This window comes from Lacinutrix cladophorae (assembly GCF_053604645.1).
In genome coordinates, this window is record NZ_JBSHNR010000110.1 from 461,372 (window position 1) to 519,042 (window position 57,671).

General features: G+C 31.9%; 59 protein-coding genes and 1 riboswitch (2 of these 60 running past the window's edge). Of the genes, 37 read left to right on the forward strand and 22 right to left on the reverse strand.

What is annotated here, in order from left to right; all coding sequences use genetic code 11:
* The 10 genes from ACVC3Y_RS09320 to ACVC3Y_RS09365 form a co-directional block, all read left to right on the forward strand.
* Positions 1-241 carry the end of an NAD(P)/FAD-dependent oxidoreductase gene (locus ACVC3Y_RS09320; RefSeq protein WP_452226716.1) on the forward strand. Its footprint begins 809 nt before the window's first position, so only the last 241 of its 1,050 coding nucleotides appear in the window; the start codon falls outside the window, past its left edge; its stop codon occupies positions 239-241.
* A gap of 5 nt (positions 242-246) precedes the next feature.
* Positions 247-975: a serine O-acetyltransferase EpsC gene (gene epsC / locus ACVC3Y_RS09325; protein WP_303422167.1), complete on the forward strand. Its 729-nt coding sequence runs from the start codon at positions 247-249 to the stop codon at positions 973-975.
* Positions 975-1,865 carry a cysteine synthase CysM gene (gene cysM / locus ACVC3Y_RS09330; RefSeq protein WP_407941801.1) on the forward strand — a complete coding sequence of 297 codons (891 nt, stop codon included), beginning with the start codon at positions 975-977 and terminating at the stop codon, positions 1,863-1,865. The genes epsC and cysM overlap by 1 nt, the downstream gene beginning before the upstream one ends.
* A 62-nt stretch (positions 1,866-1,927) precedes the next feature.
* A riboswitch (SAM riboswitch) is annotated at positions 1,928-2,035 on the forward strand.
* A gap of 57 nt (positions 2,036-2,092) precedes the next feature.
* Positions 2,093-3,094: a homocysteine S-methyltransferase family protein gene (locus ACVC3Y_RS09335; protein ID WP_452226717.1), complete on the forward strand. Its 1,002-nt coding sequence runs from the start codon at positions 2,093-2,095 to the stop codon at positions 3,092-3,094.
* The gene (locus ACVC3Y_RS09340; RefSeq protein WP_452226718.1) at positions 3,094-3,375 is read left to right on the forward strand and encodes an antibiotic biosynthesis monooxygenase family protein; all 282 of its coding nucleotides are present in this window, start codon (positions 3,094-3,096) and stop codon (positions 3,373-3,375) included. The genes ACVC3Y_RS09335 and ACVC3Y_RS09340 overlap by 1 nt, the downstream gene beginning before the upstream one ends.
* Entirely contained in the window at positions 3,375-6,080 is a 2,706-nt protein-coding gene (gene metH, locus ACVC3Y_RS09345) for a methionine synthase (RefSeq protein WP_452226719.1), read from the forward strand. The genes ACVC3Y_RS09340 and metH overlap by 1 nt, the downstream gene beginning before the upstream one ends.
* 202 nt (positions 6,081-6,282) lie before the next feature.
* Positions 6,283-7,236 carry a methylenetetrahydrofolate reductase [NAD(P)H] gene (gene metF, locus ACVC3Y_RS09350; RefSeq protein ID WP_303422154.1) on the forward strand — a complete coding sequence of 318 codons (954 nt, stop codon included), beginning with the start codon at positions 6,283-6,285 and terminating at the stop codon, positions 7,234-7,236.
* Positions 7,237-7,267: 31 nt separating this feature from the next.
* The gene (locus ACVC3Y_RS09355; protein ID WP_452226720.1) at positions 7,268-8,362 is read left to right on the forward strand and encodes an acyloxyacyl hydrolase; all 1,095 of its coding nucleotides are present in this window, start codon (positions 7,268-7,270) and stop codon (positions 8,360-8,362) included.
* Position 8,363: 1 nt separating this feature from the next.
* A complete protein-coding gene (locus tag ACVC3Y_RS09360) occupies positions 8,364-9,110 on the forward strand; it encodes a head GIN domain-containing protein (RefSeq protein ID WP_452226721.1) in 747 nt (248 codons plus the stop codon).
* 109 nt (positions 9,111-9,219) lie between these two features.
* Complete coding sequence (locus ACVC3Y_RS09365; protein WP_452226722.1) at positions 9,220-10,614, forward strand: hypothetical protein; 1,395 nt, start codon at positions 9,220-9,222, stop codon at positions 10,612-10,614.
* Here the strand turns inward: ACVC3Y_RS09365 and gldA are convergent.
* The gene (gene gldA, locus ACVC3Y_RS09370) at positions 10,607-11,500 is read right to left on the reverse strand and encodes a gliding motility-associated ABC transporter ATP-binding subunit GldA (RefSeq protein WP_303422145.1); all 894 of its coding nucleotides are present in this window, start codon (positions 11,498-11,500) and stop codon (positions 10,607-10,609) included. The genes ACVC3Y_RS09365 and gldA overlap by 8 nt on opposite strands.
* 364 nt (positions 11,501-11,864) lie before the next feature.
* Here gldA and ACVC3Y_RS09375 point away from each other — a divergent pair, with 364 nt between their 5' ends.
* The 11 genes from ACVC3Y_RS09375 to rlmN all read left to right on the forward strand — a co-directional run bounded on the left by ACVC3Y_RS09375 (position 11,865) and on the right by rlmN (position 22,079).
* Positions 11,865-12,692, forward strand: a complete 828-nt coding sequence (locus tag ACVC3Y_RS09375; RefSeq protein ID WP_303422142.1) for a prephenate dehydratase — start codon at positions 11,865-11,867, stop codon at positions 12,690-12,692.
* Positions 12,692-13,834 carry a pyridoxal phosphate-dependent aminotransferase gene (locus ACVC3Y_RS09380; protein WP_452226723.1) on the forward strand — a complete coding sequence of 381 codons (1,143 nt, stop codon included), beginning with the start codon at positions 12,692-12,694 and terminating at the stop codon, positions 13,832-13,834. Before ACVC3Y_RS09375 ends, ACVC3Y_RS09380 begins: the two co-directional genes overlap by 1 nt.
* Before the next feature lie 8 nt (positions 13,835-13,842).
* Positions 13,843-14,694, forward strand: a complete 852-nt coding sequence (locus tag ACVC3Y_RS09385) for a prephenate dehydrogenase (protein WP_303423195.1) — start codon at positions 13,843-13,845, stop codon at positions 14,692-14,694.
* Positions 14,695-14,788: 94 nt separating this feature from the next.
* Positions 14,789-15,871 carry a bifunctional 3-deoxy-7-phosphoheptulonate synthase/chorismate mutase type II gene (locus tag ACVC3Y_RS09390; protein WP_303422137.1) on the forward strand — a complete coding sequence of 361 codons (1,083 nt, stop codon included), beginning with the start codon at positions 14,789-14,791 and terminating at the stop codon, positions 15,869-15,871.
* A gap of 71 nt (positions 15,872-15,942) precedes the next feature.
* Entirely contained in the window at positions 15,943-16,887 is a 945-nt protein-coding gene (rsgA, locus tag ACVC3Y_RS09395; RefSeq protein WP_452226724.1) for a ribosome small subunit-dependent GTPase A, read from the forward strand.
* Between the two features lie 161 nt (positions 16,888-17,048).
* Positions 17,049-17,501, forward strand: a complete 453-nt coding sequence (gene dtd / locus ACVC3Y_RS09400; protein WP_452226725.1) for a D-aminoacyl-tRNA deacylase — start codon at positions 17,049-17,051, stop codon at positions 17,499-17,501.
* On the forward strand, positions 17,501-18,019 hold the full coding sequence (locus ACVC3Y_RS09405) for a metal-dependent hydrolase (RefSeq protein WP_452226726.1): 519 nt from the start codon (positions 17,501-17,503) through the stop codon (positions 18,017-18,019). The genes dtd and ACVC3Y_RS09405 overlap by 1 nt, the downstream gene beginning before the upstream one ends.
* A complete protein-coding gene (locus tag ACVC3Y_RS09410) occupies positions 18,016-18,342 on the forward strand; it encodes a nucleotide pyrophosphohydrolase (RefSeq protein WP_303422126.1) in 327 nt (108 codons plus the stop codon). The genes ACVC3Y_RS09405 and ACVC3Y_RS09410 overlap by 4 nt, the downstream gene beginning before the upstream one ends.
* Before the next feature lie 51 nt (positions 18,343-18,393).
* Entirely contained in the window at positions 18,394-19,620 is a 1,227-nt protein-coding gene (locus ACVC3Y_RS09415) for a 3-phosphoshikimate 1-carboxyvinyltransferase (protein ID WP_452226727.1), read from the forward strand.
* Between the two features lie 101 nt (positions 19,621-19,721).
* Positions 19,722-20,771 carry a tRNA preQ1(34) S-adenosylmethionine ribosyltransferase-isomerase QueA gene (queA, locus tag ACVC3Y_RS09420; RefSeq protein WP_303423193.1) on the forward strand — a complete coding sequence of 350 codons (1,050 nt, stop codon included), beginning with the start codon at positions 19,722-19,724 and terminating at the stop codon, positions 20,769-20,771.
* 267 nt (positions 20,772-21,038) lie between these two features.
* Positions 21,039-22,079, forward strand: coding sequence for a 23S rRNA (adenine(2503)-C(2))-methyltransferase RlmN (gene rlmN / locus ACVC3Y_RS09425; RefSeq protein ID WP_452226728.1), 1,041 nt, complete (start codon positions 21,039-21,041; stop codon positions 22,077-22,079).
* Positions 22,080-22,140: 61 nt separating this feature from the next.
* Here the strand turns inward: rlmN and ACVC3Y_RS09430 are convergent, their stop codons facing one another.
* A complete protein-coding gene (locus tag ACVC3Y_RS09430) occupies positions 22,141-22,977 on the reverse strand; it encodes a T9SS type A sorting domain-containing protein (protein ID WP_452226729.1) in 837 nt (278 codons plus the stop codon).
* A gap of 114 nt (positions 22,978-23,091) precedes the next feature.
* Here ACVC3Y_RS09430 and ACVC3Y_RS09435 point away from each other — a divergent pair, with 114 nt between their 5' ends.
* The 6 genes from ACVC3Y_RS09435 to ACVC3Y_RS09460 all read left to right on the forward strand — a co-directional run bounded on the left by ACVC3Y_RS09435 (position 23,092) and on the right by ACVC3Y_RS09460 (position 29,430).
* Positions 23,092-23,250 (forward strand): hypothetical protein, encoded by a 159-nt coding sequence (locus ACVC3Y_RS09435; RefSeq protein ID WP_452226730.1) that lies wholly within the window; start codon positions 23,092-23,094, stop codon positions 23,248-23,250.
* Positions 23,237-25,840 carry an alkaline phosphatase family protein gene (locus ACVC3Y_RS09440; RefSeq protein WP_452226731.1) on the forward strand — a complete coding sequence of 868 codons (2,604 nt, stop codon included), beginning with the start codon at positions 23,237-23,239 and terminating at the stop codon, positions 25,838-25,840. The genes ACVC3Y_RS09435 and ACVC3Y_RS09440 overlap by 14 nt, the downstream gene beginning before the upstream one ends.
* Before the next feature lie 73 nt (positions 25,841-25,913).
* The gene (locus ACVC3Y_RS09445) at positions 25,914-26,891 is read left to right on the forward strand and encodes a polyprenyl synthetase family protein (RefSeq protein ID WP_452226732.1); all 978 of its coding nucleotides are present in this window, start codon (positions 25,914-25,916) and stop codon (positions 26,889-26,891) included.
* Positions 26,892-26,957: 66 nt separating this feature from the next.
* Positions 26,958-27,521 (forward strand): RNA polymerase sigma factor, encoded by a 564-nt coding sequence (locus tag ACVC3Y_RS09450; protein ID WP_452226733.1) that lies wholly within the window; start codon positions 26,958-26,960, stop codon positions 27,519-27,521.
* Positions 27,508-28,323, forward strand: coding sequence for a hypothetical protein (locus tag ACVC3Y_RS09455; RefSeq protein WP_452226734.1), 816 nt, complete (start codon positions 27,508-27,510; stop codon positions 28,321-28,323). The genes ACVC3Y_RS09450 and ACVC3Y_RS09455 overlap by 14 nt, the downstream gene beginning before the upstream one ends.
* A 27-nt stretch (positions 28,324-28,350) precedes the next feature.
* Positions 28,351-29,430 carry a hypothetical protein gene (locus ACVC3Y_RS09460; RefSeq protein ID WP_452226735.1) on the forward strand — a complete coding sequence of 360 codons (1,080 nt, stop codon included), beginning with the start codon at positions 28,351-28,353 and terminating at the stop codon, positions 29,428-29,430.
* Positions 29,431-29,503: 73 nt separating this feature from the next.
* On the opposite strand, the gene ACVC3Y_RS09465 is transcribed toward ACVC3Y_RS09460, so the two are convergent.
* Positions 29,504-30,121 (reverse strand): MarC family protein, encoded by a 618-nt coding sequence (locus ACVC3Y_RS09465; protein ID WP_452226736.1) that lies wholly within the window; start codon positions 30,119-30,121, stop codon positions 29,504-29,506.
* 107 nt (positions 30,122-30,228) lie between these two features.
* Positions 30,229-31,719, reverse strand: a complete 1,491-nt coding sequence (locus ACVC3Y_RS09470) for a pyridoxal phosphate-dependent decarboxylase family protein (RefSeq protein ID WP_303422105.1) — start codon at positions 31,717-31,719, stop codon at positions 30,229-30,231.
* A gap of 191 nt (positions 31,720-31,910) precedes the next feature.
* On the opposite strand from ACVC3Y_RS09470, the gene dnaG reads away from it, so the two are divergent.
* Entirely contained in the window at positions 31,911-33,869 is a 1,959-nt protein-coding gene (dnaG, locus tag ACVC3Y_RS09475) for a DNA primase (protein ID WP_303422103.1), read from the forward strand.
* Here dnaG and ACVC3Y_RS09480 read toward each other — a convergent pair.
* Together ACVC3Y_RS09480 and nadE are read right to left on the reverse strand one after the other, a co-directional pair.
* A complete protein-coding gene (locus tag ACVC3Y_RS09480; RefSeq protein WP_303422100.1) occupies positions 33,864-34,490 on the reverse strand; it encodes a response regulator in 627 nt (208 codons plus the stop codon). The genes dnaG and ACVC3Y_RS09480 overlap by 6 nt on opposite strands.
* Before the next feature lie 105 nt (positions 34,491-34,595).
* Positions 34,596-35,384 (reverse strand): NAD(+) synthase, encoded by a 789-nt coding sequence (gene nadE / locus ACVC3Y_RS09485; protein ID WP_303422097.1) that lies wholly within the window; start codon positions 35,382-35,384, stop codon positions 34,596-34,598.
* A 78-nt stretch (positions 35,385-35,462) separates the two neighbouring features.
* Between nadE and gldB the strand changes: the two genes are divergently transcribed.
* Positions 35,463-36,425, forward strand: coding sequence for a gliding motility lipoprotein GldB (gene gldB, locus ACVC3Y_RS09490; RefSeq protein ID WP_303422095.1), 963 nt, complete (start codon positions 35,463-35,465; stop codon positions 36,423-36,425).
* Positions 36,425-36,760 carry a gliding motility protein GldC gene (gene gldC, locus ACVC3Y_RS09495; RefSeq protein WP_303422093.1) on the forward strand — a complete coding sequence of 112 codons (336 nt, stop codon included), beginning with the start codon at positions 36,425-36,427 and terminating at the stop codon, positions 36,758-36,760. Before gldB ends, gldC begins: the two co-directional genes overlap by 1 nt.
* Before the next feature lie 70 nt (positions 36,761-36,830).
* On the opposite strand, the gene aqpZ is transcribed toward gldC, so the two are convergent.
* From aqpZ to purH, 7 genes are all read right to left on the reverse strand, one after another.
* Positions 36,831-37,532, reverse strand: coding sequence for an aquaporin Z (aqpZ, locus tag ACVC3Y_RS09500; protein WP_303422090.1), 702 nt, complete (start codon positions 37,530-37,532; stop codon positions 36,831-36,833).
* A 174-nt stretch (positions 37,533-37,706) separates the two neighbouring features.
* Positions 37,707-38,984: a rod shape-determining protein RodA gene (rodA, locus tag ACVC3Y_RS09505; protein ID WP_452226737.1), complete on the reverse strand. Its 1,278-nt coding sequence runs from the start codon at positions 38,982-38,984 to the stop codon at positions 37,707-37,709.
* Between the two features lie 3 nt (positions 38,985-38,987).
* Positions 38,988-40,916: a penicillin-binding protein 2 gene (gene mrdA, locus ACVC3Y_RS09510; RefSeq protein ID WP_452226738.1), complete on the reverse strand. Its 1,929-nt coding sequence runs from the start codon at positions 40,914-40,916 to the stop codon at positions 38,988-38,990.
* Positions 40,913-41,419 (reverse strand): rod shape-determining protein MreD, encoded by a 507-nt coding sequence (locus ACVC3Y_RS09515; protein ID WP_452226739.1) that lies wholly within the window; start codon positions 41,417-41,419, stop codon positions 40,913-40,915. The genes mrdA and ACVC3Y_RS09515 overlap by 4 nt, the downstream gene beginning before the upstream one ends.
* On the reverse strand, positions 41,412-42,233 hold the full coding sequence (mreC, locus tag ACVC3Y_RS09520; protein ID WP_452226740.1) for a rod shape-determining protein MreC: 822 nt from the start codon (positions 42,231-42,233) through the stop codon (positions 41,412-41,414). Before mreC ends, ACVC3Y_RS09515 begins: the two co-directional genes overlap by 8 nt.
* Positions 42,234-42,251: 18 nt before the next feature.
* Complete coding sequence (locus ACVC3Y_RS09525; RefSeq protein ID WP_303422078.1) at positions 42,252-43,280, reverse strand: rod shape-determining protein; 1,029 nt, start codon at positions 43,278-43,280, stop codon at positions 42,252-42,254.
* A gap of 335 nt (positions 43,281-43,615) precedes the next feature.
* On the reverse strand, positions 43,616-45,148 hold the full coding sequence (gene purH / locus ACVC3Y_RS09530) for a bifunctional phosphoribosylaminoimidazolecarboxamide formyltransferase/IMP cyclohydrolase (protein WP_452226741.1): 1,533 nt from the start codon (positions 45,146-45,148) through the stop codon (positions 43,616-43,618).
* A gap of 197 nt (positions 45,149-45,345) precedes the next feature.
* Here purH and ACVC3Y_RS09535 point away from each other — a divergent pair, with 197 nt between their 5' ends.
* Positions 45,346-46,596 (forward strand): ABC transporter permease, encoded by a 1,251-nt coding sequence (locus ACVC3Y_RS09535; protein WP_303422073.1) that lies wholly within the window; start codon positions 45,346-45,348, stop codon positions 46,594-46,596.
* Positions 46,597-46,700: 104 nt separating this feature from the next.
* On the opposite strand, the gene ACVC3Y_RS09540 is transcribed toward ACVC3Y_RS09535, so the two are convergent.
* Entirely contained in the window at positions 46,701-47,156 is a 456-nt protein-coding gene (locus ACVC3Y_RS09540; RefSeq protein WP_303422070.1) for a GAF domain-containing protein, read from the reverse strand.
* A 93-nt stretch (positions 47,157-47,249) separates the two neighbouring features.
* On the opposite strand from ACVC3Y_RS09540, the gene xrtF reads away from it, so the two are divergent.
* The 6 genes from xrtF to ACVC3Y_RS09570 all read left to right on the forward strand — a co-directional run bounded on the left by xrtF (position 47,250) and on the right by ACVC3Y_RS09570 (position 51,822).
* The gene (gene xrtF, locus ACVC3Y_RS09545) at positions 47,250-47,798 is read left to right on the forward strand and encodes an exosortase family protein XrtF (RefSeq protein WP_303422068.1); all 549 of its coding nucleotides are present in this window, start codon (positions 47,250-47,252) and stop codon (positions 47,796-47,798) included.
* On the forward strand, positions 47,791-48,219 hold the full coding sequence (locus ACVC3Y_RS09550; protein ID WP_303422065.1) for an exosortase F system-associated membrane protein: 429 nt from the start codon (positions 47,791-47,793) through the stop codon (positions 48,217-48,219). The genes xrtF and ACVC3Y_RS09550 overlap by 8 nt, the downstream gene beginning before the upstream one ends.
* 57 nt (positions 48,220-48,276) lie before the next feature.
* Entirely contained in the window at positions 48,277-48,690 is a 414-nt protein-coding gene (locus ACVC3Y_RS09555) for an HYC_CC_PP family protein (protein WP_452226742.1), read from the forward strand.
* Positions 48,691-48,789: 99 nt separating this feature from the next.
* Positions 48,790-51,030: a TonB-dependent receptor gene (locus ACVC3Y_RS09560; protein ID WP_452226743.1), complete on the forward strand. Its 2,241-nt coding sequence runs from the start codon at positions 48,790-48,792 to the stop codon at positions 51,028-51,030.
* Between the two features lie 21 nt (positions 51,031-51,051).
* Entirely contained in the window at positions 51,052-51,408 is a 357-nt protein-coding gene (locus tag ACVC3Y_RS09565; protein WP_303422057.1) for a heavy-metal-associated domain-containing protein, read from the forward strand.
* A gap of 72 nt (positions 51,409-51,480) precedes the next feature.
* On the forward strand, positions 51,481-51,822 hold the full coding sequence (locus ACVC3Y_RS09570) for a ribose-5-phosphate isomerase (protein ID WP_452226744.1): 342 nt from the start codon (positions 51,481-51,483) through the stop codon (positions 51,820-51,822).
* A 165-nt stretch (positions 51,823-51,987) separates the two neighbouring features.
* On the opposite strand, the gene groL is transcribed toward ACVC3Y_RS09570, so the two are convergent.
* From groL to miaB, 8 genes are all read right to left on the reverse strand, one after another.
* On the reverse strand, positions 51,988-53,622 hold the full coding sequence (groL, locus tag ACVC3Y_RS09575) for a chaperonin GroEL (RefSeq protein ID WP_303422052.1): 1,635 nt from the start codon (positions 53,620-53,622) through the stop codon (positions 51,988-51,990).
* A gap of 148 nt (positions 53,623-53,770) precedes the next feature.
* Positions 53,771-54,049, reverse strand: a complete 279-nt coding sequence (locus tag ACVC3Y_RS09580; protein WP_303422050.1) for a co-chaperone GroES — start codon at positions 54,047-54,049, stop codon at positions 53,771-53,773.
* A gap of 179 nt (positions 54,050-54,228) precedes the next feature.
* The gene (gene secG / locus ACVC3Y_RS09585) at positions 54,229-54,561 is read right to left on the reverse strand and encodes a preprotein translocase subunit SecG (RefSeq protein WP_303422048.1); all 333 of its coding nucleotides are present in this window, start codon (positions 54,559-54,561) and stop codon (positions 54,229-54,231) included.
* Between the two features lie 3 nt (positions 54,562-54,564).
* On the reverse strand, positions 54,565-55,491 hold the full coding sequence (locus ACVC3Y_RS09590; protein WP_452226745.1) for a hypothetical protein: 927 nt from the start codon (positions 55,489-55,491) through the stop codon (positions 54,565-54,567).
* An 80-nt stretch (positions 55,492-55,571) separates the two neighbouring features.
* Positions 55,572-56,078, reverse strand: coding sequence for an LptE family protein (locus tag ACVC3Y_RS09595; RefSeq protein ID WP_303422044.1), 507 nt, complete (start codon positions 56,076-56,078; stop codon positions 55,572-55,574).
* 71 nt (positions 56,079-56,149) lie between these two features.
* Positions 56,150-56,347, reverse strand: coding sequence for a hypothetical protein (locus tag ACVC3Y_RS09600; protein WP_303422043.1), 198 nt, complete (start codon positions 56,345-56,347; stop codon positions 56,150-56,152).
* Positions 56,348-56,407: 60 nt separating this feature from the next.
* On the reverse strand, positions 56,408-57,667 hold the full coding sequence (locus ACVC3Y_RS09605) for a sigma-54 interaction domain-containing protein (protein ID WP_303422041.1): 1,260 nt from the start codon (positions 57,665-57,667) through the stop codon (positions 56,408-56,410).
* Positions 57,668-57,670: 3 nt separating this feature from the next.
* On the reverse strand, position 57,671 holds a 1-nt sliver of the coding sequence (miaB, locus tag ACVC3Y_RS09610; RefSeq protein WP_303422039.1) for a tRNA (N6-isopentenyl adenosine(37)-C2)-methylthiotransferase MiaB. 1,448 nt of this gene lie beyond the right edge of the window; a 1-nt sliver of its 1,449-nt coding sequence is all that appears in the window; its start codon lies beyond the right edge, outside the window; its stop codon straddles the right edge of the window (only 1 of its three bases is visible, at position 57,671).

Sequence of the window (57,671 nt, forward strand, 5' to 3'; positions counted from 1 at the left end):
ATTAGACTATCAAACAAATATTCCGGGTATATTTGCAATTGGAGATGTAAACACATACGAAGGGAAACTAAAGTTGATTTTGTGTGGTTTTCATGAAGCAACTTTAATGTGTCAATCTGCATATAAAATTATCCATCCGGGTAAAAAATATGTGCTAAAATACACCACTGTTAGTGGTATTGATGGTTTTGATGGAACACGTAAAGAAGCGCCAAAAGCAGTCGTTCAATCTATCAATTAAATGAAATGATTTTTAACCTTCGATTAAAAGAAGAAGTAGCAGTTTTTACTAAAGATTTATTTTATGCTTTATTCGAAAAAAAAGAAAAGCAAAAAGAAGAGTTAGGGTATTTAAAAGCCGTTTTTTTAAAGTTTTCTAAAGAACTATCGATTGTAGATGGAGAAGCCATTTGGAAAACCTTTTCAGATAAATTACATCTAATTAAAAAAAAAATTGAATTAGATGCACATGCTGCTAAAGACAACGATCCTGCTTGTAAAAGTTTAGAGGAAGTATATCTAGCATATCCAGGATTTCACGCTATTGCTGTGTATCGTCTAAGTCATGAGTTTTACAAACTAGACCTATATATTCTATCTCGAATGATGTCTGAGTATATTCATGGTATTACTGGAATAGATATTCACGCAGGAGCTACTATTGGAGATTCTTTTTTTATAGATCACGGAACAGGTGTTGTTATTGGGGAAACTGCAATTATTAAACGTAAGGTTAAAATTTATCAAGGGGTAACGCTTGGCGGAATTCAAGTCAAAAAAAGTTTAGCTTCCACAAAAAGACATCCAACCATCGAAGAAAATGTTACTATTTATGCGAACGCAACTATTCTTGGAGGCGATATTGTAATTGGTGCAAATAGCATTATAGGAGCTAATGTTTGGATTACAGAAACTGTTCCAGCAAACTCTTTGGTGACCTATCAATCGGAAATTAAAATTAAGACTAGAAAATAATGATAGAAGGAAAATCGATAACAGATTTAATAGGTAATACGCCTTTAGTAGAAGCTACTCATATTTTGCAAAAAGAAGGAGTGCGCTTGTTTTTAAAATTAGAAGGAAAAAACCCAGGAGGAAGTGTTAAAGATCGTGCAGCTTTTAATATGATTAATGAAGCATTAAAACGTGGCGATATTAAAAAAGGAGACACTCTAGTAGAAGCTACAAGTGGAAATACTGGTATTGCACTGGCATTCATAGCGCAACTTTCGGGTTTAAATATGGTGCTTATAATGCCTGAAAATTCTACCAAAGAGCGTATTAAAACGATGCGTGCTTATGGCGCAGAATTAATTTTAACTTCTGTAGAGGTTGGTATTGAAGGAGCTAGAGATTTAGCCATTCAATTAAGCGAAGAAAAAGGCTATTTCATGTTAAATCAATTTGCAAATGATGATAACTGGAAAGCGCATTATAAAACCACTGGACCAGAAATCTGGAAGGATACTAATGGAGAAATAACACATTTTGTTTCTGCAATGGGAACCACAGGAACCATTATGGGAGTTTCTACATATCTTAAAGAACAAAATAAAGACGTAGTAATTGTAGGAGCACAGCCTAAAGATGGCGCCAAAATACCTGGAATTCGTAAATGGCCAGAAGCGTATTTGCCAAAAATATTTAATGCTTCTAAAGTGGATCTGGTTGTCGATGTAAGCGAAGAAGATGCTAGATTAGTAGCTAATCGATTAGCAAAAGAAGAAGGTGTTTTTGCAGGAATGAGTAGTGGAGGGTCTGTTGCTTCTGCATTACAAATCGCCCAACAAATAGACAAAGGAATCCTCGTAGCAATTATCTGCGATATTGGAGATCGTTATATATCTTCAGATTTATATGAATAAAAATTGGTTATCATTTTTTTATTCCCTTAATTTACACTTTAGTTCATAAACGTATTGAATGTTATCACGAAAGGCAGAGGGAATAGACCCATTGAAGCCTTGGCAACCCTTTATTAAAAAGAAGGTGCTAAATTCTACTTATTACTCAAATCTCAGTAATAAGACAGATAACCACAAGTAATTCTATTACTTCCTTTCCTGATGACATTTATATAATTAAATATAATATGTCAAAAATTAAACAAATTTTACAACAACATATACTAGTGCTAGATGGTGCCATGGGTACGATGCTTCAGCAATATAATTTTTCAGAAGAAGATTTTCGAGGCGAACGCTTTAAAGATTACCCTTCTTCCTTAAAAGGAAATAACGATTTGTTGTCGCTAACCCAACCGGAAGCAATAGCAACTATTCACGCTAAATATTTTGAAGCTGGAGCAGATATTGTAGAAACCAATACCTTTTCTGGAACTACAATTGCTATGGCAGATTATGATATGGAAGATTTAGTGTACGAACTAAACTATGAATCTGCTAAAATAGCAAAAACAGTTGCCGATAAATTCACAAAAGAGAATCCAAATAAACCCCGATTTGTTGCAGGAAGTATTGGTCCCACAAACCGAACAGCAAGTTTATCTCCAGATGTAAATAGACCAGAGTATAGAGCCATTACTTTTGAAGAGTTACGTATTGCATATAAGCAACAAGTTGAAGCTTTAATCGATGGAGGAGTAGATCTTCTTTTAGTCGAAACTATTTTTGATACCCTTAATGCTAAAGCAGCTTTGTTTGCTATAGAAGAAGTAAAAGAAGCACGAAATATAGATATTCCAATAATGGTTTCTGGTACCATTACAGATGCTTCTGGAAGAACATTGTCAGGTCAAACGGTAGAAGCATTCTTAACTTCTATTTCACATGTTCCTTTATTAAGCGTGGGGTTTAATTGTGCCTTAGGAGCAGAACAATTAAAACCATATTTACAGCGTTTATCGGATAAAACTGACTTTTTTACTTCTGCACATCCAAATGCAGGATTACCAAATGCTTTTGGTGAATATGATGAATCGCCAAAACAAATGCAGACATACATTGAAGCATATTTACAAGACGATTTAATAAATATTATTGGTGGTTGTTGTGGTACTAGTCCAGAACATATTAAAGCTATTGCTGCCGTTGCTAGTAAATATAAACCAAGAAAAATAGAGGTTACAGCATAATGATATTAGAAGTAGCAATTTTAAATATAAAAAAAGGGCTTTCAAAAGAATTTGAAGCAGCTTTTAAAAAAGCAAAAGCAATTCTTTCCTCTAAGAAAGGATACATTTCTCATCAATTAAAAAAGTGTGTTGAAATAGAAAATAAATACATCTTATTAGTGCATTGGGAAACTATAGAAGACCATGAAGTCGGATTTAGAAAATCGGAAGAATATAAAGTATGGAAAGAATTATTACATCATTTTTACCAACCATTTCCAACAGTAGAACATTATAAATAATGAGTAAAACTAAAAATAAATATTTAACGCTTTCAGGATTAGAGCCTTTAGTGGTTACTCCAGAAAGTAACTTTGTAAATGTAGGAGAAAGAACTAATGTCACTGGATCTAGAAAATTTCTTCGTTTAATTAAAGAAGAGAAGTACGAAGAAGCTTTAAGTGTTGCTAGAGATCAAGTTGAAGGTGGCGCGCAAATTATTGACGTTAATATGGACGAAGGTATGCTAGATGGAAAGTATGCCATGACAACCTTTTTAAACCTCATTGCTTCCGAACCAGATATTTCTAGAGTACCTATTATGATAGATAGTTCCAAATGGGAAATTATTGAAGCTGGACTACAAGTCGCTCAAGGTAAATGTGTAGTGAATTCTATAAGTTTAAAAGAAGGGGAAGCCGAATTTATACGCCAAGCAAAATTAGTAAAACGTTATGGAGCTGCTGTAATTGTAATGGCATTTGATGAAACTGGTCAAGCAGATACCTACCAACGAAGAATTGATATCTGTAAACGTTCTTATGATATATTGGTTGAGGTTGTTCGCTTTGCACCACAAGATATCATCTTCGATCCTAATATTTTTCCTGTGGCAACAGGAATGGATGAACATCGTTTAAACGCATTAGATTTCTTTAAAGCTACCAAATGGATTCGCGAGAATCTTCCCTATGCAAATGTTTCTGGAGGAGTAAGCAATGTGTCTTTTTCGTTTCGAGGAAATAATACCGTTCGTGAAGCTATTAATGCTGCTTTTTTATACCATGCTATTCAACACGGAATGAATCTAGGTATCGTTAATCCAACAATGTTAGAGGTTTATGATGAAATTGATAAAGATTTATTAAAACATGTAGAAGATGTTTTATTCGATAGAAGCGACGATGCTACCGAACGGTTATTAGATTTTGCAGAAACCGTAAAAGGAAATAAAAAAGAAGATGTAACCAAAGTTTTAGAATGGAGAAATAAGCCTTTACAAGAAAGAATTACACATGCATTAGTAAAAGGTTTAGATGCTTTTATTATTGAAGATATAGAAGAAGCTAGACAAGCATCACCTAAGCCAATTGACGTTATAGAAGGCCATTTAATGATTGGTATGAATGTAGTAGGAGATTTATTTGGAAGCGGAAAAATGTTCTTGCCACAGGTGGTAAAATCTGCTCGTGTTATGAAAAAAGCGGTTGCTTATTTACAACCGTTTATTGAAGCAGAAAAAGACGGAAAGCAAGAGTTTGCAGGTAAGATTTTAATGGCTACTGTAAAAGGAGATGTACACGATATTGGAAAAAATATTGTGAGCGTGGTTTTAGGTTGTAATAATTATGAAATTATAGATTTAGGAGTCATGGTACCTCCAGAAAAAATTGTAGAAACTGCCATAGAAGAAAATGTAGATATTATTGGTCTAAGCGGATTAATTACTCCTTCGCTAGATGAAATGGTGTATGTTTCTAAATCTTTAGAGAAAAAAAAGGTAACCATTCCAATCATTATTGGTGGCGCAACTACATCTCGTGCGCATACTTCGGTGAAAATTGCACCAAATTATAGTAATACCGTGGTGCATATTAATGATGCTTCCAGAGCAGTAACGGTTGTTGGTGAGTTATTAAATAAAAACAATAAAGTATATAAAGAGCAAATTCGGGAAGAATATAATAAGTTTCGCGAACAGTTTTTAAGCCGTACTACGAAGAAAGAATATGTTTCTATTGCAGATGCAAGAAAAAATAAGTTTGCAATAGATTGGAATACTTCTGAAATTACAAAGCCGAAACAATTAGGAATTCAAGATTTTCAAGATTTTGATATTACGAAATTAGAAGCTTATATCGATTGGTCTCCATTTTTTAGAAGTTGGGATTTGCATGGTAAATATCCAGATATTTTAACAGATGAAGTGGTTGGTGAACAAGCAACCGATCTTTTTAAAGACGCACAAGAATTATTAAAACGCATATTGGATGAAAAGCTTTTAAAAGCGAAAGCCGTTTTCGGATTGTTTCCTGCAAATACAGTTAATGATGATGATATTGAGCTGACAATCAGCGATTTTCATGCTGAACCTGATTCAGTGTCTCATGATGATAAAATAAACTTTCTAACACTACGTCAACAATCTAGAAAAGCTGTAGGAAAACCAAATATTGCTTTGGCAGATTTTATTGCTCCAAAAACAACAGGGAAACAAGATTATATAGGTGCGTTTTGTGTGAGTACAGGATTTGGAACTGCAGCACTAGCAAAGCAATTTGAAGATGCACATGACGATTATAATTCGATTATGATAAAAGCTTTAGCAGATAGATTAGCAGAAGCTTTTGCCGAATATTTGCATAAAGAAGTACGAACCAACTATTGGAGTTATGCACAAAGTGAAAATCTTAGCAATCAAGATCTAATTAAAGAAAACTATAAAGGTATTCGTCCAGCTCCTGGGTATCCTGCTTGTCCAGATCATCTAGAAAAAAATACCATTTGGGAAGTACTAGATGTTGAGAAAAGAATAGGTGTAAAGCTTACCGAGAGTTTAGCCATGTGGCCAGCAGCTAGTGTGAGTGGTTATTATTTTGGAAACCCTGAAGCACGTTATTTCGGATTGGGAAAAATTACTGAAGACCAAGTAGCAGATTATGCTATAAGAAGAAATATAACATTAGAGGAAGCTAAAAAATGGTTGAACCCAAATATAGCAGATTAAAAATTCCTGCGTAGGCAGGAATCTCCTAACGAATTTTTATGAAATATTGAAAAAAAACAAAAACATAGCAAATACATGCGTTAGGGATTGAGGCTTTGTTGGAGCTACTTGCAAAGAGCGACTGCCGAAAGCGCGACCCTTGTGGTAACGCCAAAAAAATAAATAATAATTAAATGAGATACCTGTTTATACAGGCATTAGTATGAAAGTAACAGAACACATTAAAAATGCAAACGGAAAAACATTGTTTTCGTTCGAAATTATTCCGCCAAAAAAAGGAAAAAACATTCAGGATTTGTATGATAATATAGATCCTTTAATGGAGTTTAATCCGCCATTTATTGATGTTACTACTTCTAGGGAAGAATACATATATATAGAAAAACAAGGGCTTTTAGATCGAAAAATTACTAGAATGCGTCCTGGTACTGTTGGTATTTGTGCAGCAATTAAACATAAATACGATGTAGATACTGTGCCGCATGTTTTATGTGGTGGTTTTAGTAAAGAAGAAACCGAATATTTGTTGGTAGATTGTCACTATTTAGGTATTAATAACGTGATGGCTTTGCGAGGAGATGCCATGAGTCACCAAAAATATTTTGAAGCTGCGAAAGGTGGACATATGTATGCGAAAGATTTGGTATCGCAAATTCAAAATTTAAATTGTGGTCAGTATTTGCATGATGTTTTGGAGGTTGATGATAAATCAGACTTTTGTATTGGTGTTGCTGGTTACCCTGAAAAACATATTGAAGCTCCTTCTTTGCAAACCGATTTAAAACGACTAAAAGAAAAGGTAGATGCTGGAGCAGATTATGTGGTGACGCAAATGTTTTTTGATAATGAGAAGTATTTTCAGTTTGTAGAAGCTGCTAAAAAAGCAGGGATTAATGTGCCAATTATTCCTGGGATAAAGCCAATTGCTGTTAAACGTCATCTGCAATTATTACCACAGGTTTTTAAAATAGATCTACCAGAAGATTTAATTCAATCGGTAGAATCTTGTAAAGATAATAAGCAAGTTAGACAAGTCGGTGTAGAGTGGGCAATTCAGCAATCGAAAGAGTTACAAGAAGCTGGGGTTCCTGTGCTTCATTTTTATTCTATGGGAAAGAGTGATAATATAAAAACCATTGCTTCGGCTTTATTTTAATTTTTATACTTTTACGCTCTAACTAAATTTAATGAAGCGTTTATTAACCTACATTCTTTGTCTTTTTTGTGCTTGTGTTTTTTCGCAAGAAAAGAAGAATACCGATACCTATTTTGATGTAAATTATTTTACAGGAAATATAGCATTACATAACACCGATATTTCGCATTTAATAAAAGGACATCCCGAAGGTTTTATTGTAAGTTGGAATAAGAAAACATTTGGAGAAGAGGCTTGGCAGCAACGTTATAATTATCCAGATTATGGATTTTCATTAGCTTATCAAGATTTAAAAAATAGCGTCCTTGGTAACAATATTTCTATTTATGCACATTATAATTTTTACTTTTTAAAACGAAACCTTATGTTTCGTATTGGTCAGGGTTTAGGGTATACCTCTAATCCTTATGATAAAGTAGATAACCACAAAAATGTAGCTTTTGGTTCTAGTATTTTAAGTAGTACCTATGCGATGCTTAACTATAAAAAAGAGCGTATTTTCGATCGTTTTGGTTTACAAGCAGGAGTTTCATTAATTCATTATTCTAATGCCAATGTAAAAGCGCCAAATGCAAGTGTAAATACCATTGCTTTTAATGTTGGTGTTACTTATAATATAGATGAAGAAGCTACCAAATACATCGATACTATAACCAAAGAAAAATTTAAACAGCCAATAAAATATAATCTTGTTTTTAGAAGTGGTGTTAACGAAAGTGATGTAGTAGGAACTGGACAGTTTCCTTTTTATATTATTTCGGCATATGCTGATAAACGTTTAAACAGAAAAAGCGCCATTCAATTAGGAACAGATGTTTTCTTTTCTACATTTTTAAAGGAACACATAAAATATAGAGCTGCTGCTTTTCCTGAAGAAGGTGAAGATGGTACAGCAGATTACAAACGTGTTGGTGTTTTTGCTGGTCATGAGTTGTTTATTAACAAAATGTCTTTAGAAACACAGTTTGGTTATTATGTGTACTATCCTTATGATTTTGAAGGAAGAACCTATTTGCGAATTGGTTTAAAACGTTATTTTGGCGAAAAATGGTTTGCAGCATTAACCTTAAAATCACATGGAGCAAAAGCAGAAGCTGTAGAACTAGGTGTTGGAATTAGATTGTAATATGAAAAATAGCTTATATATACTTATCACATTATTGGTTTTCTCTTGTAATAGCGAAGATGCAAATGATTGTTTTCAAAAGTCAGGAAATGTAGTCCAAGAAGAAGTGTTGGTTTCTTCGTTTGAAAAAATCTTAGTAAATAGAGATGTAGAACTTATACTTAATCAAGGTCTAGATTTTAAAGTAGTAATTGAAACTGGTGAGAATTTACTAAATGATGTAGAAGCTAAAGTGGTAGCGAATGAGTTGCAGCTTACCGATAAAAACACCTGTAATTATGTTCGTGATTATGGAGTAACTAAAGTATATGTAACAGCTCCAAATATAACAGAAATTAGAAGCTCTACACAATATGATATTTCTAGTGATGGTGTTTTAAGTTATACTGCTTTAAGATTGTTTTCTGAAGATTTTAGTGCTTCAGAAAATTTTACTGTTGGCGATTTTAAACTAACAGTAAATACACAAAGCTTAAGAGTGGTTGGAAATAATATTTCTTCCTTTTATATTACGGGTGTAACTCAAGATTTGTATGTTGGGTTTTTCTCTGGAACAGGACGTTTTCAAGGTGAAGACTTAATAGCACAAGATGTTGAGGTGTACCATCGAGGAACTAATGATGTTCTTGTAAATCCGCAAGCATCCATTACAGGTGAGATTAGAAGCACAGGAGATGTTATTTCTTTTAACCAACCAGTAATTGTTTCTGTAGAGGAGTTTTATAATGGGCAATTGATTTTTAGATAGTAGTTCCTTTTCTGTCGGTCACTTATGGAGATGTCTTCTTGTTTGTTTTAATTGTTATTCTTGTAACAGATTCTTCATAATAGTTACTAATAATTAAAGTACAGTCTCCATGAAGATTAAACATTATTTTTATGATTCTTCAGTAAACTTTAAACATGTTTCTGTTTCTAAAATAGTTTTAGCAATTATTTTAGGGATTTGTTCTGCTTTAACGATATACTCTTTTTTTTACATTTTACGAGAAACCTTTAGATTTATGTCATTTGGATTTGGGATTAATCCTCAAGTATTAAGTGAAACTCATAGAAATTATTATAACTTATTTTTTGCAGGTTTATCTGTTGTTTTTGGAAACTCTATTGCTTTAAATTTTATTTTTAGTAAACCACAAAGAATAACGCATAGATTTAATTCTAAAAGGAAAAAATTATTGAATGATCAAATATTTTTAGGTTTCAATTTTTCGTATTGGTTTGGTAAAATAGGATTGATATTTGGGGTTTTTTCAATGTGTTGTATGGATTTTGAATTTCTACCTTACTTTAAATCTCTTTCATTTTTATTGTTAATAGTTTTGTATTTAGAATCTCAAAAATCTTTAGGTATGCTATTAAATAACTCACAAAGATTAAAATTTGTCATTATTCATTTTATAACATTATTAGCAATTACTTTTTCTATAAGTAGGATAAACACTTTAAATTATAAGAAATTGGATAATGTAATGTTGGTAAATAATCCAATAGTAGACTGTCCTTTTTCTGAATTTTATAATGATAATGATAGTTGGAGATATGGATTTGATATAAAAATCGAGGAAGATAAAAATGGGGTAATTAAGCTTTACGTTTATGATAAAAAATGGCAAGTAGAAGAAATCCCTAAAATGGTACAGGTGGAGCACGCTTCAAGACGAGCAGAGGTGATTCATTTTTTAAGAGCAAACCTAGTTGCAGATCGAAATATGAAAATACAGACTATTAAAAAACTGGAATTATATTTATTTAAAAGTAACCAGTTTAATGTTTCTTATACAGTAAAAACGAGAGATTCTTTATTTGATAGGATGGATAGAAGAGGGATTAAAAAAAGAATATTAAACGATATCTTAGACTTTGAAAGTGTTAAAAAAGATAGTGTACATCTTTTAGTTAAAGAAAAGTATAGGTTTAATAATACGATAAAAGTACATGTTGGAGAAATAATAATTTTTGACACTATTGAGGTAAAAAGCCAACAAGAGCTAGTTGAAAAATTTAAAACCGCAAACTCAAAAAATACAGCGTTCGAATATATATATCAAGAAAATACAGTTTATCAAGATTATATAAATGTATTAGGAGCACATTTTCAAGCTGTAGATATTTTACGAAAAGAAAAACAAACTGTATTTCAGGAAAATAAATACACAAAAACACCAATGTATACTGAAGAACAAAGAGAGTTGCAAAGTCTTTTTCCTGTTATTATTTTAGAAAAATTTAATTTCACGAAAACTAACTAGTCAACTCTCGAAACAGGCTCTCTAAACTCGCGTTTTTCTGATTCAGTTGTAGGATTTTCAACTCATTATCATGTGCAAAATCGAATACGTGAGAACGCATATCTTCAGCAGTATCAAAAGTGATTTCGTAAGTGAAATCATGGGTGTTTTTTACCTGTTTTACTTTTGGTAATTTTAGCAAAAAAGCATCTTCCACTCTGTAATCAAATGCTACAATAACGACTTGTTCTTTATCGTCGCGAAGTTCTTTTAGTGTTTTATTGGCTACAATTTCTCCTTTATTAATAATAATAACTCGATCACACATAGCTTCTACTTCTTGCATTATATGTGTAGAAAGAAATACCGTTTTTTCTTTACCGATACTTTTTATTAAATTTCTAATATCTACTAATTGATTTGGGTCTAAACCCGTAGTAGGTTCGTCTAAAATTAAAACATCGGGATTGTGTAAAAGTGCGTTTGCTAATCCAACACGCTGTCTATATCCTTTCGATAATTGCCCTATGGTTTTATGTGCTTCTGGAGTTAAGCCAGTAAGAGTTATAACTTCTTCAATTCTACTTTTTGTTACTCCATATACTTGTGCGTTAAAAGAAAGATATTCTCTAACGTATTGTTCTAAATATAAAGGGTTGTGTTCTGGTAAGTAGCCAACACTTTGTTGTACTTGTTTGGTGTTGGTGTTTACATCATGTCCATTTACTTTAGCCACACCTTCAGTGGCATCTAAATACGTGGTTAAAATTTTCATCATCGTAGATTTTCCTGCTCCATTAGGACCTAAAAAACCAACAATTTCAGGTTTATTCACTTTAAAAGATATTTGGTGTAACGCTTTTTGTGTTCCGTATACTTTAGAAATATTTGTAACTTCAATAGACATGAATAAATAGTTTTTTCAAAAATAATAGTAATTATATAATTTATTAGATTAATAACTACTAAATCTTTAAAAATTAAAAGTAAAAGGCAAAAAAGTATTTCAACTATTTTGTTTATTCATATAATTAATTACTTTAGCTACCTAATAATGAGCATGAAAACAAATTTTACATTTTATAACTGGTTTTATTTCTTTTTTAAGTAAGGAAGCGAGACGTTGTATATGTATTTTTAAATATAAATTAAACAAAAAGTCTCGAAATATCGAGGCTTTTTTTTATGTATTACCTTTTTTAAAAAGAGGGAATATCCATTAATAAAATAGGGGTATTTTTTTAGAAGAAAGAAATACGAATAAATAAAATATGATTAAATCTGTAGCAATTCAAGGAGTAAGAGGTTCTTTTCATCATATTGTTTCTCAACAATATTTTGGAGAACAGGTTGCAGTACAGGAGTGTTTAACTTTTGATGCAACGGTACAAAATCTCTTAGATAAAAAAGTAGATGCAGTAATCATGGCTTTAGAGAATTCTATTGCAGGATCAATCATTCCAAACTATGCATTAATTGATAATCATAATTTACATATTGTTGGTGAAAAATATTTAGATATTCAACATCATTTAATGGCTTTGCCAAATCAAAGTATTGCCGAAATTACAGAAGTATACTCACATCCTATGGCTTTATTACAATGTAAGGAGTTTTTTAAAAAACATCCACACATTAAACTCATAGAAGATAAGGATACCGCTGAGGTTGCACAACGTATTCAAAAAAATAATTTAAAAAATATAGGCGCAATTGCAAGTGCTTTGGCAGCCGATATTTTTGAATTAGAAATACTTGCAGAAAGTATTCAAACCATAAAACATAATGAGACCCGTTTTGTAATTGTAAAGCGCGAGAATCACGAGTTCCCAGAAAGCGAAATAAATAAAACGTCCCTTAAGTTTGAATTAGAACACAAAAGAGGAAGTTTAGCGGCAATATTGAATGTAATGAGTGATTGTAAAATGAATCTTACTAAAATACAGTCCTTGCCAAAAATGGAAACACCTTGGAAATATGCCTTTTTTATTGACGTAACTTTTAATGCTTATGAAGATTATAAAAAAGCAAAATCGATACTAGAAATAATGGCGCAAGATTTTAAAATATTAGGCGAATATAAAAATGCAAAACGATAATGATACAGGTTGCAGATAGATTACATACCGTCGAAGAATATTATTTTTCTAGAAAATTACGTGAAGTAAATTTGCTTAAAGCGAATGGAAAACCAATTATTAATTTAGGAATTGGTAGTCCAGATTTACAGCCACCAGCAAAAGTGATTACAGCAATCGCAAATAGTTTTCAAGATGCAAGTGCGCATAAATATCAAAGTTATCAAGGGTTGCCAGAATTACGAGAAGCAATTACACAGTTTTATAGCGAACAATTTGCAGTACATGTTAGCCCAACAACAGAAGTGTTACCATTAATGGGAAGCAAAGAAGGTATCATGCATATTTCTATAGCTTTTTTAAATGAAGGTGACGAGGTGCTTATTCCAAATCCTGGTTACCCAACATATGCTTCGGTTACAAAATTGCTTGGTGCAAAACCAGTGTTTTATAATTTAGAAGAAAGTAAAGGTTGGCTTCCAGATTTAAAAGCTTTAGAGAAATTAGATTTAAGTAAAGTGAAAATCATGTGGCTTAATTATCCACATATGCCAACAGGAACAAAAGCTACAGAAAAGTTATTTGAAGAAGTAATTGCCTTTGCCAGAAAGCATCACATTTTAATTGTAAATGATAATCCATACAGTTTTATCTTAAACGATAAACCAACTAGTATTTTAACAGTTAGAAAAGCAAAAGATGTTTGCTTAGAGCTTAATTCACTAAGCAAAACATTTAATATGGCAGGCTGGCGAGTAGGAATGGTTATAGGAAATGCAAAACATATAGATGCAATAATAAAAGTGAAAAGTAATATGGATTCCGGAATGTTTTATGGCATTCAAAAAGGAGCTATTGAAGCTTTAAACTGTTCAAATATGTGGTATAAGAGTTTAAATAGCGTCTATAAACAAAGACGTAAATTAGTTTGGAAACTAGCAGATGCATTAAACTGTACTTATAATAAAGAAGCATCAGGGCTATTTGTTTGGGCAAAATTACCACCACATTTTAAATCGGAAGAATTTATAGATGTTCTATTAAAAGAAAACCACATTTTTATTGCTCCAGGAACCATTTTTGGAACACAAGGAGAAGGCTATGTTCGGTTTTCCCTATGTGCTTCTACCGAAGATTTAGAAGAAGCATTAGCAAGAATATAATTATGAGTGTGAAAAATATATATATAATTGGAGTAGGATTAATTGGAGGAAGCATCGCTAAAGATGTAAAGAACCTTAACCCTAGTATTAGCATATTTGGAATAGATGCTAAAGAATCGCATTTAAAGGAAGCATTAAAATTAAACGTTATTGATTTTAAAGCAACCCTAAAAGATATAGCACATGCCGATTTTGTAATACTTGCAGTACCTGTAGATGTATCGGTAAGGATCTTACCAGGAATACTAGACTTAGTTTCCGATGATACCTTGGTTATGGATGCTGGATCTACTAAGAAAGATATTTGTAAAGCTGTAGAAAATCACCCAAAACGAAGAAATTTTTTAGCAACACATCCTATTGCAGGAACCGAATTTTCTGGGCCAAAAGCAGCAGTATTAGGTTTGTTTAAAGGAAAAACAAACATTATATGCGAAGTAGAGAAAACAGCTTTTAAGTTGCAAGAAAAAGCTTTAGCTATTTTTCAAATTATGGGCATGCGCATTCGTTATATGAATCCAGAAGCACATGATAAACATATTGCTTATATGTCGCATTTATCACACGTAAGCGCATTTATGTTAGGTAAAACGGTTATTGATAAAGAGAAAAACGAAAGAGATATTTTTGATATGGCTGGAAGTGGATTTGCTTCAACAGTACGATTGGCAAAAAGTTCTCCAGCAATGTGGACACCCATTTTTAAACAAAATAAAGAAAACGTCATTGAAACTTTAGAAGAATATATCAGCAATCTTACCCATTTTAAAGAACGCATGAAAGCTGATGATTTTGAAACCATTTTTAACGAAATGGAAAATACCAATTACATCAAAGAAATATTAAACGGAATAGAATAGCAAACAATAAAAAGCAAAAACTAAATACCAATAAAAAAGAAAATAGCAGGAATGCTTTTGGAATTTGGAATTTTATTTTTGGAAATTTAAAATTATGGAAAACAAAAAAGAATTAAGAACATGGTTAGATGACATGAAATTAGATCATCCACTAGTAATAGCAGGGCCATGTAGTGCAGAAACAGAGGAGCAAGTTTTAAAAATTGCACATGAGTTGAAAGATACCGATGTAAATTATTTTAGAGCAGGAATTTGGAAACCAAGAACAAGACCAGGAAACTTTGAAGGTGTTGGTGCTTTAGGTCTAAAATGGTTGCAAAAAGTAAAAGCAGAAACAGGAATGAAAACCTGTACCGAAGTTGCAAACGCTGCGCATGTAAAATTAGCTTTAGAGCATGATGTAGATTTATTATGGATTGGTGCACGATCTACAGTAAGCCCATTTATTATGCAAGAAATTGCAGATGCATTACAAGGAACAGATAAAATTGTACTAGTTAAAAATCCTGTAAATCCAGATTTAGCTTTATGGTTAGGTGGCATTGAAAGATTATACACTGCAGGAATTAAAAATCTTGGAGCAATACATAGAGGTTTCTCTACTTACGAGAAAACAAAATATAGAAACATTCCAGAATGGCAATTAGCTATTGAGTTTCAAAATAAGTTTCCAGATATTCCTTTAATTAATGATCCTTCGCATATTACAGGAAAAAGAGATATGATTTTTGATGTATCGCAAACTGCATTAGATCTTAACTTTGATGGCTTAATGATTGAAACACATTATGATCCAGATAACGCTTGGAGTGATGCTGCACAACAAGTAACACCAGAGTCATTAGTGCAAATAATGGAAGATTTACGAATTAGAAAAGAATCTGATCCAGAAGCTGCATACAATCAGGAACTTAATAATTTAAGAGCACAGATTGATGTGGTAGATAATCAAATTATTGATTTATTAGGAAAAAGAATGAAAGTAGCCGATGGTATCGGATCGCTTAAAAAGCAAAAAAACGTTTCCGTTTTACAAAGTAAACGTTGGAACGAGATTTTAGGTAAAATGGTTCTAGAAGGAGAAACTAAAGGATTAAGTGAAGAGTTTATTTTACGTATGTTTAAAGCAATTCACCAAGAATCGATTAATCATCAAGAAAAGATTTTAAAAGCTTAATAAATTAAAGGCTCGCATTTTGCGAGCCTTTTTTATTGTATTCCAAGTGAATATTATTCATCTTTGCACTAATGACAGGACTAGTTTATAAATCTACAGGAAGTTGGTATACCGTAAAAACACAAAACGGTAAAACATACGAATGCCGAATAAAAGGAAAATTCAGATTAAAAGGAATTAAAAGCACCAACCCAATCGCTGTGGGTGATCATGTAGATTTTGAGTTAGAAACCAATAACGATACCGAAACTGGCGTTATAAACTACATTCATGATAGAACCAATTATATTGTTAGAAAATCGGTAAACCTATCCAAACAAACACATGTTATAGCATCTAATATTGATCAAGTATTTTTGTTAGTTACTATAGATAATCCGCCAACATTCACTTCTTTTATTGATCGTTTTTTAGTAACAGCAGAAGCTTACGCTATAAAAACTATTTTACTATTTAATAAAATAGATGTGTATGATAAAGAAACACTAGACGAAGTACGTTATCTAGCTCACATATATAGAACTATTGGTTATGAGTGTATTGGTATATCTGCAACTACAGGAAAAAATGTAGATAAAGTAAAAGGCATGATGCAAGATAAAGTAAGTATGTTTGCTGGCCATTCCGGAGTTGGTAAATCTACTCTTGTTAATGCTATAGAGCCTAATTTAGACTTGAAAACTAAAGCCATCTCTACACAGCATAGTCAAGGGCAGCATACTACCACTTTTGCAGAAATGTTTGACCTAAGTTTCCATGCTAAAATTATTGACACTCCAGGAATTAAAGGTTTCGGAATTGTAGATATGGATAAGGAGGAAGTAAGTGATTATTTTCCAGAATTTTTCGCACTAAAACAAGACTGTAAATTCAATAATTGCTTACATATAGAAGAACCTAAATGTGCAGTAAAAGATGCGGTAGATAAAGAAGAAATAGCCTATTCTCGTTATAGAAGTTATGTGAGTATTCTTGAAGGAGAAGACGAACATTATAGAACAGATAATTATAATTAACAAATTCCTGTGAAGGCAAGAATCTAAAATACTACTACAAAAAAAGTAGTGTCAATTCGAGTGAAATTCTTTGCTAAGGAATTTAGTATCTAGAACAAATATCAAAAGCGAAATTAACAATCGCAAAATAAAATGAGATTCCTGCTTTCGCAGGAAATATTATGAAAGCAGTAATTCAAAGAGTTTCGCAAGCAAGTGTTACCATAAATAAAGAAATAGTAGCCTCAATACATGAAGGTGTATTAATTCTTTTAGGAATTGTTCCAGAAGACACAGAAGAAGACATTAATTGGCTATCTAATAAAATAACAAATCTTCGTATTTTTAATGATGCAGAAGGTGTGATGAACAATTCGCTTAAAACTAATAATGGAGATGCTATTGTCGTTAGTCAGTTCACATTGCATGCCAAAACAAAAAAAGGAAATAGACCAAGCTATATTCTAGCAGCAAAACCAGAACTAGCAATTCCTTTATACCAAAAATTTATAAATCAAATAGAAAAAGATTTAGGGAAACCTATACAAACTGGTGAATTTGGTGCAGATATGCAAGTGGCACTTTTAAATGATGGCCCAGTTACCATCATTATAGATACTAAAAATAGAGAATAATGGCATCTATTTTTGGTCATGGCTTAGTTGCATATACAACTACAAAAATAATAGATGCTAAATCTAGTAGACTGCTTTTATGGCTAGCAATAGGTTCCGCAATACTTCCAGATATAGATGTAATTGCTTTTCAATTTGGTATTCCTTATGCACATCCTCTAGGGCATCGAGGGTTTACACATTCTATACTGTTTGCAATTGTATGGAGTGTTTTGTTGGCTTTTATCTTCGGAAAAAATAGAAAGCAAATCTTCTTTGTCGTTTTGTTTCTATCTACTATTTCTCATGGTGTTTTAGATGCAATGACAACAGGAGGAAAAGGAGTAGGTTTTTTAATACCTTTAGATACTACAAGATATTTTTTTCCTTGGCAAGTAATTAAAGTTTCCCCAATAGGAATCGATCGATTTTTTTCAGAATGGGGAATGCGAGTAATTCTTAGCGAATTAATCTATATTGCTATTCCTTGCAGTATTATTTTAATAACTTTGTTCTTTGTAAAAAAGAAAAAATCATGAGCATAAAAAACGCGCAACTAGAAGTCGATAATTGGATTAAAAACCATGGTGTTCGCTATTTTAACGAACTTACCAATATGGCACAACTTACAGAAGAAGTTGGCGAAGTAGCTCGAATAATAGCAAGACGCTATGGAGAACAAAGCGAAAAAGAAAGCGATAAAAACAAAGACCTTGGTGAAGAGTTAGCAGATGTTATGTTTGTTGTTTTATGTCTAGCAAACCAAACAGGTGTCGATTTACAAGAAGCTTTCGATAAAAAATTGGAAATTAAAACCAAACGCGATCACGATCGTCATCATAATAACGAAAAATTAAAATAATATTTTTTGTCCTATCGAGTGCAGTCGATATCTCATCTAGTTTAAGTAAATATGAATCTACACCTTCAACAATCCACCACCATAAAAAAATCGTCTATCCAAGTAACAGGTTCTAAAAGCGAATCGAATAGACTCTTGTTGCTACAAGCATTATATGCAAATTTAGAAGTAGTAAATGTTTCTAATTCCGACGATTCTAAAGTGATGCAAAAGGCATTGTCGTCCTCAGAAAACATAATAGATATCCATCACGCAGGAACAGCAATGCGTTTTTTAACTGCCTATTTTTCCATTCAAAATAACAGAGAAGTAATACTTACAGGTTCTTCTAGAATGCAAGAAAGACCCATTGGTATTTTAGTAGATGCACTACGTCAATTAGGAGTAGAAATTAGTTATGAGAAAAACGATGGCTATCCTCCAATAAAAATAAAAGGAAAACAAATCACAAAGAATAAAGTAATCTTAAAAGCAAACGTTAGTAGCCAATATATTTCGGCATTATTACTAATCGCACCAAAACTAGAAAATGGATTAGAGCTTACTTTAGATGGAGAAATTACATCTATTCCATATATAAATATGACCTTAGCCTTGCTGAATGAAATAGGTGTCGAAACTAGTTTTAAAAATCAAGTAATAACGGTTCATCCTAAAGCACAAATTAACAATCAAAAAGCAACTATAGAAAGTGATTGGTCTTCGGCGTCATATTATTATAGTATTGCAGCAATGAGTGCAGTTGGTACAGAAATCACATTGGGGTCTTACAAAGAAAATTCATTACAAGGAGATGCAGCTCTAGCAGAAATTTATAAGCAATTTGGAGTAGCAACAACTTTTGTGAATAATACAGTTAAACTACAAAAAGAAACAGATGTAAACCCTAAATCTGCTATTGTATTAGATCTTAAAAATGCTCCAGACATTGCTCAAACCATTGCGGTTACGTGTTTCGGACTAGGTATTACTTGTAATCTTTCAGGGTTACACACCTTAAAAATAAAAGAAACAGATCGATTAGTAGCGCTAAAAACCGAAATTGAAAAACTAGGAGGAAAGGTGCATATTACAGATAAAACATTACAGTTAGAAGCTTCTGGTACTATAAATCAAGAGGTTAAAATAGCAACTTATCAAGACCATAGAATGGCAATGGCATTTGCTCCTTTGGCTCTAAAAACGTCTTTAATTATAGAAGAAGCTTTCGTGGTTTCTAAATCATATCCAACATTTTGGGAAGACTTAAAAAGCATCGGATTTAAAATTTCTGAATAATAATTGGCTATTTACTTGACAACCCCTACTTTGAGATTGTATATTTGCAATCTTGTAAAATACATTACAAAAAATAATACTACTACATGCAGAACTTTAAAATGAAGTTGTCTCATTATCAATTTGAGCTTCCAGAAGAATTATTAGCAGAACATCCAGCAGAAAATAGAGACGAGTCTCGATTAATGGTTTTAAATAGAGAAAAACAAACCATCGAACATAAAATGTTTAAAGATATTATCGATTATTTCGAAGAAGATGATGTGTTAATACTTAATAATACAAAAGTTTTTCCTGCTCGATTATATGGTAATAAAGAAAAAACTGGTGCACGTATTGAAGTATTCTTATTAAGAGAACTTAACGAAGAACAACGCCTTTGGGATGTATTAGTAGATCCTGCTCGTAAAATACGTATTGGTAATAAATTGTACTTTGGTGACGACGAAACCTTAGTAGCAGAAGTTATAGATAATACAACTTCAAGAGGTAGAACATTACGTTTCCTTTACGATGGATCTTACCAAGAATTTAGAAGAAAACTTACAGAATTAGGAGAAACACCTTTGCCTAAGTATATTAAACGTGACGTTACTCCAGAAGACGAAGAGCGTTACCAAACCATTTTTGCAAAAAACGAAGGAGCAGTAGCAGCACCTACAGCAGGAATGCACTTTTCAAAACACCTTTTAAAACGTTTAGAAATTAAAGGAGTCGATTTTGCTGAGGTTACACTTCACGTAGGTTTAGGTACTTTCAATTCCGTAGAGGTAGAAGATCTATCGAAACATAAAATGGATAGCGAAGAAGTAATTATAAATGCAAAAGCTGCAGCTACAATAAACAACGCAAAACAGAACAAAAAACGTATTTGTGCAGTTGGTACAACAGCCATGCGAGCAGTAGAAAGTTCGGTTTCTTCTAGCGGTACATTAAATGAATTTGATGGTTGGACTAATAAATTCATCTTTCCTCCATACGATTTTAGTATTGCAAACTGTATGATTACCAATTTTCATACACCAAAATCAACACTGTTAATGATGGCTTCTGCATTTGCAGGACATGAGTTTATCTTAAAAGCATACGAAGAAGCTATTAAAGAAAAATACAATTTCTACAGTTATGGTGACGCCATGTTAATCATATAATTAGAAAAATGTAATATTTATATAAAGCCTCTTTTTTAGAGGCTTTTTTTATGGCATTCCCTTTTACGTATATCTGCCAGTTTTTTAGAAACTTGGCAGAATCGCAAAACGTCGCGCTTTCACTACTCGCTTTTTTATGTTGCATAGGTGCAACAACATAAAAAGAGCTCAAACATACCGTTCTATCGCTAATGCACCTTAACCACAACTATTTCTATAGGTACTAAAACCCATTTCCAAATCCGTTTTTCTTACTTTTGCAAAACAATGGCAACAACAAAAAAAGACATCAGAGCATTAAACAAAGAACAACTAAGAGAATTCTTTGTTAAACAAGGCGACAAAGCATTTCGTGGAAACCAAGTTTACGAATGGTTATGGAGTAAGTCTGCACATACTTTTGAAGATATGACAAACCTTTCTTTAGAAACCAGACAAATGCTAGAAGATAACTTTGTTATCAACCACATTCATGTAGATACCATGCAAAAAAGTAACGATGGTACTATAAAAAATGCCGTACGTTTACATGATGGTTTAATTGTGGAATCCGTTTTAATTCCAACAAAAACAAGAACCACAGCATGTGTTTCTAGTCAAGTAGGTTGTAGTTTAGATTGTAGGTTTTGCGCAACCGCTAGATTAAAACGCATGCGAAACTTAAACCCTGATGAAATTTATGACCAAGTAGTTGCTATAGATAAAGAAAGTAGATTATACCACAATAAACCTTTAAGTAATATTGTTTTTATGGGTATGGGAGAACCATTAATGAACTATAACAATGTGCTTAAAGCTATAGATAAAATTACATCACCAGAAGGTTTAGGGATGTCGCCAAAACGAATTGTAGTTTCCACTTCTGGAGTGCCAAAAATGATTAAAAAAATGGCAGATGATGAAGTAAAGTTTAAACTAGCCGTTTCTTTACATTCTGCAATAGATGAAGTACGAACTTCTATCATGCCATTTAATGCTACTTTTCCGTTAGCAGATTTACGGGAAGCTTTAGTGTATTGGTACGAAAAAACCAAAAACAGAATTACTTACGAGTATGTGGTTTGGAGAGGTATTAATGATACCAAAGAAGCTGCAGAAGCATTGGTGCAATTTTGTAAATTTGCACCAAGTAAAGTAAACCTAATTGAATACAACCCAATCGACGATGGTGAGTTTCAACAAGCAGACAGCAAAGCTACAGATATGTATGTTTCTATATTAGAGCAAAATAATATAACAGTAACGGTAAGACGCTCTAGAGGTAAAGATATAGATGCAGCTTGTGGGCAATTAGCAAATAAGCAATAATAAAAAAGCTTCCTAAATTTTAGGAAGCTTTTTTATTATAATAAGATTGTATAAAAGATATTTATAAAACGATTTTCTTACGTATAACAGCTTTAGTAAAAGTATCCGTAAGTTCTACAATGTAAATACCGTTAGAAACTCCATTCGCTTCAATAACATAAGTATGATCATTAATAGTACCACTCAATACAGACTTACCAGAGATGTCTAAAAGTTTGTAGTTTGTGTTTTGTGGTAAATTGTAAAGTGCAATAGACTTATTTAAACTAACAATTTTGACTTCGTTAATAGCGTATTCATCAACACTTAATGTTTGTCCTGCGTCAATTGCTTCTCCAGCAACAGAGTTGTATGCATAGTCTTTAATTAACCATCCAGAGCCAGAATCTTGATTTACATCAAGCCTTGCCCAACCATAATGTATTGCTCCAGCAATTTCAAAACGAAGACCTAAATATTTATCGGTTGCATCACACCACTGACTGCTAGAATATCCACAACTATTATAGTTCATGGTTTTATAATAACCGTTTCCTGGTAGCCATGTAGTTTGTGAACTACTAATTGTTTGACCAGCATTTAAAGCAAAAGGGTAATCATAAGTGGAGTCTATACCTAAAATCGCACCATTTGAGGATATTGGTGCTGCAAATAAATTGTTTCTCGGACTATAACCATATGTACTTAGTGAAAAATGTCTTATAGAGAAATCGTCAGTACCATCATTATCCATGTCTAAAAGATATTGTACTCCAGCACCACCTTCATCAGGAGTGATATCTGTATAAATAATTTGTCCGTTAGCATCTGCAACACCAGCAATTGCAGCTGTTAATGCTCCATACTGGGCTAGGCGTTTTTTTAAATTGCTAGAATTTTTTAGAGTAGTTTTTTTCATAATTCTGCTAGGTTTTAATTAATATCTTTTGTTGTTTTACAATTCATCCTCTTATAAAAGAGGAAGTTACAATTTATTAATAAATGCTTTATTAATCAAATAACACTAATAAAAATGGCTGAAATCAATAAAAAATTATCAAATACTCAAAAATATAGTGTTACTATTGAGGGATCCTTAGGTTTGTTGGCTTACGGAGATATTGGATTAAGAGCTTGGAGAGAAGTGAAACAAAAAAATAAAGCAGAAAAAAATATAGATGAAGCAAAATAAAGTTCTTTTAATTGGTTGGGATGCTGCAGATTGGAAAATAATATGGCCTTTAATTGCTAAAGGAGAAATGCCTGCACTTAAAAAACTAATGGACAAAGGCGTTTATGGTAACATGAGTACTATGAATCCACCGTATTCACCAATGCTTTGGTCTTCTGTAGCTACAGGGAAAACCCCAGATAAACATGGTGTTTTGGGGTTTATAGAGCTTATGCCAAACATGAAAGGTATTCGTCCTGTTACTACTAACTCTAGAAAAGCAAAAGCTTTATGGAATATATTACACCATAAAGGGTATAAAAGTAATTTAGTAGGTTGGTGGCCAAGTTTTCCTGCAGAGCCTATAAACGGGGTTGTTGTTTCCGATAAGTTTCAAAAAGTAAATAAAGACCCAAGTAAAAAAAGCCCAATAGTTAAAGGGGCCATTCATCCACAATCATTTGTAAATGAAATAAAGGATTTAAGAGTGTTTCCTCATGAGATTACCGAGGCACATATTCTACCATGTATTCCAAAAGCTGGTGATATTAATCAAGAAAAAGACAACGGCTTGGTTTCTTTTGCCAATATTTTGGCAGAAAACACATCTGTTCATGCAGTTGCTACTAATTTAATTCGTACTACTGAGTGGGATTTTACAGCTATATATTATGATCTAATAGATCATTTTTGTCATGCTTTCATGAAATATCATCCACCAAAATTAAATAGTATTCCACAAAAATCATACGATATTTATAAAGATGCTGTAGTAAGTGCTTATAAAATTCAAGATATGATGTTAGAACGAACCATGCAATTGGTAGACGATGATACTACCATTATCGTGATGTCTGATCATGGTTTTGAATCTGGAAATAAACGCATTTTAAAAATGCCAAAATATCCAGCAGCCCCTGCTTTAGAGCATCGCCAATTTGGTATGTTTGTAGCTGCAGGGCCTAATATTAAACAAAATGAAAAAGTATTTGGTTTAGGGCTTATTGATATTGCTCCTACTATTTTGCATATGTTTAATTTACCTATAGGTAAAGATATGGATGGAAAGGTAGCCTTAGATATTTTTAAAAATCCAACAGAACCAAAATATATCGATAGTTGGGAAAATATAAAAGGAGACTTTGCACAACATGAAGGTGTTAGTGATTCCGATTCGTTAAGTGATCAAGAAACCATGCAGCAATTGGTAGATTTAGGATATATAGATAAACCAGATGAAAAAATCGAAACAGCTATTTTAAAAACCAAGTGCGATTTAAAACATAATCTTGCAAGAGTATTTTTAGGAAAAAAAGACTACGAAAAAGCCACAGAAATACTCCTAGAATTAATCAACGATACTTATCCGATATATCAAGAAAGTGATTTTGAAGGAAAAACGGAAAAACAATTAAAAACACAAGGCCTAAAAGTAGGAGATTCTATTATAGATGTTATTCCATTTTATATGGATTTATTATCCGTTTCTTTAAATCAAAATAAATTGGATAAAGCAGAATATTATTTACACCAATTAAGAACTTTAGATAAAAAATTTGAAATAAACACCTATTTTTCTGAAGCAAGTATACTAGTTGGTAAAGGAAAAATTAACGAAGCATTAAAAATACTTCAAAAGGCAAAAGATAATAAGCCTAATGCAGAGGTATGGTATCAAATAGGAAAAATACATACACGGTTAAATCAGTTTGAAGAAGCAAAAAAAGCTTTTGAAAATGCATTGAAATTTGAAATTGATCGAGCTAAATACCATCAAGCTTTAGCTGCCGTTTTAGTTCGTTTAAATGATTATGAAGAGGCAGCAGAACATGCCTTAACAGCAATAGAGTTAGTTAAGTATTTTCCAGAAGCACATTATATTTTAGGGGAAGCGCTAGAGAAATTAGGGGATTTAGATAATGCTAAAATTGCTTATGAAACTGCTTCCAAATTAAAACCTGTAGAACATGTTAGAGCTGAAAAAGCGATTGAAAATGTAGAAGAAAAACTTAGTGAACCTAACAACTTAAAAGACAAAGCAGCATTTAAATACCGAGAAGATCAAATAGTAATTGTTTCTGGGTTACCGCGTTCTGGAACTTCGGTCATGATGCAAATGTTAAATAATGGAGGGGTAGATGTGCTAACCGATGGAAAGAGAAAATCCGATGATTCAAATCCAAAAGGATATTTTGAGTACGATCCAGTTATGGCTTTGCATAAAGATAATTCTTGGTTAGATAAAGCACAAAACAAAACGGTAAAAGTTGTTGCTCCTTTACTTAAATTTCTAGATCCTAAATATCGTTATAAGGTTATTTTTATGAATCGTGATTTAACAGAAGTGGTGAAATCACAGCAAAAAATGATTGGTAAAAATCCAGACATCTTACCTGTTAAATTATTTGATGCCTATAAAAAACATTTGCATCAAGTAGAAACCTGGAAAGATAGAGAGCCAGGAGTAGAACTTATTTATGTAAATTATAAGGATGTACTTTTTAATACCAAAGAAGTTTTAGATAAGGTAACTTCTTTTGTAGGTGTTGATCTAGATAAAAATGCAATGGCAAAATGTGTAGATACTTCATTATATAGAAACAAAGTCTGATTTGTATCTTGTAAAGTAGTATTTTACATGCTTTTTTAGTACGTTTGCTAGCACATTTCATACTCATTTTCTATTGAAAATTGTAGAACAAATAAAACAACCCATTGCATACGAGATGGAACTTTTTGAACAAAAGTTTCAACTCTCTATGTCTTCTAAAGTAGCATTGCTAAATAGAATTACACACTATATAGTAAACCGAAAAGGGAAACAAATGCGACCTATGTTTGTGTTTTTAGTTTCTAAAATGGTGTCTAATGGCGAAATTAGTGAACGTACGTATCGTGGAGCATCTGTAATTGAGCTTATTCATACTGCTACTTTGGTTCATGATGATGTGGTAGATGAAAGTAACAGACGTCGTGGTTTCTTTTCTATAAACGCACTTTGGAAAAATAAAATAGCAGTCCTAGTTGGTGATTATTTACTTTCTAAAGGGTTGCTTCTTTCTATAGATAATAACGATTTCGATTTGCTGAAAATCATCTCTATTGCTGTTCGCGAAATGAGTGAGGGCGAGCTTCTTCAAATTGAAAAAGCTAGAAAATTAGACATTACAGAAGATATCTATTACGAAATTATTAGACAAAAAACAGCAACCTTAATTGCTGCTTGTTGTAGCCTTGGCGCTGCATCTGTAAAGCCAGAATCTGATCATGTAGAAATTATGCGTAAGTTTGGAGAACTTATTGGTATGGCTTTTCAAATAAAAGATGATTTGTTCGATTATGGAAAAGAACAAATTGGTAAGCCAACAGGAATAGATATTAAAGAACAAAAAATGACCTTGCCATTAATTCATGTTTTAAATCACGCAAGTAAAAAAGATAAAAAGTGGTTAATTAACTCTATTAAAAACCACAACAAAGACCAAAAGCGAGTAAAGCAAGTTATTGCTTTTGTAAAAGATAATGGTGGATTGGATTATGCCGTTTCTAAAATGAAAGCATTTCAACAAGAAGCTTTGCAAATCCTTCAAAAGTATCCTGAAAATCAATATAGAAATTCACTTGAACTTATGGTGAATTATGTGATTGATAGAAAAAAATAAACTCCAGGCAACCTTTCTTATTCTTTTTGCGTCTTTATAAATAGAAGCTAATACGTACGCAATATTTTGAAAGTAATTCAACTGCATAAAAACGAACCCTTGCTTATAAAAAAAGCAATTAAAAACAATCGTGAAGCGCAACACGTATTGTTTCAGTTGCATGCACCAAAAATGTTAAGTGTTTGTCGTTATTATATTAAAGACACACAGTTTGCAGAAGAAGCCATGTTAAACGGGTTTTTCAAAGTTTTTCAAAATTTAAAAAGCTTTAAAAGTGAAGGTAGTTTTGAAGGTTGGATTAGACGTATCATGGTTAGAGAATCTATTTCCTATTTACGAAAGAAAAAGCAAATTGAATTTTCTGAAGATGTACTAGTAGAAGATGTAAATACTTTTAATAATATACAAACCAATATGGAAGTTGCAGAAATACAGCAGCTGATTGATAATTTACCAGAAGGGTATAAATTAGTTTTTGTAATGTATGCTATAGAAGGGTATAAACATCAAGAAATAGCAAAGATTTTGGGGATTTCGGAAAGTACTTCCAAATCCCAATTATTTAAAGCTAGAAAAGCGCTTCAGCAAAAAATTAAAGAATTAAACAAAGCAGAGTATGGCACCAATTAAATTCGAAGAAAATATAAAAGAAAAGTTGGAAAAGCGAACGCTAGAACCATCTGCAAATGCTTGGGCTAATTTAGAGCAACAATTAAATACAGACTCTAAAAAACAAGATAAAGCGAAGTTTTGGTGGATTGGTGTTGCAGCAAGTTTTATCGGGTTGCTATTTGTAGTACAATATTTTATGCGTCTTGATACTACTAAATCGGTTGTTACTCCAATCGTTGTAGCATCAGAAAACGAAAATGTAAAACATGCTATAGAACCTGTAGAGCGCATTAAAAAGACAGCGCCAATTGTTCTAGAACAAGCCGAAAATATACCCGAAAATAAGAAAGTTAAATCCGCTTTGACTTATAAAAATGAACCTGCAAATAAAGCTGTAAGTAAAGATGATAACAACATTAAAAAATCAATAAATAGCCCTAAAAGAAAGCCGTTATTAGTTAATAATATAGCGATCGCTACTAAAGAAAATGAAACATTAAAAGCGTTAAACAATGCAATAAAAGTAGAAGAAGAAATCGTTGTTTCTGTAACAAAAATAACTGGTTCCTTAAAAAAGGAAGAAACTCAAATGACCACTTTAGAAACTACAAAATCTGAAATAGAGTCACTCTTAGAAGCTGCAAATAAAAAGATGCAATTAACAGAAAACCATGCTGTAAAGTCTATTTCTGTTGATGCAAATGCTTTACTAGAAGATGTAGAAACAGCAATGCCTCCATCGTTACGAGGACAATTATTTAAAGTAATCGAAAAGAATTTTAAAACTGCAACAACTGCAGTTACAAATAGAAACGAGTAATAAATCATCATTAAAAAACGAACAAAAATGAGAACAATAACCCAATACGTAATCGGTATTATTTTAGTGTGTGCTACGCAATTTGTTGTAGCACAAGAAAACCCAAACATTTTAAAAATAGAAGCTTTAGAAACAAGAAAAGAACACGTTAAAACCCAAGAAAAAGAATTTTTAAAAGAAGAAGTAAAACGTATAAACGATAAATTAGATACTGGTGAAATTTCCAGTGAACAAGCTGAAGAACTCAAACAAAAGGAAGCAGAAAAACATGCTTTAAATATTGAGAACAGAATTGCGATTATTGATAATAAAATTGCGCTGTTAGAGCGAAACGAAGAAGTAACTTCAGATGTTGGTGCTAATTTAGACGGTATGATTATTCAAATCGGTAAGGGAGAAGATTCGGATGAATTTGATAAAGGTGGCATCTATATTGGGCCTAAAGATAAAGCGATTCCAAAGGTTTATGATAGAAGAACAACTAGCGATATGGTTTTTGCAATAGGTTTTAATAATGCAATAATTGAAGGGCAATCGTTAAGCGATTCACCATATAAATTAGGTGGTTCGGGATTTGTAGAATTAGGTTGGGCTTGGAAAACAAGATTGTTTAAAAACACCAATGCAGTACGTTTAAAATATGGTCTTTCTGTACAATGGAATAAATTAGATGTAAAAGATGATAAATTCCTGACAGAAACAGAGGGAGTTGTGTCTTTAGAAGAAAGTGCGTTTAATTTGAAAAAGTCGAAATTTAGAACGACAAACTTAGTAATACCAATTCATTTTGAATTTGGGCCATCTAAAAAAATAGAAAAGGATACATATTTTAGATATTCGACATACAATAAGTTTAAAATTGGTGTAGGTGGTTATGCAGGTGTGAACTTAAGTTCTATGCATAAAACAAAATATAAACTAGATGGCGATAGAGAAAAGGATAAAGAAAGAGATTTAAACACCAATCCTTTTGTTTACGGAGTTAGTAGTTATGTTTCTTTTGGTAATGTAGCAGTTTATGCTAAATACGATTTGTCTCCTTTATTTAAAGATCAAATAATAGACCAAAACAATATATCTTTAGGATTACGATTTGATTTAGATTAATATTATTGGAGTTAATGGATAAAAAAAGCATCATTTATTTGGTGCTTTTTTGTTTCGTTAATAAACTTTACTGCTATTTTAATACTACAAAAAAGTCTTTAAGCCCACTTAAAATACTTTGTACTGCATAAGCTGCTAGTATTAATCCCATAATTTTACTAATTACAGTAATACCATATTCTCCAACACGTTTTTGTACAATGTTAGCAGTTAGGAGTATTACCATAGTTATAATAATAACAACTGCAATTAAAATAGTTGTAACCGCTTGTTGCTCTATAGAATAGATGTGATTGTCTGTTAAAAGTACAGCAGCCATTATTGCTCCAGGAGATGCAATAGACGGTATTGCTACAGGGAAAATGGTTACATGTTTGTAATCTTTTATTAGGTGTTTTTCAGATTCTGGTTTGCCTTCTCCAAAAATCATGGTTAAGGCAAAAAGAAATAAAATAACGCCACCCGAAATTTGAAAAGCATCTAAGGTTACCTGCATTCCTTCTAAAATGATTTGACCAACAATTATAAAAAATAGGAGAATTAAAAAAGCAATAAAAGAGGCCCTTATTGCTACTTTTTTCTTGTGCTTTTCGCTTAATTGTTTGGTTGCTTCTAGGTAAACTGGTACTGAGCCTAGAGGGTCTACAACAGCAATTAAAAAAAGAATTTTAGTGAATATTTCTGCAAACATATGCTGTTAGAGTTTTAAATTTATAGATGATTTTTTATACATCATAAATAACCATTTTTATTTAAAAAAAGTTGCTATTTTATTATTAATTTTATTTTTTATAAACCTTATAAATAGTACTTAATACTAAGTTTTTGATGCATTTTTATTCCTTCTCTTACAATAATTTCTATTGATTCTTCTATGTCTTTTTTTGTAGTTCTAAAATTTACAATACAGGTTCTTAAACAGTATGTATCTTTTATAATAGCATTAGATAAAAATATTTCTCCATTTGCTTGTAAGGTATCTAATAATTTTTCATTTAAAATATTTAAATACTCCTCATTTTTGTTTTTACCCAAATTCTCTGGGACATATCTAAACGTAGCTATACTTAAGTTTTGAGTTAGGGCTTCCAGTTCTCTATGCTCTTCTGCCAATGTATAGAAATACTTAGACAATTCTATATCTTCTCTTATCAGTTTTTTGTAACCGCTACTTCCTATTTGTTGTAGTGCAAGCCATACTTTTAAAGCCCTAAAACCACGAGAGTTTTGTAGTCCATATTCAAAGTAATTTAGTGAGCCTCCTTCTTCTGTTAGACTGAAATTATAATATTCTGGATGCGAGCTATACGTATCAATTAGATGTTTTGGGTTTTTCACCAAAGTACAGCCAGCTTCTAATGGACTATATAGCCATTTATGAGGGTCTAAAGCAATAGAGTCGGCTTCTTGTATCCCGTTAAATATTGCTTTTAATTCAGGAACTATTGCAGCAGGAACACCATAAGCACCATCAATATGAAACCATAAATCCTTTGTTTTGCAAATAGTAGCAATGGCCTCTAAATTGTCTACAACTCCTGTGCTTACATCTCCAGCAGTGCCAACGACCATAAAGGGTTGATGTCCTTTTTTTAAGTCTTCTTTTATAGTTTGTTTTAAAATATTAATATTCATTTTGTTGGAAGTATCTGTAGGAATCCAACGAACAGATGTAGATCCATGTCCAAATAAGGTAGCAGCTTTGTCTATCCAAGTATGTGTAGATTTTGAGCAGTATGTAATTAGTTTTTTTTCAGTACTTGATAGTCCGTTTTCTTTAATGTTGCTAGGAGCCTTTGCAGTTCTTGCAGCTAAAAAAGCAGTAAAATTTGCCATGTTTCCACCACTAACTAAAACGCCTCCATAACTTGGAGATACACCAATAAATTCGGCTAACCATTTAATAGTTTGTTTTTCTATTTCTGTAGCTATCGGACTTAATATTTGTCCGCCAACATTTGCATTTACAGAAGCAGCTAGTAAATCTGCTAAAGCTCCAATTGGCGCAGCAGAAGACGTGATAAAACCAAAAAATTTAGGATGCCCATTAAATAAGGAATGCTCTAATAGTAATCTAGAGGTAGAAGTAAGTAATTCTTCTGCTGGTAATCCATTTTTGGGTAAGGAGGCCTCTCCCAATATTTCTTGTAATTCTTTTGGAGTCTTACTAGTTGTTACCGGTTTTTCTGGAATCGTATCTAGAAAATTAGATATGGTGTCTATGAGTTGGTAGCCTATTTTTCTAAATTCGGCTTTATTGATTGCAATGCTGTTTTGTCTTGTTTTCATTTTTAGATTAATTTGGTTTCATATTGCAATTTTGTATGTGATTTGTTTTTAGTTGTTTAGATTGGTTTCTGAACGAAGTTAGAAGAAAATTTCTATAAACCAAAGTATCCATCCTTCATTAATTTTTAAACCAATATCTTTTATATTACATTTACAGAGTAATTCCGCGAAAGCGAAAAAATCTTCCATAATTGATATCAAAATCCACCATAGATCAAGTGTTTGAAACCTCTAGAGTAGAAGAGGTTATTGGCGATTTTGTGCAATTAAAAAAGTCGGGAAGCAGCTTTAAAGGCTTAAGTCCGTTTAGTGAAGAACGTACACCAAGTTTTATGGTTTCTCCAGTAAAACAAATCTGGAAAGATTTTAGTACAGGAAAAGGAGGGAATGCTGTTGCTTTTTTAATGGAGCATGAGCATTTTACCTATCCAGAAGCTATAAAATATTTGGCTAAAAAGTACAATATTGAAATTGAAGAAACAGAACAAAGTAACGAGCAAAAAGAACAAGCTAACGAGCGAGAAAGTTTATATTTAGTAAGTGAATTTGCAAGTACTTATTTTCAGAATACATTATTAAAAACCGATAAAGGCAAAGCCATAGGTTTAAGCTATTTTAAAGAGCGTGGTTTTACAGATGAAACCATTAAGAAATTCGCTTTAGGTTATTCTTTAGACGAATGGCAAGCCTTTACAGACGAAGCTTTAAAACAAGGATATAAACTAGAATTTCTTGAAAAAACAGGGCTGACTATTGTAAAAGGAGAAAAACGTTTTGATCGATTTAAAGGTCGTGTCATGTTTCCTATACAAAGTATGAGTGGTCGTGTACTAGGTTATGGAGGTCGTATTTTAACAAACGATAAAAAAGCTGCGAAATATTTAAATTCGCCAGAAAGTGATATTTACCATAAAAGTAAAGTTTTATATGGTATTTATCAAGCCAAGCAAAGTATTGCAAAAGAAGATAATTGCTACTTGGTAGAAGGGTATACCGATGTCATTCAGTTTCATCAAACAGGAATTCATAATGTGGTTTCTTCATCAGGGACAGCATTAACGCCAGACCAGATTCGTTTAATAAATAGACTAACCAAAAACATAACGGTACTTTTTGATGGAGATGCTGCAGGTTTACGTGCTTCGCTTCGCGGAATTGATTTAATTCTAGAGCAAGGTATGAATGTTAAGATTTGTACTTTTCCGGAAGGAGAAGATCCAGATAGTTTTGCAAAAGCAAATACTTTAGAGGAGTTAAGTGAATATTTAATTGCAAATGCACAAGATTTTATTCAGTTTAAAGCATCAGTTTTATATGAAGAATCTAAAAATGATCCTATTAAAAAAGCAGAAACTATTAGAGATATTGTAAATAGTATTGCTAAAATTCCAGATAGAATAAAAAAGGAAATTTATATTCAAGAGTGTTCTAGAATCATGGATATTAGTGAGCAAGTATTGTTTACCACCTTAGCGCAAATCACGAATAAAGACGTTCAAGAAACACATAAAGAGAAAAGCAAAGAACAAGCCGCTTTTCAAGTTATTAAGCATGAGCAACCTAAAAAAAAGGTAGATGTACAATATGTGCTAGAACGAAAAATTATTGAAATATTATTACTATACGGAAACAAAATAGAAGATTTTGAAGATTTAGTATTAAAAGAAAACGACAAGAATGAGCTTGTTTTAGAACCTGTAAAACATCAAGCAAAAGTATTTGAAAAAATATATCTAGACTTGCAAGATGATGAAATGGAATTTACCAATGTAAAGTTTAAAAATTTATATTATTCTATAATAGACACTCTAAACCAAAACCCAGAGTTTTCTATAGAACAATTTGTAAATAATGTGGAGCAGGAAGTAGCTGGCGAGATTTCTACCATTTTAATGGAAGATGAACGTTATAGTTTATCAGACTGGCATAGTAAAAATATTTTCCCGAAGGAGAAAGATCAATCTATAGCACAATTAGTTAGTGAAACTATTTTAAGTTTACGCTGTTTTTTAATAGACCAAAAAGTAACCGAATTTATGCAACAAACCCTTGCAAATAAATCGGAAGTTAACAGAAGTGTACTAGAAGAAGTAAAAGATTACTCTAGTTTAAAAATGTTATTATCTAGAAAACTAAACCGCGTTTTATAATTCTAATAATTTTGCTCTATTAATTAAATCTACAATATTAGAAACGTTTAATTTTTTCATTAAACGCGCTTTGTAAGTACTTACTGTTTTTTCATTTATAGCAAGTTCTGTAGCAATTTCTTTGTTTTTTCTTCCGGTAGAAATAAGTTTTAAAACTTCAATTTCTCTTGTCGAAAGTTTTTTGTAAAAATTACCAGACCTATTTACATGTTTGCCAATAGCTAGACGTTGCGTGAGATCGTTACTTAAATAGATACCACCAGTATAGACTTTTAAAACAGCTTCTTTAAGTGTAATAATATTAGCGGTTTTACACAAATATCCAGATGCTCCAGCTTTTATTGTGTTCATGGCATATACCTCTTCTGGCTGTGCGCTAAACATAATAACTTTAACTTCAGGATGTTCTTTGTTAAGCCTTCTTAATGCAGTAATACCATTAAGCTTGGGTAAATCAATTTCTGAAATAATAATGTCTACTTTATTCTTGCTTAAGAATTCAAAAATGGCTTCACCATCATCTAGTGAACCAACAACTTGAATGTTCGACGACGTAATAAATAGTAGTTCTAGACCTTTCCTAATTATAGGATGATGGTCTACTACCAACAGTTTAATCATAACTTTAATTTTTTAAATTCGTTATAACTGCTGAGGAAAACAACAGACGTTTTGCTATTAGTCGTTTAGTAAAAGTAATAAATTCTTTGTGAAAAAGAAAATATTTTATTTTAAATCTTTTGAGATTTCACAAATAGGGATAGCTACCATTTTATGTTTGTTTGCCGAATTGTAACGTTTAAAAATTATAAAAGCTTCCTTTTGTCTTCCAGTAAAATCGTCTTCGGTTTTACCTTCATCCTGCATTTGCATTGCCCATTCCAGTTCTGGGTACGATGCTCCAATTTGGTCTTCATCACTTCTAGCGTCTCCAAATAAACCATCACTTGGTGCTGCTTTTATTATAGATTCTGGCACTTGTAAATATTCGCCAAGTTGGTAGACTTCCGATTTTAGTAAATCTGCAATCGGACTTAGATCCACTCCACCGTCTCCATATTTGGTGTAAAAGCCAACGCCAAAATCTTCCACTTTGTTTCCCGTTCCCGCTACCAATAGTTTGTATAGACCTGCATGATAGTATAAAGTCGTCATTCGTAAACGAGCTCTTGTGTTTGCTAAAGCCATGTCTACTATTGCCTGGTCACCTTCTAAAGAAACTTCGGTTTTAAATTCTTCAAAAACTGGAGTTAGGTCTGTTCTTGTGTCTCTAACGTTTTTATATCGCTTTTTTAATTGGGTAATGTGCTCTTGTGCTCTTGTTACATGACTTGCTGCTTGGTGTATAGGCATTTCAATACATAAAACATCTAGTCCAGTTTCTGCGCATAAAGTAGATGTAACGGCAGAATCAATTCCGCCAGATACACCAACAACAAAACCATTCACTTTTGCGTTTAATGCATAATCTTTTAACCAATTTACAATATGATGTGCTACTTTTTCTGTTTGCATTTTTAAAGATTTTAAGACAAAGAATAGTACCTTTGCCTAACAAAAATAAACAATAGCTGAATTAATAAAAATAAGTTTATGAAGAATATTTTTTTATTTCTTTTTATTACTGTTTTATGTGTTTCCTGTAAAAAGGATTCGGACCTAGAAAAAGAAATTTCGAATATAGAAATATCTGTTGCAATTGAGCGATTTGATTTAGCATTTGCACATGCTAAACCTAATCAATTGAATGCTTTAAAGGAAACTTTTCCTTTTATGTTTTCTAATAAATACGAAGATTCTTTTTGGATTGCTAAAATGCAAGATACCTTACAAGTAGAATTAAATGAAGAAGTAGAAAAAAAATACCCGAATCTTAATTTGGTAGAGGGTGAGTTGAAAAGTCTTTTTCAACATATGAAATTTTATTTTCCAGAATTTAATGTACCTCGTTTAGTTAGTGCAACTTCGTTTGTAGATTACAGGAACAAAGTTATTGTAACCGATACTATTTCGCTTATTTCTATCGATACTTATTTAGGAAGTACGCATCCTTTTTATAATGGTATTCAAAAATATTTAGCGGCTAACTTTACCGAAAATCAAATTGTAGTAGATTTTGCTTCAAAATATGCAGAAAACTACATATACCCGAAACAGAACCAAACATTTTTAGACGAAATGATTTATTTTGGAAAGCAATTATATTTTAAAGATAAAATGATACCTTTTAAAACGGATGCTGAAAAAATTGGATATACTCAAGAACAATTAGAGTGGTCTAAAGCCAACGAAGCACAGATTTGGAGCTATTTTGTAGAACGTGAATTATTGTTTAGTACAGATGCAAAATTGGTGAATAGGTTTATTACAGAAGCACCTTTTTCAAAATTTAATTTAGTAGAAATAGATAAAGAGTCTCCAGGAAGAATAGGACAATATATAGGTTGGCAAATTGTAAAAGCTTATATGCAAAAGAATGAGGTATCTTTAAAAGAAATGCTTTCTAATGAAGCAGAAGAAATATTTAATAAATCGATATATAAACCAGAATTGTAATGGCAAAAATTAACTCGAAAATAGAATTAAACGTAGCGCTAGACGAAAATAGAGTTCCAGAAAAACTACATTGGACAGCAGAAGACGGAGGTATTAGTAATCAAGAAGCCAAAGCGATGATGCTTTCGGTTTGGGATAGCAAAACACAAGAAATGTTGCGCATTGATCTTTGGACTAAAGACATGCCTGTAGATGAAATGAAAGTGTTTTTTCATCAAACATTAGTTGCTATGTCTAATACATTTAACAGAGCAACACAAGACGAAAAAATGACAGCAACTATGAAGGATTTTTGTGATTATTTTGCGGAGAAATTAGAGCTTAAAAAAGATTAATTTTCATTTTAAAAACAAAAAGCGTCCCGATAATTATCGGGACGCTTTTTTAGTTACAGTCTATTTAGAGCTAATCCTTGTTAGGAGCCATAAACTTGTAAACAAGACCAGCTAAAATAGCACCTACAATTGGTGCTACCCAAAATAACCATAGTTGTCCCATTGCTTCTGCACCAACAAATAATGCTTGACTAGTACTTCTTGCAGGGTTTACAGATGTATTTGTAACCGGAATACTTATTAAGTGTATTAATGTTAATGCTAAACCAATAGCTAAACCACCAAAACCAGGGGAAGCATTTTTATGTGTAGCACCTAAAATTACTATTAAAAACATAAAGGTCATTACTACTTCAATTAGTAAAGCCGATGTCATGCTAAACGTATGACCATATTGTTCTACTCCATAGAAATTTGTTGCAAAATCTCCCGCCTGCGAGTAGCCGGAAAAACCATCCATACCACTAACAATAGAATAAAGAATCGCAGCACCTGCAATACCACCTAATACTTGTGCTATTATATAACCTGGTAAGTCTTTTGCTTCAAAACGTCCTCCTACAAAAAGGCCAATAGAAACAGCAGGGTTAAAATGCCCTCCAGAAATATGCCCTAAAGCATAAGCGCCTGTTAAAACTGTAAGTCCAAAAGCAAGTGAAACACCTACCAAGCCTATTCCTATGTTAGGAATTCCTGCAGCTAAAACTGCACTACCACAACCACCTAGTACTAACCAGAAAGTACCAATAAACTCTGCTAATAATTTTTTCATTCTTTAATATTTTAGTTAATTAGTTATAATGCGCTATGTGTTAGCGCATTATATAAATATAAGCAATCGTGTGATTTTTCTTGTTTTTAAGAAAAGGAGATTATTGTTTTTTTAGATGAAGTGAGCTATTTAAGCTATAAGTAGTAAAATAATGCCGTTTTTGAAGTCATTATCTTACCATTCATTAATTCGGTTAGAATCTAACTTAATAAATATAAAAAGTAAAATAGTAAATCCCCAAAGACCAGAACCACCATAACTAAAAAAAGGAAGTGGTATTCCAATAGTAGGAATTAAACCCATTACCATACCTATGTTTATCATAAAATGAAAAAATAAGATGGAGGCGACAGAATAGCCATATACTCTACTAAATTGCGATTTTTGTAGTTCGGCTAATTTTAAAACACGAAGCATTAAGAGCACAAAAATGATAACTACAAACATGCTTCCTAGAAACCCCCACTCTTCACCAACAGTACTAAAAATATAATCGGTATGTTGTTCGGGAACAAATTTACCAGTGGTTCTAGTTCCTTCAAGAAAACCTCTCCCAGAAAAGCCTCCAGAGCTAATAGCTTTTTCCGATTCATACAAGTTATAAAGAATATCTCTACGCATTTCTGCAACTTTTTGAGGATCTTTTTCTAATCGTAACCAAAGACTAATTCTGTCTTGTTGGTGTGGCTGCAATATGTTTTGGTAGAAGAATTTAATCCCAAAGGCAATCACTATACATGCTAATGCAGTAAGTATTGGTTGTAGAACTACAGGCTTCTTTTTCTGAATAAAGTAGTTTGTTACAATAAATAGTATGGCAAAAACCGAAGTAATTATTGGTCCGAATTTTAAAGCTAAAATAGAAATAGCAACTAATGCTAATGCTAGTGTTAAGTAAATTTTTGGTAAACCTTCTCGATATAAAACAAAAAAGAAAGAAGCGTAAACCAATGTGCTTCCTGCATCATTTTGAAGTAGTATTAAAAAAGCTGGAATTATAATAATAATAAACGTTCTTATTTGATCTTTAAACGTTCTTATATCTGTGTTTAAATCGCTTATGTATTTTGCAACAGCCAGAGCAGTTGCTGCTTTAGCAAATTCACTGGGTTGTATAGTCATGCCTCCAATGCCATACCAGGATGTTGCTCCATTTACATTTTTACCAAAAAGAAATAAGCCAACTAAAGATAACATGGAAACAATGAATATTAAACTGGAAAACCGTTCATAAAACTTAGCATCAATAGATAGAATAAAAATAATAAGCAAAAGCGTTAAACCAATAAACATTAGTTGTTTCCCATAAGGTTGTGAAATATCTAAATAATTTATAGTTGTTCCTGTGTGTGAAGCAGATAAAATATTCATCCAGCCAAATACTACTAAAATTAAAAATAAAATTATAGTGACCCAATCAAATTTAAAATGTCTATCTGTTTGTCTAAACATAGGTTATATCTCTAATTTGTTTAGCTTGGTTCTTAGTTTATTTGCTTCTTCTATAGGAATAACTTGTAGTTTTGTTTCTCCATTTATTTTAAAAGGCTCTCCAGAATATGGTTTTGCATATTCATCTTCAAGACTATGAGATAATATCCAGTTTTCAAGATCTGTTCTTGTAACTTCACCTTTAATGTATTTTTCAATCATTAAACTAGCAATACGTCCAGCAAAGCGTCCTCCCCAATATCCATTTTCTACAAATACAGCAATGGCAATTTTAGGATCGTTCTTTGGAGCAAAAGCTACAAATATGGAATGGTCTGTTAATTGTACTCTTGTACTATCCATTTTTGCAAAATTTTCAACAGTACCAGTTTTTCCGCAAATCTCTATGCCAGGAACTTGTAAATGACTTGCAGTACCATGTTTATAAACGCTAAGCATGCCTTCAATTACAGGTTCAAAATGTTGTTTGTCTATGGTTGTATATTTTGGTATTGTAAAGTTTGGGTCTAAAGTTTCATCTTTAATTTCTTTAATAATATGTGGTGTAAAATAATAGCCTCTATTTGCAATAGCAGCAATCATATTTGCTAATTGTATTGGCGTTGTGGCAACTTCGCCTTGACCAATGGCATTAGAAATAGTGTATGTGGAATAAAACGTTTTCGGATATATTCCTTTATAGTAATCTCTGTTCGGGATTCTTCCTTTTTGACCAACGTATAAATCGTTATTTAAAAAGTTTCCTAAACCAAAACTTTTTACATGATCACTCCAAATGTTAATTCCTAAGGAAGCGTTTTCGGGTTTGTCTAAAATTCTTCGATATACGGTTGCAAAATAGGCATTACAAGATTCTTGTATACCGTGCACCATATCGTTTCTTGTACCACTTCTACAATGGCATTTCATAAATCTGTTACCGTATTTATATCCCGCGTAACAGGTTACTTTTTCATCTGTAGAAATAACGCCTTCTTGTAAAGCGACTAATGCATTCATTAATTTAAAAGGGGAACCTGGTTCGTATACACCTTGAATACTTCTATTAAATAATGGTTTTGCTATAGAATCTCGTATTAGTTTGTTAAAATTTTTAGAACGCTCTCTACCAACTAATAAGTTAGGGTTGTACGTTGGTGCAGCTACCATAGATAGTATTTCTCCCGTACTTGGCTCAATAGCAATAATACCACCACGTTTGTTTGTCATTAAAATTTCACCATAGGCTTGTAAGGTAGCGTCAATGGTTGTTTTAATGTCTTTTCCAGATTCTGGTAGTGTATCAAATTTACCTTTTTTATAAGGCCCAATATTTCGATTAAATCTGTCTTTTTGTATAAATTTTATTCCCTTAACACCTCGTAATGTTTTTTCATAAGAAGCTTCAATTCCTTGCATACCAATTAAATCTCCCATTTTGTAATAGGGATTTTTGTTCATAATACGTTGGTTTACTTCGCCAATATCACCAAGTACATTGGCTCCAATAGTAGTTTCGTAATTTCTTAATGAACGTTTTTGGATGTAAAATCCTTCAAATTTTCGCATTTTTTCCTGTAAAACAGCATAATCTTCTTTAGAAAGTTGCGGAAGAAAAACATAAGGCAATCGTGGAGAGTATTTGTAAGCTTTATTGTAGGTTTTAATAAATTGCTCTTTGTCTATTTTTAATAGTGAGCAAAATTCTAAAGTATCCAGTGCTTTTACTTCACGCGGAATTACCATCACATCATAAGATGGTTGGTTAGAAACCAGAAGCTTTCCGTTTCTATCGTAAACAAAGCCGCGTTTTGGGTAGTCAAATACCTTACGAATAGCATTGTCTTCGTATAAATTATTGGAATTATCTTGATATACTTGAAGGAAAAAAAGCCTTGCAATAAATAGAATACCAACAAAGATTATGGAGATGAAAAGTAAAAGTTGTCTCATTTTGTTTTTCTACGGAATATAGTGGTTACTAAAACACTTAGTATAATAGTAAATATACTTGAGAATAACGTTTTTTGTAGCACTAAAATTATCTGTGAAAAGTTAAAAACTTCTAAAAGAAATAATATTAGATGATGCAGTACAGTAAGTATGCTTAAATAGGTGAGTTTTGCGCCAAATTCTATTTGATTAAATTTAATAGTTTGATGCTCATAAGCAGCACCAAAACAAAATTTTAACACAGCAGGTCTAATAAAAGCTATGGTTACACATGCAGCTGCATGCATACCGCCAGAATCTAAAAACATATCTAAAGTTATACCTAATAGAAAACTTAATAGTAAAAATACCATTCTGTTGTTCTTTACTGGAAATAATAAGATAAATAGAATGTATATATACGGGTTTATATAGCCAAGAAAATTAATATGCGAAAATACTAATATTTGTGAAAGCACTAATACTATAAATCGGATTGCATTTGAAGAAATTACACTATTCATCTGCAGGATTTAATAAGTTATTAATTTCTTTCGTGTCTTTATTTTCGATCACATATACGTGCTCGATAGTTGTCATGTCATTAAATAATGCCACATTTATTTCGTAAAAATCTTCAGCAGCATCTAGTTTAAAGTCTTTAACGATTCCAATAGGAATGCCTTTTGGAAAAATTGCAGAACGACCAGAAGTTATTATTGTATCTCCTTGAATAGGTTTAGCTTTAGATGGGATGTCTACTAATTGTACTAGTTCTGGTGTTTTTCCATTCCATTTTAGTGTGCCAAAGTCGTTGGTTCTTTTTAGTTGTGCACTAATTTTACTTTTAGTATTTAAGATAGAGAGTACCGTTGCGTATTTTGTGCTTATCTTATCAATTATTCCTAAAATTCCTTTCGAGGTAATTACACCAAAATCTTGTTTAATACTATCTCGTCTCCCTTTATCAATGAGTAAAATATTAGTGCTTAAGGTATAATTGTTTTTTATTACAATTGCTGGTGTGAAGTTATAAATTGAAGTGTAAGAAAGGCTGTCTAAAAAACTTGTTTTTGTTTTTCCTTCTAGATTGTATAGCGCAGATTTTAATTGGTTATTTTCTTCTTGTAGCAGGTTGTTTTGCTCTTTTAAACCAAAATACTGACTAATATTATTTGCTTTGGTATAAATACCTCCAGACAAAAAGTTTGCAGAATTTACAAATTTACTTTTCTGATACGAATGGTTTTGAATGGTAAAAACAATAGATATAAAAAACAGCAATATGTATAACAAAAAAGATTTGTTACGTAATATAAAATTAATTATTTGCTGCATGTTAAAATGGTATTACTCTTATTTAATCAATACGCTTTTGTATTTAGCAATGTTTTTAAGTGTAATTCCTGTACCACGAACAACAGCACGTAATGGGTCTTCTGCAATATACACAGGTAAGTCTGTTTTTTGAGACAAACGTTTGTCTAAACCACGTAACATAGATCCTCCACCTGCTAGGTAAATTCCAGTATTGTAAATATCTGCGGCTAATTCTGGTGGTGTTTGCGATAAGGTTTCCATAACCGCATCCTCTATACGAAGAATAGATTTATCTAAAGCCTTGGCAATTTCACGATACGATATTTGTACTTGTTTTGGTTTTCCGGTAAGTAAATCACGACCTTGAACACTCATGTCTTCTGGCGGAAGGTCTAAATCTTCGGTAGCAGCACCAATTTGAATTTTAATTTTTTCAGCAGTACGTTCTCCAACATATAAATTGTGTTGCGTACGCATGTAATAAATAATATCATTTGTAAATACATCTCCTGCAATTTTTACAGACTTATCACAAACAATTCCTCCAAGAGCAATTACAGCAATTTCTGTAGTACCACCTCCAATATCTACAATCATGTTTCCTTTTGGTTGCATAATATCTACACCAATACCAATTGCTGCAGCCATTGGTTCATGTATTAGATACACTTCTTTACCATTTACACGTTCTGCACTTTCTTTTACTGCTCGCATTTCTACTTCTGTAATTCCAGAAGGAATACAAATAACCATACGAAGCGCAGGAGTGAAGAGTTTCTTTTTTAACGCTGGAATGTTTTTAATAAACATGCTAATCATTTGCTCACTAGCATCAAAATCTGCAATTACACCATCTTTTAAAGGTCTAATTGTTTTAATGTTTTCATGCGTTTTTCCTTGCATCATACTGGCTTCTTTACCAACAGCAATAATTTTTCCAGTAATTCTATCTCTAGCAACTATGGATGGACTGTCTACAACAACTTTGTCATTGTGTATAATTAAAGTATTTGCAGTTCCTAAATCTATTGCAATCTCTTCGGTTAAGAAGTCAAAAAATCCCATTCTTTATGTTAATTATATTTGTTAAAAATCAAACCACGTAAAGGTAGTAAAACTCTTTCTAAATTTGATTTTAAAATTGATGTTTTAACACTTGAAAATCTAGATAGTTAAATGCAGCTTTTCAAGTATTTGTTTTATCGCTTTCGCGGAATTGTTTTTTCCATGCATTGGAATAATGAATTCAGAAAAACAATAAAATATGTATTCAACCTTTCTTTAACTTTCTTTTTTTCTGAAGCATTTAGAAAAAAAAAGACCTTTCCTGTTTTAAAAACCAGAAAGGTCTGGAAATTGTTGTTAATACTCTTAAAATTTCTGCTTTTGCAAGAATTTGTTTAATGTTTAAAATGTCTAGTTCCAGTAAATACCATTGCTACATTATTAGCATTGCAATAATCGATACTTAATTGATCTTTTATAGAACCTCCAGGTTGTATTACTGCAGTAATTCCTGCATTTTTAGCAATCTCTACACAGTCTGGAAATGGAAAAAAAGCATCACTTGCCATAACTGCTCCTTGTAATTCGAAATTAAAAGATTGTGCTTTATGTATGGCTTGGTTTAATGCATCTACACGACTAGTTTGTCCAGTTCCACTTGCACATAATTGTTTGTCTTTTACCAAAACAATAGTGTTCGATTTTGTGTGTTTACAAATTTTAGAAGCAAAGATTAAATCATCTAACTCTGCTTCTGTAGCTTTATTGTTAGTAGCGTCTTTTAAATCTGCAAGGGTATCTGTTTTAGCGTTTCTATCTTGCACTAAAACACCATTTAAACAAGTTCTTACTGTTGTCTGTGTGAAATCGAAATCTTTTAAAATTAATAAGATTCTATTCTTTTTACCTTTTAAAATTTCTAAAGCTTCTTCAGAAAATGAAGGAGCAATAACTACTTCACAAAATAACTTATGAATTTCTTCGGCAGTAGCTTTGTCTATTTCTGTGTTACTAATTAAAACTCCTCCAAAAGCCGAAACTGGATCTCCAGCTAACGCGTCTACATAAGATTCTAAAACGGTTGCACGTTGTGCAAAACCACAAGCATTATTGTGTTTTAAAACGGCAAATGTTGGTGCTTCTCCTTTAAATTCATTTATTAAATTAACAGCAGCATCTACATCTAAAAGATTGTTGTAACTTAATTCTTTACCGTGAAGCTTGGTGAATATTTCATCAAAATCACCAAAAAAGAATCCTCTTTGATGTGGATTTTCACCATAGCGTAAAACCTTTCCTTGAGTTTCACTAATTTTTAGAGAAGCAATTTCATGGTTTTTGTTAAAGTAATTAAAAATAGCAGTGTCGTAATGCGAAGAAACATGAAATGCTTTTGCAGCAAATTGTTTTCTGTCTGCTTCGGTTAGGTTTCCGTTTTTTTCTGTGATTAATTCTAAAAATTCAGAATAATCATCTACCGAAGAAACGCAAATAACATCTGCATAATTTTTCGCAGCTGCACGAATTAGAGAAATTCCTCCAATGTCAATTTTTTCAATAATATCTTGTTCACTTGCTCCAGAAGCAACTGTTTTTTCAAAAGGATATAAGTCTACAATTACTACATCTATTTGCGGAATGTTATATTCTTGCATTTCTGCAATATCACCATCGTGGTTTTGCCTGTTTAAGATACCACCAAAAACTTTTGGGTGTAATGTTTTTACTCTTCCGCCAAGAATAGAAGGATATGAAGTTACATCTTCTACAGGAACGACATTGATCCCTAAATCTGTAATAAACTTTTCTGTACCACCTGTAGAATAAATGGTCACTCCTTGTTTGTTTAATTCTTTTACAATTGGTTCTAATCCATCTTTACTAAATACCGAAATTAGTGCAGATTTAATGGTTTTGTTATTGCTCATTATTGTTGTGTTGTTTGGCTGCAAAAATAGCAATATTAAGTGCTTTTTATAAGTTAATAGGTATTTGTTTTTTCAACTAAAACAAGGAGTTATTAACAACTAAGAGGTTCTAATTTGTTTTCATTTATTTGTAACAATTAATATATAAAAACGTCTTACCTTTATATCACTTTAAAAAAGTATAATATTTACTGCATATGTTACTGTACTTACGTCTCTTTAAAGAGAGTTTTTCTTTTGCAATTAGTGCCCTTGCAAACAATAAGTTAAGGACGTTTTTGTCTTTGCTTGGTGTTACCATTGGTATTTTTTCTATTATAGCTGTTTTAGCAGCAGTAGATTCTTTAGATAAGAATATAAAAGGACAGTTAGAAGGTTTAGATAAAAATACCATGTACGTTACTAAGTATTCTTTTGGTCCTACTACAATACCTAGATGGCAACGAGAAAATTATCCACAAACAGAATACGAAGACTTTATATTTTTACAAAAAAGCCTAGATGAAGTAGATGCTATGGCCTATATTATATTTGGCGGACAAGAAAATATTAAATATGAAGGTAAAATAGTAACAGGAGTAAGCGTAAATCCTGTTTCAGAAGGTATTTATGATATTGAAAACATGAAAATTGTAGCAGGTAGATTTTATACCGAATCCGAATCTGTTTCTGGTGCTCCAGTTATTGTATTAGGGAGCGCTACCGCAGAAAATCTTTTTGAAAAAATAAACCCAATAGGAAAAGAGATTCGTGTTTTTGGAAGAAAATTAACGGTAATTGGTGTGCTTAAAAAGGTTGGAAGTGGTATTGGTGATTCGCCAGATGAAAAAGCGTATGTGCCAGCAAATTTTGTAAGACGTTTTAAAAATGGTGGTTCTGAAGGACTGCCGGGAGCAGTAATTATTAGACCAAATGAAGGTGTTGATATTTCTGCTTTTGAACAAATAGTAAAACAAAAATACAGAGCATTTAGAGGATTGAAAGCAGATGAGCCAGATAATTTTTTTGTTAATAAACTTTCAGGATTAACAGATGTTATTGATAGTATAATTAGTGTTTTGAATTCTGCAGGATGGCTAATTAGTGGTTTTTCTCTACTTGTTGGAGGTTTTGGTATTGCAAATATTATGTTTGTTTCCGTAAAAGAAAGAACCAATTTAATTGGAATTCAAAAATCATTAGGAGCTAAAAATAAATTTATTTTGTTTCAGTTTTTATTTGAGGCAGTAATTTTAGCTATAATTGGAGGTGTGGTAGGTCTCATTTTAGTATTTATTGTTGCTAAAATTGTATCACAACTAACAGGTGACTTTGAATTTGTATTATCTATGTATAATATGTTTTTAGGATTTGTTTTATCTACTTTTATTGGCGTTGTTTCTGGTGTGATTCCAGCTATTTCTGCTTCAAAATTAGATCCAGTGGAAGCCATTAGAACAGGAATGTAAGATAGAAATTTAAGTGCTTTCGAAAATCTAAAAAAAAATAAATTCCAAAAAGTAGGATGTTAATCTAATACTTTGTGGAATTTATTTTTTGGTTTAATATATGTTTACAGCAGTGTTGCTACTTGAGTGCAAACAAACTCTAAGAAACGTTCGTCAGCTTCGGTAAAAGGATCTGGTGTATTAGAGTCTATATCTATTTGACCAATATTTTCGCCATTTACAAAAATAGGAATTACAATCTCGGCTTTTACAGTAATACTACAAGCTATATAATTATCTTGTGCAGCAACATCTGGAACCACAAAGTTTTTATTGCTAACAGCAACTTGACCACAAATACCTTTACCAAAAGGAATAATAGTGTGGTCTGTAGGTTCGCCAACGTAAGGCCCTAGTTTTAATTCGTCTTTATCACCATTTTTAAAATAAAAACCAACCCAATTATAATAGGTAATATGTTCTTCAAGAAGCGTACAAATAGATAATAATTTATTATCCTTAGACGTTTCTTTGTTTGTAATAATGGTAATTATTTCAGGTTTTAATTGTTCGAAATTCATATGTTTCATAAACTTTTGGCAAAAGTATTCAAAAACCAATATATTTAAACCCTTTTTACATAAATTTAACCATGTAAATTAAAAGTAATGCCATTGAAGCACCTTTTTATAAAATATAAGTCTGTACTAAAATTTATAGCAACCTTTTTGTTGGTGTATGCTATTTTAACTTTTAGTTATAAATTCTTTTTGCAATTTTCTTCTGGCGAGAAATATTATCCAGATTATATGACCAATTTGGTAGCAAAGCAGAGTAAAGAAATACTGAATGCTTTAGATTATAGAGTAGAGCTTTTGCCACATCCTAATGAAGCATCGTTAAAATTAATTATTAACGAAAAATATGTTGCTAGAGTTATAGAAGGTTGTAATTCGGTGAGTATTATTATTTTATTTATATCGTTTATAATAGCATTTGCAAGTAAATTTAAAATAACAGTGTTGTATATTTTTGCTGGAAGTGTTTTAATTTATATTGCTAATTTGGTTAGAATAGCCATTTTGTCTATTGGGTTATATCATTACCCTTGGCGAAAAGATATTCTGCATACGGTAATTTTTCCAGCAATAATTTATGGTATGGTTTGTTTGCTTTGGATTGTTTGGGTAAATCGTTTTTCAAAAATTAAAAGAAATGCATAAACTAACAAAATATAGTTTGTTGTTAGTTTTGGGTATTTTACTCATACTAATTCGTGTGTTTGAAGAGCAAATTTTCTACGATCCGTATTTGTCTTTTTTTAAAAATGACTACTTGTATTTAGATTCGCCAAGACAAGAAACATTTAAACTTACTATGTTTACCGTTTTAAGATATGTTATTAATTCAGTTATATCTTTAGCGATTTTGTTTGTTCTTTTTAAAGATAAAAACATTATTAAATTTTCGATAATTTTATACTCTATATCTCTAGTATTACTTTTAATATTATTTCTATATTTTATTATTAGTCCAAAACAAGAAGACTATTATTTATTCTTCAATATTAGAAGGTTTTTAATTCAGCCTCTTATTCTTTTACTGTTAATTCCTGCTTTTTATAATTATAAAAAACAGGAATAATTGTTAATGATTTTGTAAAACAAGTTTTATACATTTTGTTTTTTGTAATTTTGTAAGGTGATAAAACAAGTTTTACATAATTTTTTTTCTATAACATTAGCTTTTTTAGTTTTGTTTTCAACTGTTTCTCTTACTGTTGAAAAACACTTTTGTGGTGATGTTTTAGTAGATGTTTCCATCTTTACAGAAGGAGAAAAATGTGCTATGGAAGCTTTTGAAATGAAACAGGCAGCTATCACAAAAAAAAATTGCTGTAAAGATCAAATCGATTTTGTTCAAGGTCAGAAAGATTTAGCTATTAAAAATTTTGACGATTTAGAATTTGAACAACAGCTATTTTTAACATCCTTTGCGTATACTTATATTAATCTTTTTGAAGGTTTGCCAGAGCAAATTATTCCGCATAAAGATTACTCTCCACCAAACTTAATTGTAGATCTGCAGTTAGTTAACGATACTTTTCTTATTTGATTTATTAAGTAATTATTTAGTCTTCAATTTATTTTGAAGAAAATAAACATGCTGAAATCTTTCAGGATGTTAAAGAATAATTTATTGACTTAATAAAACATGAAAAAAATATTATACATACTATTCATGCTTCCTTTTGCTATTTTTTCACAAGAACAAATTAGTGGAATAGTTTTGGAAGCCAGTGAAAAAAAAGAGCAAGTACCTTTGTTTGGAGCAAATGTGTATTGGCTAGAAACTTCTGTTGGAACCACCACAGATTATAACGGGAATTTTACGATTCCGTATAACGAATCCTATAAAAAACTTGTGATTAGTTATGTTGGTTTTAAAACGGATACATTACATATTGTTAAACCAGAAAAAGTTCAAGTACAATTAGAATCTAAAAGTGATTTAGATGAAGTTACAGTAACTTCAAGAAAACAAGCAACTGCTAAATCGTATTTAAATGCTACAAATACCTTTACGGTAAGTAGTAAAGAGTTGCTAAAAGCGGCTTGTTGTAATCTCTCAGAAAGCTTTGAAACAAACCCATCTATCGATGTCAATTTTGCAGATGCAGTAACCGGGACTAGACAAATTAAAATGCTAGGATTAACTAGTCCTTATTTATTAATTGCTACAGAAAATATTCCATCTATTCGTGGAGCATCACAAGCTTTTGGATTAAGTTTTATTCCTGGAACTTGGGTAGAAAGTATTCAAATTACTAAAGGGGCAGGAAGTGTAGTAAATGGTTATGAAAGTATAGCAGGACAAATAAATGCAGAGTTAGTGAAGCCGTCTACAGACTATAAATTGTTTGCTAATCTCTATGGTGCAAGTAATACACGATTCGAATTAAATACGCATTTTAATACTAAGGTGAGCGAGAAATGGGATACAGGAATTTATCTACATGGCAACACGCATAATACAAAACATGATGTGAATAACGATGGTTTTTTAGATATGCCTTTGTATAATCAAGTTAATCTAATGAACCGTTGGCAATATACCAATCTAAAAAAAGGGTTTGTAAGCTTTATTAACTTTAAGTTTTTAAATGATGAAAAACAAACAGGTGAAGTAGATTTCGATCCAAATACAGATAAAGGAACAACCAATGCTTGGGGAGGAGAAATAGACACAAAAAGATATGAGGTTTCTTCAAAAATAGGTTATGTAAATCCAGAAATTCCATGGCAAAGTGTTAGTGTTCAAGCCGCTTTTAGTAGGCATACTCAAGATTCTTATTTTGGATTAAATGATTATGACATTACTCAAAATAGTTTATACTCAACTATAATTTACAACTCTATTATTGGCGATTCCAGAAGTAAATTTAAAACAGGGGTTAGCTATACTTACGATCATTATGATGAAGTTGTAAATACAACAGATTTTGGAAGAAATGAATCGGATTTTGGTGTGTTTTTTGAATACGCTTACGATAATTTAAAGAACCTAAATATTACCGCTGGTATTCGTGTAGATACTCATAATTTATTAGGAACGTTTGTTACACCGAGAGTACACGCTAGATATACGCCTTGGGGGAAATCTGCTTTAAGGGCTTCTTTTGGAAGAGGAAAACGTAGTGCTAGTATTTTTGCCGAAAACCAAAGCATTTTTTCTACATCAAGAACTATAAATATTGTGAATACTGGTGGAGAAATTTATGGTTTAGATCCCGAAATAGCATGGAATTACGGAGTGTCTTTTTTACAAGGATTTAATTTATTTAATAGAAAAGCAGATATTACTTTAGATTATTACAGAACCGATTTTGAAAACCAAGTGGTTGTGGATTATGAGAATCCGCAAGAAGTGAATTTTTATAATTTAGAAGGAGAAAGCTATGCGAATAGTTTTCAAATAGAAATGAATTATAATGTTTTTACTAATTTTGATCTTCGTTTGGCATACAAATATTACGATGTGCAAACACAATATGGAAGTGAAAAATTAGAAAAACCTTTAGTGCCTAAAAATAGATTTTTTGTAAATGCATCTTATGAAACTCCTATTAAAGAAGGCAGAATGGGGCGTTGGAAAATGGATGCAACGTTTAATTGGTTAGGGAAACAACGTTTTTCATCTACAGAAAGTAATCCTTCGCAATACGAATTAGGAGCATATTCCCCAACTGTAGCGACTCTAAATGCACAAATAACCAAAGTGTTTTCTCCAAAATTTGAAGTATATTTAGGAGGTGAAAATATTACAAATGTTAGACAAAATAATCCCATTTTAGGAGCAGATGATCCTTTTGGTGCAAATTTTGATACTACATTTGTATACGGGCCAATATATGGTTCTAATTATTATGCAGGATTACGATTTAAAATTCAATAACATAAAATAATATATAATAACATGAAAAAAATAATTGCATTAACCGTTTTAATGTTTGTAGGTCTAACTGCTTTTGCTCAAAATAAAAATGCAAAAGCATCTATTGAGGTAGATGGAGTTTGTGGTATGTGTAAAGACCGAATTGAAAAAGCATGCTTTAAAGTTAAAGGAGTAAAATCTGCAGTTTGGAGTGTAGAAACGCATGAGTTACAACTTATCTATAATGATGGGAAAACGAATCTAAATGAAATTCATAACAGTATTGCTGCAGTAGGACACGATACAAAAGAGATAAAAGCTACAAAAGAAGCGTATGAAAGTGTACATCCTTGTTGCAAGTATCGAGATGAAGAAGTGAAAGAAGATCATAAAGAATAAGAAAACAATAGTAAATAGTAAGAAATAAGTAGAAAAGCCTGAATTTTAATTCAGGCTTTTTATTTTTACCAAATGCCATATAGAATATACGTTATAGAATTATCTAAACGCGTTTTTACAGAAAATGCAAAGTTTAGAAATGCAAATCCGCAATTTAATGGCGTCTTGCAATGCTTGTATGTTGGTATGACTAGTAAAACACCAAAAGAACGTTTTGCACAACACAAAACGGGCTACAGAAACAAAAAAGGTTACAAGCTATCTTCTAATATTGTAGAAAAATATGGATCTTATCTTAGACCTAGTTTGTATAATCATATTGACCCAATAAAAACCAGAGCAGAAGCTTTAAAAATGGAAGAAACTTTAGCTTTAGAGTTACGTAGACAGAAATATGCGGTTTGGTTTAATTAAAAAGTTTTTTGTGAAATAAGAATAACTTTATTAAATAAATTAAAAGGCAAAACAAAAAAAAATGCTCCTAGAAATATCTAGAAGCATTTTAATGATTTATGTATTAGATACTTACTGATGCGTTATTTACATATGAGTGAGTAATCTGTTTACAGCGATTCGCCATTACATCATTCCTGGCATTCCGCCTCCCATTCCTCCTGGCATAGCAGCAGGAGTGTCTTCTTTAATGTCAATTAAAGCACACTCTGTAGTTAAAATCATTCCAGCAACAGAGGCTGCATTTTCTAAAGCAATTCTTGTTACTTTTTTAGGATCGATAATTCCAGCTTTAAGCATATCTACATATTGATCTGTTTTAGCATCGTAGCCAAAGTCTTTTTTACCTTCTAATACTTTGTTTATAACAACACTTCCTTCACCACCTGCATTTTCTACTATAGTACGTAAAGGAGATTCAATTGCTCGGTTTACAATTTGTACACCTGTAGTTTCGTCTAAATTTTCAGTAGTAATTTTTTCTAATACTTTTTTAGCACGAACTAAAGCAACACCTCCACCAGCAACAATGCCTTCTTCTACAGCGGCACGTGTAGCATGTAAAGCATCATCTACTCGGTCTTTCTTTTCTTTCATTTCTACTTCACTAGCAGCGCCAACATAGAGTACAGCAACCCCACCTGCTAATTTTGCTAAGCGTTCTTGAAGTTTTTCTTTGTCATAATCACTAGTTGTAGTTTCAATTTGTGATTTGATTTGATTTACTCTGTTTTTAATCATGCTTTTATCTCCAGCACCATTAACCACAGTCGTATTGTCTTTATCAATAGTAATACGTTCTGCAGTACCAAGCATATCTAAAGTAGTATTTTCAAGTGTAAATCCTCTTTCTTCAGAAACTACAGTACCACCAGTTAAAATAGCAATATCTTCTAACATTGCTTTACGTCTGTCTCCAAATCCTGGTGCTTTTACAGCAGCAATTTTTAAAGAACCACGTAATTTATTTACTACTAAAGTTGCTAATGCTTCACCATCTACATCTTCAGCAATAATTAATAAAGGTTTTCCAGACTGTGCTACAGGTTCTAAAACAGGTAGTAAATCTTTCATTGTAGACACTTTTTTATCGTACAATAAAACGTAAGGGTTTTCTAAATCTGTAATCATTTTGTCACTATCTGTAACAAAATAAGGAGATAAGTAACCTCTGTCAAACTGCATACCTTCTACAACATCTACATAAGTATCTGTTCCTTTAGCTTCTTCCACAGTAATCACTCCTTCTTTTCCAACTTTACCAAATGCCATAGCAATTAAATCGCCAATTACATCATCGTTATTTGCAGAAATAGAAGCAACTTGTTTTATTTTGTCTGAAGAGTTACCAACTTTCTTTGTTTGTTTTTCAAGATCTTCAACAATCGAAGTAACCGCTTTGTCTATTCCACGTTTTAAATCCATTGGGTTTGCACCAGCAGCAACATTTTTTAAGCCTTCTTTTACAATTGCTTGCGCAAGAACTGTAGCTGTAGTAGTACCATCACCTGCAAGATCATTTGTCTTACTTGCAACTTCTTTTACCATTTGCGCTCCCATATTTTCTAAAGGATCTTCTAATTCTATTTCTTTTGCAACAGAAACTCCATCTTTAGTTACTTGAGGAGCACCAAAACTTCTGCTAATAATTACATTACGTCCTTTTGGTCCTAGCGTTACTTTTACTGCGTTTGCTAATGCATCTACACCACGTTTTAACCCGTCGCGTGCATCTATATCAAATTTTATGTCTTTTGCCATCGTTAAAATTTTAATTTAGCGTTTCCGCTAAAGCGGAAAACTGTTTGTTTTATTTGTCATTCCTGTGAAAGCAGGAATCTTTTTAATTGAAATTTATTGTTTGTTGAATAGATTCCGCATTCCCGAAACTTCGGGGCGGAATGACAGCTTAGATAATAGCCATAATATCTTCTTCACGCATCATTAAATAGTCGTTACCATCTAATTTTAATTCGTTTCCTGAATATTTTCCGTAAAGAACAGTGTCTCCAACTTTCACTGTAAGCGGTTCGTCTTTTTTGCCTGTTCCAATAGCTATAACAGTACCTTTGTGTTGTTTTTCTTGAGCGGAATCTGGAATAAATAAACCAGATGCTGTTTGCGTTTCTGCAGGAAGTGGTTCTACTAGAACACGATCTGCAAGAGGTTTAATGTTTACTTTACTCATGATATATGTTTTATTTATTTATAATAATATTGATGTTTTAATTGGAAGCTAAAAATGTGCCAATAGAGTAGGACTGACAAAGTTACCGAATGTTCAACTTTTCCTGTTATAGAATTAAATTTTGGATAAAAAAAAATGCCAACTTTAAGGTTGGCATTTTAAATATTTTAAAAAACAGATTACTCAGCAGGAGTGTTTTCTGTTTGTGCAGGTGCAGTTGGTACTTCCACAGGAACTTCGATGTTATTTGTATCTAGTGCTTTAGATTCTGTAGTTGTTGTTCCGTTGTTAATTGCAACGTTTGAAACTAAAATTAATACAATTAAAATAGTTGCAAGCGTCCATGTGCTTTTATCTAAAAAGTCGGTTGTTTTTTGAACACCACCTAATTGTTGTGTTCCACCACCACCAAAGGATGATGATAAACCTCCACCTTTTGGGTTTTGTACCATAATTACTACAACTAGCAAAAATGCTACTACTACTATTAATATTAAAAATACTGTAAACATGAGTTATTCTTTATTGTTTTGTTCTTGTAATTGTTTTACTGCTTTAATTTGGTCTGCAAAGAAACCACTTTTTTCTGGATATTTCAAACTTAATATTCTATAAGATTGTAATGCTTTTTTATAGTTTTTTTGTTCTACATAAATTCGAGCTAATGTTTCGGTCATTAGTGCTTCTGGCTGTATCATTTGCTCTTCGGCAATATTTATATTTGCTTTAGCCGTTTTTATTGGTTTTAGCTTAGGGTTTTTTGTTATAAATTTTTCTATAAGATCAAATTTTTTCTCTTTTTCCGTTTTTATTTCCTCTACTATTTCTTGTTCTTCTTGGCGTACAATAGGAGTGAACTTTGCAAGTTTTAGCCACTCGTTAAACGAATGTGTTTCTTTAGAATTAAACTGTAACGGTTTTCCAAGGTTTAAAATTTCGTTTGCAGAAAATGTTTCATCCGTTTTTTCTTCTTTAGATTCTTCTATTTTTTCAGAAACATCTAAATTGAAATTTGCGATTTTTGAACGTTTTATTTTTGGTTGAAATAACTCTGGGTCTAAAACACCTGTGGTATCTTTTATTTGTTGTTTTAAAGCATCATCTATTGTGACGTTTTTATTTACCGAAATATCTTCAACATCTACTGGGATTTCTTTTAGATGTTCAATGTTTTGCTTTATGTGTTGCGATATTTCATTTTGTAGAAATTCTTGTGAAGTAATAAAATCGAACAAAATACTTCTGTCTGTAGTGTAACTTGCTGTTTTTTTTAATTCTTTATTGTAATTGAAACTTTCTTTGTTTTTTAGCCCTTTTAAGTAGATGGCTCTTGCAGATTGACAATACGGAAATGCGTCAAGAATGGTTTTTAATGCTTCGGTTTGTGAAACGGTAACCTTTTGAGGATGTTGTAATAAATATGTAAAATCTGTATTATTCATTGACTAAGTCAAATTTACTTTTTTTTGGGAGATTTCTCAACTCCATTCGAAATGGTAATGTTTTAAAACTAAAATTAAGATTACCATTTAGCTAATGATGCATTGAAAATGTCTTGGGTTAAGCGTTCAAAAATTTCTTCAAAAGCAGTTGCTTTAATTGTGCCAACAAGTTGTTCGCTTCCTCCATAATCATAGTAAAAAGAAAAGCGCTGTTCAAAATCATCCTCTTCATTCTTTTTATTATAAAAACGCACATTTACACCAATTGTTAAACGGTTTTGCGCAGCAGTGTTCGATGAAGTTGCTGTGGTTGGAGAAATTCTATATTCTACAATTTCGCCTTCGTAAACCAAATCTGCATTAGAGTTTACTAAACTTAAATTAGTTTGATTTGTTATTAAATCTTGTAATGCTATTGTGAAATCTCTGTTTAGACCTGGCTCTACTAAAATGGCATTATTTTGAAAGTAGTTTACTTGAAATGTTTTTATATTAGAAGAAATAGATGCTCCTGTAAAGGAGTATGGACCACAAGTAAAGAGTGTGGTTGTTATAAGAAAAAGGAATATAAATTTTAAGTTTTTCATAAGTAAAAAATGCTTCACTTCGGCTGCGCTACGTGCAGACTTGCTTAGCGTGACATTTATTTTAGTACTAATTAATAGGTATTCGGTTTTTTCATAGTTATGTAAGCATAAATATATCCAGCATTATCTGCTACATCAAAATCTGCATTAATAAGTCGGTAACCTTGATAATGTTTTTCGTTTATTAAATCTTCTGCCTCTTGTCTTATAGCCTCAGAGCTGTTACGACTAAACGATTTTCTGATTAAAAATATTTCTACTGCTTTCATTTATTTGTTTATAGGATTTCAAAAATAACTTTTTATTATTTTGATTTTCATAAAATTTTGTTACAAATCAAATTGCTTTATTTTTCTATATAAAGTTCTCTCGCTAATGCCAAGTTCTGCTGCTGCTAATTTACGTTTTCCTTGATGACGTTCTAAAGATTTTTTAATTAGTTCTAGTTCTTTATCGTGTAAAGAAAGGGTTTCCTCTTCTTCAATTTCTTCGGCGAAATGATATTTATCGGATGCGTCTTGTATTGGTTTTGGAGTTACGTTTTGCGGAATAGACAATAATTCTACATCTTCTTTAGCGTCTTCAAAATTAGCATCTTCCTCGTTGCCGTATATTTTTTGAATTAAGCTTTCGTTTTTTTCTTGAACTTCGGTTGCATTACCGTTTTTCATGAGCTCCATAGTAAGCTTTTTAAGATCGTTTAAATCGGCTTTCATATCAAACAAAACCTTGTATAATATTTCACGTTCATTACTAAAATCGCTTTCTGCTTTTGTGTTTTTAATTACTGCAGGTAAATTGGTGCTTCCAGTTGGTAAATATTCTTGTAGCGAAGCAGCATTTATAGTTCTATTCTGCTCTAAAACCGAAACCTGCTCTGCGACATTTCGTAATTGCCTAATGTTACCAGACCATCTAAATTTTAAAAGTAATTGTATCGCATCTTCTGTTAATTTGATGGTTGGCATTTTGTATTTAAGAGCAAAATCGCTAGCAAATTTTCTAAATAGTAAATGAATGTCTTCTTTACGTTCGCGAAGTGCAGGAAGGTTAATTTCTATAGTGCTTAATCGGTAGTATAAATCTTCTCTAAATTTTTCTTTTTTAATGGCATCAAACATGTTTACGTTAGTAGCAGCAACAATGCGTACATCTGTTTTTTGTACTTTACTCGAGCCTACTTTAATGAATTCGCCATTTTCTAAAACACGAAGTAAACGTACTTGTGTTGTTAATGGTAGTTCTCCAACTTCATCTAAAAAAATGGTTCCTCCATCGGCTACTTCAAAATATCCATTTCTGGTAGCTGTAGCTCCAGTGAAGGCGCCTTTTTCGTGTCCAAATAGTTCCGAATCGATGGTTCCTTCCGGAATTGCACCACAGTTTACCGCTATATATTTGCCATGCTTTCTATGGGAGAGCGAATGTATAATTTTAGGAATACTCTCTTTACCAACTCCAGACTCTCCAGTTACTAAAACCGAAATATCTGTTGGTGCTACTTGTATGGCTTTTTCTATGGCACGATTAAGTGTTGGGTCGTTACCAATGATGCCGAAACGTTGTTTTATGGATTGAATGGATTCCATGAAT

What these genes read in the sequence shown, in the direction of transcription:
- ACVC3Y_RS09375 (WP_303422142.1), top strand. Translation starts at nt 11,865, where the DNA reads ATGATTAAATCTGTAGCAATTCAAGGAGTAAGAGGTTCTTTTCATCAT.
- dtd (WP_452226725.1), top strand. Translation starts at nt 17,049, where the DNA reads ATGAAAGCAGTAATTCAAAGAGTTTCGCAAGCAAGTGTTACCATAAAT.
- ACVC3Y_RS09440 (WP_452226731.1), top strand. Translation starts at nt 23,237, where the DNA reads ATGAAGCAAAATAAAGTTCTTTTAATTGGTTGGGATGCTGCAGATTGG.
- rodA (WP_452226737.1), bottom strand. Translation starts at nt 38,984, where the DNA reads ATGTTTAGACAAACAGATAGACATTTTAAATTTGATTGGGTCACTATA.
- secG (WP_303422048.1), bottom strand. Translation starts at nt 54,561, where the DNA reads ATGTTTACAGTATTTTTAATATTAATAGTAGTAGTAGCATTTTTGCTA.
- ACVC3Y_RS09355 (WP_452226720.1), top strand. Translation starts at nt 7,268, where the DNA reads ATGAAGCGTTTATTAACCTACATTCTTTGTCTTTTTTGTGCTTGTGTT.
- ACVC3Y_RS09595 (WP_303422044.1), bottom strand. Translation starts at nt 56,078, where the DNA reads ATGAAAAACTTAAAATTTATATTCCTTTTTCTTATAACAACCACACTC.
- ACVC3Y_RS09390 (WP_303422137.1), top strand. Translation starts at nt 14,789, where the DNA reads ATGGAAAACAAAAAAGAATTAAGAACATGGTTAGATGACATGAAATTA.
- ACVC3Y_RS09535 (WP_303422073.1), top strand. Translation starts at nt 45,346, where the DNA reads ATGTTACTGTACTTACGTCTCTTTAAAGAGAGTTTTTCTTTTGCAATT.
- ACVC3Y_RS09455 (WP_452226734.1), top strand. Translation starts at nt 27,508, where the DNA reads ATGGCACCAATTAAATTCGAAGAAAATATAAAAGAAAAGTTGGAAAAG.
- ACVC3Y_RS09540 (WP_303422070.1), bottom strand. Translation starts at nt 47,156, where the DNA reads ATGAATTTCGAACAATTAAAACCTGAAATAATTACCATTATTACAAAC.
- ACVC3Y_RS09335 (WP_452226717.1), top strand. Translation starts at nt 2,093, where the DNA reads ATGTCAAAAATTAAACAAATTTTACAACAACATATACTAGTGCTAGAT.
- rsgA (WP_452226724.1), top strand. Translation starts at nt 15,943, where the DNA reads ATGACAGGACTAGTTTATAAATCTACAGGAAGTTGGTATACCGTAAAA.
- mreC (WP_452226740.1), bottom strand. Translation starts at nt 42,233, where the DNA reads ATGCAGCAAATAATTAATTTTATATTACGTAACAAATCTTTTTTGTTA.
- ACVC3Y_RS09560 (WP_452226743.1), top strand. Translation starts at nt 48,790, where the DNA reads ATGAAAAAAATATTATACATACTATTCATGCTTCCTTTTGCTATTTTT.
- ACVC3Y_RS09380 (WP_452226723.1), top strand. Translation starts at nt 12,692, where the DNA reads ATGATACAGGTTGCAGATAGATTACATACCGTCGAAGAATATTATTTT.
- metH (WP_452226719.1), top strand. Translation starts at nt 3,375, where the DNA reads ATGAGTAAAACTAAAAATAAATATTTAACGCTTTCAGGATTAGAGCCT.
- ACVC3Y_RS09340 (WP_452226718.1), top strand. Translation starts at nt 3,094, where the DNA reads ATGATATTAGAAGTAGCAATTTTAAATATAAAAAAAGGGCTTTCAAAA.
- mrdA (WP_452226738.1), bottom strand. Translation starts at nt 40,916, where the DNA reads ATGAGACAACTTTTACTTTTCATCTCCATAATCTTTGTTGGTATTCTA.
- epsC (WP_303422167.1), top strand. Translation starts at nt 247, where the DNA reads ATGATTTTTAACCTTCGATTAAAAGAAGAAGTAGCAGTTTTTACTAAA.
- groL (WP_303422052.1), bottom strand. Translation starts at nt 53,622, where the DNA reads ATGGCAAAAGACATAAAATTTGATATAGATGCACGCGACGGGTTAAAA.
- ACVC3Y_RS09525 (WP_303422078.1), bottom strand. Translation starts at nt 43,280, where the DNA reads ATGGGATTTTTTGACTTCTTAACCGAAGAGATTGCAATAGATTTAGGA.
- ACVC3Y_RS09460 (WP_452226735.1), top strand. Translation starts at nt 28,351, where the DNA reads ATGAGAACAATAACCCAATACGTAATCGGTATTATTTTAGTGTGTGCT.
- ACVC3Y_RS09360 (WP_452226721.1), top strand. Translation starts at nt 8,364, where the DNA reads ATGAAAAATAGCTTATATATACTTATCACATTATTGGTTTTCTCTTGT.
- ACVC3Y_RS09365 (WP_452226722.1), top strand. Translation starts at nt 9,220, where the DNA reads ATGAAGATTAAACATTATTTTTATGATTCTTCAGTAAACTTTAAACAT.
- purH (WP_452226741.1), bottom strand. Translation starts at nt 45,148, where the DNA reads ATGAGCAATAACAAAACCATTAAATCTGCACTAATTTCGGTATTTAGT.
- cysM (WP_407941801.1), top strand. Translation starts at nt 975, where the DNA reads ATGATAGAAGGAAAATCGATAACAGATTTAATAGGTAATACGCCTTTA.
- queA (WP_303423193.1), top strand. Translation starts at nt 19,722, where the DNA reads ATGAAGTTGTCTCATTATCAATTTGAGCTTCCAGAAGAATTATTAGCA.
- ACVC3Y_RS09465 (WP_452226736.1), bottom strand. Translation starts at nt 30,121, where the DNA reads ATGTTTGCAGAAATATTCACTAAAATTCTTTTTTTAATTGCTGTTGTA.
- ACVC3Y_RS09435 (WP_452226730.1), top strand. Translation starts at nt 23,092, where the DNA reads ATGGCTGAAATCAATAAAAAATTATCAAATACTCAAAAATATAGTGTT.
- ACVC3Y_RS09430 (WP_452226729.1), bottom strand. Translation starts at nt 22,977, where the DNA reads ATGAAAAAAACTACTCTAAAAAATTCTAGCAATTTAAAAAAACGCCTA.
- ACVC3Y_RS09480 (WP_303422100.1), bottom strand. Translation starts at nt 34,490, where the DNA reads ATGATTAAACTGTTGGTAGTAGACCATCATCCTATAATTAGGAAAGGT.
- ACVC3Y_RS09410 (WP_303422126.1), top strand. Translation starts at nt 18,016, where the DNA reads ATGAGCATAAAAAACGCGCAACTAGAAGTCGATAATTGGATTAAAAAC.
- ACVC3Y_RS09600 (WP_303422043.1), bottom strand. Translation starts at nt 56,347, where the DNA reads ATGAAAGCAGTAGAAATATTTTTAATCAGAAAATCGTTTAGTCGTAAC.
- ACVC3Y_RS09580 (WP_303422050.1), bottom strand. Translation starts at nt 54,049, where the DNA reads ATGAGTAAAGTAAACATTAAACCTCTTGCAGATCGTGTTCTAGTAGAA.
- ACVC3Y_RS09550 (WP_303422065.1), top strand. Translation starts at nt 47,791, where the DNA reads ATGCATAAACTAACAAAATATAGTTTGTTGTTAGTTTTGGGTATTTTA.
- ACVC3Y_RS09405 (WP_452226726.1), top strand. Translation starts at nt 17,501, where the DNA reads ATGGCATCTATTTTTGGTCATGGCTTAGTTGCATATACAACTACAAAA.
- gldA (WP_303422145.1), bottom strand. Translation starts at nt 11,500, where the DNA reads ATGTCTATTGAAGTTACAAATATTTCTAAAGTATACGGAACACAAAAA.
- ACVC3Y_RS09415 (WP_452226727.1), top strand. Translation starts at nt 18,394, where the DNA reads ATGAATCTACACCTTCAACAATCCACCACCATAAAAAAATCGTCTATC.
- ACVC3Y_RS09570 (WP_452226744.1), top strand. Translation starts at nt 51,481, where the DNA reads ATGCCATATAGAATATACGTTATAGAATTATCTAAACGCGTTTTTACA.
- nadE (WP_303422097.1), bottom strand. Translation starts at nt 35,384, where the DNA reads ATGCAAACAGAAAAAGTAGCACATCATATTGTAAATTGGTTAAAAGAT.
- metF (WP_303422154.1), top strand. Translation starts at nt 6,283, where the DNA reads ATGAAAGTAACAGAACACATTAAAAATGCAAACGGAAAAACATTGTTT.
- ACVC3Y_RS09605 (WP_303422041.1), bottom strand. Translation starts at nt 57,667, where the DNA reads ATGGAATCCATTCAATCCATAAAACAACGTTTCGGCATCATTGGTAAC.
- ACVC3Y_RS09470 (WP_303422105.1), bottom strand. Translation starts at nt 31,719, where the DNA reads ATGAAAACAAGACAAAACAGCATTGCAATCAATAAAGCCGAATTTAGA.
- aqpZ (WP_303422090.1), bottom strand. Translation starts at nt 37,532, where the DNA reads ATGAAAAAATTATTAGCAGAGTTTATTGGTACTTTCTGGTTAGTACTA.
- ACVC3Y_RS09565 (WP_303422057.1), top strand. Translation starts at nt 51,052, where the DNA reads ATGAAAAAAATAATTGCATTAACCGTTTTAATGTTTGTAGGTCTAACT.
- gldB (WP_303422095.1), top strand. Translation starts at nt 35,463, where the DNA reads ATGAAGAATATTTTTTTATTTCTTTTTATTACTGTTTTATGTGTTTCC.
- ACVC3Y_RS09590 (WP_452226745.1), bottom strand. Translation starts at nt 55,491, where the DNA reads ATGAATAATACAGATTTTACATATTTATTACAACATCCTCAAAAGGTT.
- rlmN (WP_452226728.1), top strand. Translation starts at nt 21,039, where the DNA reads ATGGCAACAACAAAAAAAGACATCAGAGCATTAAACAAAGAACAACTA.
- gldC (WP_303422093.1), top strand. Translation starts at nt 36,425, where the DNA reads ATGGCAAAAATTAACTCGAAAATAGAATTAAACGTAGCGCTAGACGAA.
- ACVC3Y_RS09515 (WP_452226739.1), bottom strand. Translation starts at nt 41,419, where the DNA reads ATGAATAGTGTAATTTCTTCAAATGCAATCCGATTTATAGTATTAGTG.